Origin of the sequence: Sphingomonas parapaucimobilis NBRC 15100 (genome assembly GCF_000787715.1) — a bacterium.
Lineage (GTDB): Bacteria > Pseudomonadota > Alphaproteobacteria > Sphingomonadales > Sphingomonadaceae > Sphingomonas > Sphingomonas parapaucimobilis.
Window position 1 is genome coordinate 56759 of sequence record NZ_BBPI01000005.1, and the last position, 56511, is coordinate 113269.

Annotated in this window: 51 protein-coding genes and 2 tRNA genes (2 of these 53 only partly in view); 22 read left to right on the top strand and 31 right to left on the bottom strand. The window is 66.9% G+C overall.

Translation table 11 applies throughout. The features are described 5' to 3' along the window. On the bottom strand, window positions 1–396 hold the 5' end (the start) of the coding sequence (locus SP5_RS01155) for a sulfate ABC transporter substrate-binding protein (protein WP_084220515.1). Its footprint begins 612 nt before the window's first position; 396 of the gene's 1008 nt are visible here — the first part of the coding sequence; it begins with the start codon at window positions 394–396; its stop codon lies off the left edge, out of view. 229 nt (window positions 397–625) lie between these two features. On the opposite strand from SP5_RS01155, the gene SP5_RS01160 reads away from it, so the two are divergent. Next, window positions 626–2065: an NAD-dependent succinate-semialdehyde dehydrogenase gene (locus tag SP5_RS01160; RefSeq protein WP_042482860.1), complete on the top strand. Its 1440-nt coding sequence runs from the start codon at window positions 626–628 to the stop codon at window positions 2063–2065. 13 nt (window positions 2066–2078) lie between these two features. On the opposite strand, the gene SP5_RS01165 is transcribed toward SP5_RS01160, so the two are convergent. Then, entirely contained in the window at window positions 2079–2444 is a 366-nt protein-coding gene (locus SP5_RS01165; RefSeq protein ID WP_042482863.1) for a winged helix-turn-helix transcriptional regulator, read from the bottom strand. A gap of 92 nt (window positions 2445–2536) precedes the next feature. Between SP5_RS01165 and SP5_RS01170 the strand changes: the two genes are divergently transcribed. Together SP5_RS01170 and SP5_RS01175 are read left to right on the top strand one after the other, a co-directional pair. Next, window positions 2537–3145 (top strand): NAD(P)-dependent oxidoreductase, encoded by a 609-nt coding sequence (locus tag SP5_RS01170; RefSeq protein ID WP_042482866.1) that lies wholly within the window; start codon window positions 2537–2539, stop codon window positions 3143–3145. A gap of 143 nt (window positions 3146–3288) precedes the next feature. Continuing rightward, window positions 3289–3364 (top strand) — tRNA-Lys (locus tag SP5_RS01175). Between the two features lie 604 nt (window positions 3365–3968). Here the strand turns inward: SP5_RS01175 and SP5_RS01185 are convergent. Beyond that, window positions 3969–5531 (bottom strand): S10 family peptidase, encoded by a 1563-nt coding sequence (locus tag SP5_RS01185; RefSeq protein ID WP_042483012.1) that lies wholly within the window; start codon window positions 5529–5531, stop codon window positions 3969–3971. Between the two features lie 353 nt (window positions 5532–5884). After that, window positions 5885–8470, bottom strand: coding sequence for a M1 family metallopeptidase (locus SP5_RS01190; protein WP_042482872.1), 2586 nt, complete (start codon window positions 8468–8470; stop codon window positions 5885–5887). Window positions 8471–8605: 135 nt separating this feature from the next. Between SP5_RS01190 and SP5_RS01195 the strand changes: the two genes are divergently transcribed. Next, the gene (locus SP5_RS01195; RefSeq protein WP_439645590.1) at window positions 8606–9616 is read left to right on the top strand and encodes an NAD(P)H-dependent flavin oxidoreductase; all 1011 of its coding nucleotides are present in this window, start codon (window positions 8606–8608) and stop codon (window positions 9614–9616) included. On the opposite strand, the gene SP5_RS01200 is transcribed toward SP5_RS01195, so the two are convergent. Beyond that, window positions 9613–10074 carry a DUF1465 family protein gene (locus tag SP5_RS01200; protein WP_052811355.1) on the bottom strand — a complete coding sequence of 154 codons (462 nt, stop codon included), beginning with the start codon at window positions 10072–10074 and terminating at the stop codon, window positions 9613–9615. The two genes, SP5_RS01195 and SP5_RS01200, sit on opposite strands and share 4 nt — an antisense overlap. A gap of 90 nt (window positions 10075–10164) precedes the next feature. Further along, window positions 10165–10362 (bottom strand): YdcH family protein, encoded by a 198-nt coding sequence (locus SP5_RS01205; RefSeq protein ID WP_042482878.1) that lies wholly within the window; start codon window positions 10360–10362, stop codon window positions 10165–10167. 205 nt (window positions 10363–10567) lie between these two features. On the opposite strand from SP5_RS01205, the gene SP5_RS18650 reads away from it, so the two are divergent. Next, a complete protein-coding gene (locus SP5_RS18650; protein ID WP_076711926.1) occupies window positions 10568–10723 on the top strand; it encodes a DUF465 domain-containing protein in 156 nt (51 codons plus the stop codon). A 91-nt stretch (window positions 10724–10814) separates the two neighbouring features. Here the strand turns inward: SP5_RS18650 and SP5_RS01210 are convergent, their stop codons facing one another. The 5 genes from SP5_RS01210 to SP5_RS01230 form a co-directional block, all read right to left on the bottom strand. Then, window positions 10815–11219, bottom strand: a complete 405-nt coding sequence (locus SP5_RS01210; RefSeq protein ID WP_052811356.1) for a PilZ domain-containing protein — start codon at window positions 11217–11219, stop codon at window positions 10815–10817. A 198-nt stretch (window positions 11220–11417) separates the two neighbouring features. After that, on the bottom strand, window positions 11418–11879 hold the full coding sequence (gene dksA, locus SP5_RS01215; protein WP_042482882.1) for an RNA polymerase-binding protein DksA: 462 nt from the start codon (window positions 11877–11879) through the stop codon (window positions 11418–11420). A gap of 756 nt (window positions 11880–12635) precedes the next feature. Then, complete coding sequence (locus SP5_RS01220) at window positions 12636–13058, bottom strand: hypothetical protein (protein ID WP_052811357.1); 423 nt, start codon at window positions 13056–13058, stop codon at window positions 12636–12638. A 66-nt stretch (window positions 13059–13124) separates the two neighbouring features. Continuing rightward, a complete protein-coding gene (locus SP5_RS01225) occupies window positions 13125–13316 on the bottom strand; it encodes a hypothetical protein (protein WP_042482887.1) in 192 nt (63 codons plus the stop codon). Window positions 13317–13374: 58 nt separating this feature from the next. Beyond that, window positions 13375–13806, bottom strand: a complete 432-nt coding sequence (locus SP5_RS01230) for a host attachment family protein (RefSeq protein ID WP_042482890.1) — start codon at window positions 13804–13806, stop codon at window positions 13375–13377. Between the two features lie 87 nt (window positions 13807–13893). On the opposite strand from SP5_RS01230, the gene serS reads away from it, so the two are divergent. The 5 genes from serS (at window position 13894) to tyrS (ending at window position 19029) form a co-directional block, all read left to right on the top strand. Then, entirely contained in the window at window positions 13894–15171 is a 1278-nt protein-coding gene (serS, locus tag SP5_RS01235; protein ID WP_042482893.1) for a serine--tRNA ligase, read from the top strand. Beyond that, window positions 15171–15935, top strand: coding sequence for a 5'/3'-nucleotidase SurE (gene surE, locus SP5_RS01240; RefSeq protein WP_042482897.1), 765 nt, complete (start codon window positions 15171–15173; stop codon window positions 15933–15935). Before serS ends, surE begins: the two co-directional genes overlap by 1 nt. Window positions 15936–16055: 120 nt before the next feature. Next, window positions 16056–17234 (top strand): peptidoglycan DD-metalloendopeptidase family protein, encoded by a 1179-nt coding sequence (locus SP5_RS01245; protein ID WP_245613361.1) that lies wholly within the window; start codon window positions 16056–16058, stop codon window positions 17232–17234. 110 nt (window positions 17235–17344) lie between these two features. Then, window positions 17345–17746 (top strand): hypothetical protein, encoded by a 402-nt coding sequence (locus SP5_RS19615; RefSeq protein ID WP_052811358.1) that lies wholly within the window; start codon window positions 17345–17347, stop codon window positions 17744–17746. A gap of 56 nt (window positions 17747–17802) precedes the next feature. Further along, entirely contained in the window at window positions 17803–19029 is a 1227-nt protein-coding gene (tyrS, locus tag SP5_RS01260; RefSeq protein ID WP_042482900.1) for a tyrosine--tRNA ligase, read from the top strand. A 285-nt stretch (window positions 19030–19314) separates the two neighbouring features. Here tyrS and SP5_RS01265 read toward each other — a convergent pair whose 3' ends face one another. Further along, window positions 19315–19755: a DMT family transporter gene (locus SP5_RS01265; RefSeq protein ID WP_042482903.1), complete on the bottom strand. Its 441-nt coding sequence runs from the start codon at window positions 19753–19755 to the stop codon at window positions 19315–19317. 30 nt (window positions 19756–19785) lie between these two features. Then, window positions 19786–21840 (bottom strand): ATP-dependent DNA helicase RecG, encoded by a 2055-nt coding sequence (gene recG, locus SP5_RS01270; protein ID WP_042482906.1) that lies wholly within the window; start codon window positions 21838–21840, stop codon window positions 19786–19788. A gap of 81 nt (window positions 21841–21921) precedes the next feature. Between recG and SP5_RS01275 the strand changes: the two genes are divergently transcribed. After that, the gene (locus SP5_RS01275) at window positions 21922–22188 is read left to right on the top strand and encodes an FAD assembly factor SdhE (RefSeq protein WP_042482909.1); all 267 of its coding nucleotides are present in this window, start codon (window positions 21922–21924) and stop codon (window positions 22186–22188) included. 207 nt (window positions 22189–22395) lie between these two features. Then, window positions 22396–25863, top strand: coding sequence for a transcription-repair coupling factor (gene mfd / locus SP5_RS01280; RefSeq protein WP_042482912.1), 3468 nt, complete (start codon window positions 22396–22398; stop codon window positions 25861–25863). Between the two features lie 40 nt (window positions 25864–25903). Here mfd and SP5_RS01285 read toward each other — a convergent pair whose 3' ends face one another. Together SP5_RS01285 and SP5_RS01290 are read right to left on the bottom strand one after the other, a co-directional pair. After that, a complete protein-coding gene (locus SP5_RS01285; protein ID WP_245613362.1) occupies window positions 25904–26335 on the bottom strand; it encodes a YybH family protein in 432 nt (143 codons plus the stop codon). Further along, window positions 26323–27954: a putative bifunctional diguanylate cyclase/phosphodiesterase gene (locus SP5_RS01290; RefSeq protein ID WP_052811359.1), complete on the bottom strand. Its 1632-nt coding sequence runs from the start codon at window positions 27952–27954 to the stop codon at window positions 26323–26325. The genes SP5_RS01285 and SP5_RS01290 overlap by 13 nt, the downstream gene beginning before the upstream one ends. Window positions 27955–28160: 206 nt before the next feature. Here SP5_RS01290 and moaA point away from each other — a divergent pair, with 206 nt between their 5' ends. The 3 genes from moaA (at window position 28161) to SP5_RS01305 (ending at window position 30299) form a co-directional block, all read left to right on the top strand. Then, window positions 28161–29171, top strand: coding sequence for a GTP 3',8-cyclase MoaA (gene moaA / locus SP5_RS01295; RefSeq protein ID WP_042483038.1), 1011 nt, complete (start codon window positions 28161–28163; stop codon window positions 29169–29171). Next, window positions 29168–29947, top strand: coding sequence for an NAD kinase (locus tag SP5_RS01300; RefSeq protein ID WP_042482915.1), 780 nt, complete (start codon window positions 29168–29170; stop codon window positions 29945–29947). Before moaA ends, SP5_RS01300 begins: the two co-directional genes overlap by 4 nt. A 277-nt stretch (window positions 29948–30224) precedes the next feature. Further along, a tRNA-Asn gene (locus tag SP5_RS01305) sits at window positions 30225–30299 on the top strand. Between the two features lie 40 nt (window positions 30300–30339). Here SP5_RS01305 and SP5_RS01310 read toward each other — a convergent pair. The 3 genes from SP5_RS01310 to SP5_RS01320 all read right to left on the bottom strand — a co-directional run bounded on the left by SP5_RS01310 (window position 30340) and on the right by SP5_RS01320 (window position 32335). Continuing rightward, window positions 30340–31488 carry a glutathionylspermidine synthase family protein gene (locus SP5_RS01310; RefSeq protein WP_042482918.1) on the bottom strand — a complete coding sequence of 383 codons (1149 nt, stop codon included), beginning with the start codon at window positions 31486–31488 and terminating at the stop codon, window positions 30340–30342. Then, complete coding sequence (locus SP5_RS01315; RefSeq protein WP_042482920.1) at window positions 31485–31862, bottom strand: DUF1190 domain-containing protein; 378 nt, start codon at window positions 31860–31862, stop codon at window positions 31485–31487. The genes SP5_RS01310 and SP5_RS01315 overlap by 4 nt, the downstream gene beginning before the upstream one ends. A 104-nt stretch (window positions 31863–31966) precedes the next feature. Next, entirely contained in the window at window positions 31967–32335 is a 369-nt protein-coding gene (locus SP5_RS01320) for a glycine zipper 2TM domain-containing protein (RefSeq protein WP_042482923.1), read from the bottom strand. A gap of 102 nt (window positions 32336–32437) precedes the next feature. Between SP5_RS01320 and SP5_RS01325 the strand changes: the two genes are divergently transcribed. Together SP5_RS01325 and SP5_RS01330 are read left to right on the top strand one after the other, a co-directional pair. After that, entirely contained in the window at window positions 32438–32857 is a 420-nt protein-coding gene (locus SP5_RS01325; protein ID WP_042482926.1) for a secondary thiamine-phosphate synthase enzyme YjbQ, read from the top strand. A gap of 125 nt (window positions 32858–32982) precedes the next feature. After that, complete coding sequence (locus SP5_RS01330; RefSeq protein WP_052811366.1) at window positions 32983–33564, top strand: CC0125/CC1285 family lipoprotein; 582 nt, start codon at window positions 32983–32985, stop codon at window positions 33562–33564. Between the two features lie 63 nt (window positions 33565–33627). Here the strand turns inward: SP5_RS01330 and SP5_RS01335 are convergent, their stop codons facing one another. From SP5_RS01335 to SP5_RS18385, 4 genes are all read right to left on the bottom strand, one after another. Continuing rightward, window positions 33628–33978, bottom strand: a complete 351-nt coding sequence (locus SP5_RS01335; protein WP_042482929.1) for a hypothetical protein — start codon at window positions 33976–33978, stop codon at window positions 33628–33630. Between the two features lie 260 nt (window positions 33979–34238). Then, window positions 34239–36983, bottom strand: a complete 2745-nt coding sequence (secA, locus tag SP5_RS01340) for a preprotein translocase subunit SecA (protein WP_042482932.1) — start codon at window positions 36981–36983, stop codon at window positions 34239–34241. A 108-nt stretch (window positions 36984–37091) separates the two neighbouring features. Further along, window positions 37092–37352 (bottom strand): hypothetical protein, encoded by a 261-nt coding sequence (locus tag SP5_RS18380; protein ID WP_052811360.1) that lies wholly within the window; start codon window positions 37350–37352, stop codon window positions 37092–37094. A gap of 77 nt (window positions 37353–37429) precedes the next feature. Next, window positions 37430–38266 (bottom strand): energy transducer TonB, encoded by an 837-nt coding sequence (locus SP5_RS18385; RefSeq protein WP_052811361.1) that lies wholly within the window; start codon window positions 38264–38266, stop codon window positions 37430–37432. Between the two features lie 84 nt (window positions 38267–38350). Here SP5_RS18385 and argJ point away from each other — a divergent pair, with 84 nt between their 5' ends. Further along, window positions 38351–39577, top strand: a complete 1227-nt coding sequence (gene argJ, locus SP5_RS01350) for a bifunctional glutamate N-acetyltransferase/amino-acid acetyltransferase ArgJ (protein ID WP_042483047.1) — start codon at window positions 38351–38353, stop codon at window positions 39575–39577. A 5-nt stretch (window positions 39578–39582) separates the two neighbouring features. Next, the gene (locus SP5_RS01355; protein WP_042482933.1) at window positions 39583–40194 is read left to right on the top strand and encodes a glutathione S-transferase family protein; all 612 of its coding nucleotides are present in this window, start codon (window positions 39583–39585) and stop codon (window positions 40192–40194) included. 141 nt (window positions 40195–40335) lie between these two features. Here the strand turns inward: SP5_RS01355 and trxA are convergent, their stop codons facing one another. The 9 genes from trxA to SP5_RS01400 form a co-directional block, all read right to left on the bottom strand. After that, window positions 40336–40656, bottom strand: a complete 321-nt coding sequence (gene trxA / locus SP5_RS01360) for a thioredoxin (RefSeq protein ID WP_007404159.1) — start codon at window positions 40654–40656, stop codon at window positions 40336–40338. 52 nt (window positions 40657–40708) lie between these two features. After that, complete coding sequence (gene addA, locus SP5_RS01365; RefSeq protein WP_042482937.1) at window positions 40709–44164, bottom strand: double-strand break repair helicase AddA; 3456 nt, start codon at window positions 44162–44164, stop codon at window positions 40709–40711. Between the two features lie 243 nt (window positions 44165–44407). Further along, window positions 44408–47362 (bottom strand): PD-(D/E)XK nuclease family protein, encoded by a 2955-nt coding sequence (locus tag SP5_RS01370; protein WP_042482940.1) that lies wholly within the window; start codon window positions 47360–47362, stop codon window positions 44408–44410. After that, the gene (locus SP5_RS01375; RefSeq protein WP_042482942.1) at window positions 47355–48110 is read right to left on the bottom strand and encodes a nucleotidyltransferase family protein; all 756 of its coding nucleotides are present in this window, start codon (window positions 48108–48110) and stop codon (window positions 47355–47357) included. The genes SP5_RS01370 and SP5_RS01375 overlap by 8 nt, the downstream gene beginning before the upstream one ends. Next, window positions 48107–49075 carry an aminoglycoside phosphotransferase family protein gene (locus SP5_RS01380; RefSeq protein ID WP_042483049.1) on the bottom strand — a complete coding sequence of 323 codons (969 nt, stop codon included), beginning with the start codon at window positions 49073–49075 and terminating at the stop codon, window positions 48107–48109. The genes SP5_RS01375 and SP5_RS01380 overlap by 4 nt, the downstream gene beginning before the upstream one ends. Further along, window positions 49072–49518 carry a tRNA (adenosine(37)-N6)-threonylcarbamoyltransferase complex ATPase subunit type 1 TsaE gene (gene tsaE, locus SP5_RS01385; RefSeq protein ID WP_042482944.1) on the bottom strand — a complete coding sequence of 149 codons (447 nt, stop codon included), beginning with the start codon at window positions 49516–49518 and terminating at the stop codon, window positions 49072–49074. Before tsaE ends, SP5_RS01380 begins: the two co-directional genes overlap by 4 nt. Beyond that, entirely contained in the window at window positions 49515–51887 is a 2373-nt protein-coding gene (locus SP5_RS01390) for a sensor histidine kinase (protein WP_042482946.1), read from the bottom strand. The genes tsaE and SP5_RS01390 overlap by 4 nt, the downstream gene beginning before the upstream one ends. Before the next feature lie 137 nt (window positions 51888–52024). Beyond that, window positions 52025–53443, bottom strand: coding sequence for an adenosylhomocysteinase (gene ahcY, locus SP5_RS01395; protein WP_042482948.1), 1419 nt, complete (start codon window positions 53441–53443; stop codon window positions 52025–52027). A gap of 175 nt (window positions 53444–53618) precedes the next feature. After that, window positions 53619–54200: a YqgE/AlgH family protein gene (locus SP5_RS01400; protein ID WP_042483052.1), complete on the bottom strand. Its 582-nt coding sequence runs from the start codon at window positions 54198–54200 to the stop codon at window positions 53619–53621. A 105-nt stretch (window positions 54201–54305) separates the two neighbouring features. Between SP5_RS01400 and SP5_RS01405 the strand changes: the two genes are divergently transcribed. From SP5_RS01405 to SP5_RS01415, 3 genes are all read left to right on the top strand, one after another. Further along, complete coding sequence (locus tag SP5_RS01405; RefSeq protein WP_042483054.1) at window positions 54306–54785, top strand: peroxiredoxin; 480 nt, start codon at window positions 54306–54308, stop codon at window positions 54783–54785. A 116-nt stretch (window positions 54786–54901) separates the two neighbouring features. Continuing rightward, window positions 54902–55120, top strand: a complete 219-nt coding sequence (locus tag SP5_RS01410) for a hypothetical protein (protein WP_042482952.1) — start codon at window positions 54902–54904, stop codon at window positions 55118–55120. Window positions 55121–55199: 79 nt separating this feature from the next. Further along, window positions 55200–56511: the 5' portion of an AMP nucleosidase gene (locus SP5_RS01415; RefSeq protein WP_042482955.1), read on the top strand. Its footprint extends 125 nt past the window's final position; the window shows 1312 of its 1437 coding nt (coding positions 1–1312); its start codon is at window positions 55200–55202; its stop codon lies beyond the right edge, outside the window.

Here is a 56511-nt window from a genome sequence, read left to right on the forward strand (position 1 = left end):
AATGCCCTTGGGATTGCCCTTGCGGACCAGGAACACGATGGTCGAGGTATAGGGCGCGCTGTTGTCGGGCAGGCGGCTCTGCCAGTTGGCGGGCAGCAGCTTGGCCCGCTCGGCGATGGCATCGATGTCATAGGCCAGCGCCAGCGTCACCACATCGGCCGACAGCCCGTCGATCACCGAGCGCGACTGCTTGCCCGAACCGCCATGGCTCATCCGGAACGACACCGTCTTGCCAGTCTTGGCCTGATAGTCCCTGGCGAAGGCGGCATTGATATCCTTGTACAGCTCGCGCGTCGGATCATAGCTGACGTTCAGCAGCCCGACCGAGCCCTTGCCATTGCCGCCCCCCGAACAGCCGGCCAGACCGATCGTACCGATCATCAACGCGGCCATCATGGCCGGAAATGGTGCTCGCATCTGGACCCGTCCCTTTCGTTTCGGCGCGTAACCTATCTCGATCCCCCCGATAGGAAATGCCGTAAAGCTTGGGACGCACAAAGCCCTGCTTTTGCTCCCTCGATCCTGACAGAAGCCCGTTTCGGCCTTTCGCGGCCTTGTATCGGCAGCGGACAAGACCGATCTCCGGCCCGCATTCACCCCCCTCACCCCTTCCGAAAGGACGCCTATGACCGCCCAGCAGCTTGACGTAAAAACCGGCCTTTACATCGGCGGCGAGTGGCTGGGGCCGCAGGGGCGCGACACCCAGGACGTGCTGAACCCGGCGACCGGCCAGTCGCTGGGCGAGCTGCCGCTGGCGACCGCCGCCGACATGGACCGCGCGCTGGAGGCCGCCGCGCGCGGGTTCGAGCAGTGGCGTAAAGTCGCGCCGCAGGAGCGTGCCGCCGTCCTCCATCGCACCGCCGCGCTGGTCCGCGAGCGCGCCGAGGAACTGGCCCGACTCGCCACGCTGGAGGAAGGCAAGCCGATCGTCGAGGCACGCGGCGAAGTCGCCGCCACCGCCGCGCTGCTGGATTTCCATGCGGGCGAAGCGGTCCGTATCTATGGCCGGGTGCTGCCGCGTCCCACCGGCACCCGCTCGCTGGTGCTGCACCAGCCGGTCGGCCCGGTCGCGGCCTTCTGTGCGTGGAATTTCCCGGTCATGAACCCGGCGCGCAAGATTTCGCCCGCTATCGCCGCCGGATGCTCGGTCATCCTGAAGCCCAGCGAGGAAACCCCGGCCAGCGCCATTGCGATCATGCGCTGCTTCCAGGATGCGGGGCTGCCCGGTGACGTCGCCCAGCTGGTCTTCGGCGTACCCGATGCGGTGTCGCGCCACCTGCTCGCCTCGCCGGTCACGCGCAAGCTCAGCTTCACCGGGTCGGTGCCGGTCGGCAAGCACCTGCTGAAGCTCGCCGCCGATACGGTGAAGAAGTCGACCATGGAGCTGGGCGGCCACGGCCCGGTGCTGGTCTTCGACGATTGCGATCTCGACAAGACGCTCGACCTGCTGGTCACGCACAAGTTCCGCAATGCGGGCCAGGTCTGCGTCGCGCCCACCCGTTTCCATGTGCAGGAGGGGATTTACGAGCGCTTCGCCAAGGGCTTTGCCGAGCGCGCCGCCGCGCTGAAGATCGGTGACGGCCTGTCGAGCGACACGCAGATGGGGCCGATGGCGAACCCCCGCCGCCCCGAGGCGATCGGCGCGATGATCGAGGACGCTGTGCGGAACGGCGCACGCAAGCTGACCGGGGGCGAGGCCAAAGGCGGAGACGGCTTCTTCTTCGCGCCCACGGTACTTGCCGATGTGTCGCTCGACGCGAAGGCGATGAATGAAGAGCCGTTCGGCCCGATCGCGCTGATCCGCCCCTTCGCCACCACCGAGGATGCGATCGGCGAAGCCAATCGCCTGCCCTTCGGCCTGGGTGCCTATTGCTTTACCGAGAATGGCCGCCGCCAGAACCAGCTGGCCGACGAGATCGAGGCGGGCATGGTCGCGATCAATACCGTTCGGCTCAGCTGGGGCGATGCGCCCTTTGGCGGGGTCAAGGAAAGCGGGTACGGCTCGGAAGACGGCCCCGAAGGCATCGCCAACCATATGATAACCAAGGCGGTTCACATCGCCTGATGACAGAATGGGGTCAGGCCCGCGCGCGATAGGCCGCGCGGGCCGCCTCTACTTCGCGCTGATGTCCATCCGCCCAGCGGATCAATGCACGCATCGGCTCCAGGAACGACCGGCCCAGTTCGGTCAGGCTATATTCCACGCGTGGCGGCACCTCGGCATAGACCGTCCGCTCGACAAAGCCGTCTTCCTCCAGTCGCCGCAGGGTACGCGACAGCATCTGTTTCGACACATCACCGATCCGCCGCAGCAGCACGTTGAAGCGCAACGTCTCCGGCTCCAGCGCGGCGAGGACGAGCAGGCTCCATTGATCGCCGATCCGGTCCAGCACGTCGCGGATCGGACACCCGCCCTCCCCGGTCAGCGCCATGGTCACATCCATGTGACCTGGTCCCTCAAAAATGACGTCTTGTGGGGGAGCGGCGCCCTGCATAGCTCGACGGTCTACAAAGTGGACCATGGAAAGGAAAGACCATGAAGATCGCCCTGATCGGAGCTTCGGGCAATGCCGGCTCCCGCATCCTGAAGGAATTGTCGGATCGTGGCCATGCCGTGACCGCCATCGCGCGCAACGTCGACCGGATCGCCACCCTGCCGGGCGTCACCCCGGTCTCGGAAGATGTGAACGCGCCGGATGCGCTGGCCGAGGCGCTGCGCGGACATGACGCGGTCGTCCTCTCGCTGCCGTTTGCGCCGAACGATCCGGCCACGCTGATCGAACCCGTCCGCGTGTCGGGCGTGAAGCGCTATCTGGTCGTCGGTGGCGCGGGCAGCCTTGAGGTCACGCCCGGCCAGCGCCTGATCGACCAGCCGGGCTTCCCCGAGGAATACAAGACCGAGGCCAGCGCAGGCGCAATCTTCCTCGACCGGCTGCGCGAGGTGGAGGATCTGGAATGGACCTTCCTCTCTCCCTCCGCGATGTTCGTCCCCGGCGAGCGGACCGGCCGTTTCCGCCTGGGCACCGATACGCTCCTGTCGAACGAGCAGGGCAGCAGCATCTCGTTCGAGGACTATGCTATGGCGCTGGTCGATGAGATCGAGCAGCCCCGCCACATCCGCCAACGTTTTACGGTCGGTTATTGAAGGACTTGCGCCGTCGGGGCCGGACATTCGGTCCCGACGGCCAAAAAAATGTCAAAAACCCCCTTGGCAGGTCGGACATGCCCGGCTAATAGCCGCCCCACCAGACGGGGACTTGGCTCCCCGCCATGCCGCAGACCGGCATCGGACGCATAGCTCAGTTGGTAGAGCAGCTGACTCTTAATCAGCGGGTCCTTGGTTCGAGCCCAAGTGCGTCCACCATGATATCCCAACATTGCAATTTGCGCACACCATAAATGGTTTTTATTGCGTTCCCGCTGCAGCTTCGTACCTTTGCTGAAAAGGCGTAGGTGCCTGATGAAGATCCATCGGATATTGGCGTGAGGGCATGCAAATCATTGTTGGACGGGTCATCACAGGGAGAAGGCTGTGAACGCGAGTGAGTACATACTCAGCTTGAGCTTTGTGGAAGGACATGAGGAGTGCGGTGAAAGCTCGCCAGATGTTTTACCGACAGTTCCTAAGCTGTCCGCCGAGCGTGAGGTCGATTCACGCATTGAGCGCCTAAACCAGACATGGGGTCACGCTAATGCTACAATGCGGAACCTGAGTCATAAGTATCAAAGACTGTGGGATGGTGCCATCACCGAGCTCGCAGATTACAAGGGCACTCTCTACATAATCTGGAGGGACGAGATTAGTCGTGTGATGTTCGAAGGAGTCATTGTTGGCGCATGGGAAGCAAACGGTGAGCACATGCACTCGCATGGTTTGGCTTAAATTTACTGCGTCAACGTCGCATATCATGGACTATGAGACGTTGACGCTATAGATTTTGTGACCTGCTGTGATAACGATCCAAGTTTCACCGCGCCCCCTGTCCCGAAGGCGGCACCGGCGGGGTGGACGACTTCGCATCGCTCACCGCCTCGTCATACCAGCGGGACAAGTCCGCCTTCATGCTCCGCAGCGCGTCGGGATTCAGGTAGGTCATGTGCCCGGCCGGATAATAGGTGAAGCGCAGATTTGCCTGCTGCGCAGGCTCCAGCATCATATGGCCAAGATCGTTCTCGGTGCCGAAGAACGGGGTCGCCATGTCGTAATAGCCGTTCATCGACAGCACCTTCAGATACGGGTTCGCCCGCATCGCGGCACCCAGGTCGATTGCGGTGTTGGGATTGTTTTGCGCCCCGTCGGGCGACCGGTGCTTCCAGTTCCAGGTCCAGCCCGCCGCGTCGCGCGCCGACAGGCGATAGGGCAACTCGGTCTTGTAGCCGAGCGTCGATTGCAGATAATCCTGGAAGGATGCGATATAAGCCCCTGAAATCGCGTCGGAAGAAGCATCCTTCTCCGGCCGTTCGCCCGCCGCGTCGGTGTCGATGCCGAGGTAACGCGAGTCGAACCGCCCCACCGTCCGCGCCGATCCGCGCAGCAACTCCTTCTGGAACCGCGGCAGGTCGATGCGCAGGTTGGCACGCTTGATATAATCGGGCGAGATGCCGATCAGGCGGCTCATCTGCTCGGCGATCTGGTCGCGCTCCTGCGGCGAAATGCTCTGCCCCTTGGCCAGTGCCGACATATAGGGTCCGACCGCAAAGGCACGCGCCTGCGCCACCACGGTCGCCACATCGGCCGGACGATCGGCCAGGCGGTTGTGATACCAGGCGGTCGCGGCATAGCTGGGCAGATAGTTCAGATAGACCTGATCCAGCCCCGGCTGTCGATAGCCGTAATTCATGATCGAGCTGAGCAGCACGACGCCGTTCAGCGCCATACCCTTTTCCTGCAACTGATAGGCCAGCGCGCCCGAGCGCAGCGTGCCATAGCTTTCGCCGAGCAGGAATTTTGGGCTCATCCAGCGGCCATATTTGGTGACGTAACGCTGGATCGCGCCCGCAAAGACATCGACATCCTCGTCCACCCCGTAGAATTGCGCAGGCTTCATATCGCCCAGCGGCCGCGAATAGCCGGTGCCGATCGCGTCGAGGAAGACGAGGTCGGTCTTGTCGAGCAGCGAATCCGGGTTCGGTCCGACATCATAGGGCGCAGGCCGCACGAACTCCGGGCTGGTTGTGCGGATGCGGATCGGCGCGAACGAGCCCATGCGCAGCCAGAAGGATGGCGATCCCGGCCCGCCATTATAGAGGAACGTCACCGGCCGCTTCGTGCCTGGCTTGGTGCCGTCGAGCGTATAGGCGGTGTAGAACATCGAGGCGGTCGGCTTGCCCTCGATATCGCGCACGGTCAGCGTGCCCGCCGAGGCGATATAGGGATAGGCGCGGCCATTGATGGTCACGCTGTCGCGGTGGCGGACCTCGGTCTCCTCCAGCGGCGCGCGCGCCCAGGCGGCTTCCGCCTCGGCCTTGGCGGCCTCATGGTGTGGAGCCTTCTTCTCCCCCTCCTCCTGCGCGGCAAGCGGCGCGGTCATGGCGGTGGCGGCGAGGAGGAAAGCGAGGCTGTTGCGGATCACGAAAGGCTCACGAAATGGGTGACGGGGTCGTGATCGTTTCGTGTTTCGGGATACAAGGCAAGAGCATGCGGGGGCGTGGGGCAATTATCCTTTTGCCCCGTTCACTCTGACCAAGGTCGAAGGCCACGGGCATGGTCCCGATCCAGACCGTTCCCCGGCGAAGGCCGGGGTCCAGTTTCTATTCGGATGGGATGGCGCCATGGGTCGGCGTGGGAGGCACGGCTATCGGTCGCCTTGGCCTTCGTCGTCGCTCAGGCTGAACGGAGGGTTGGTTCGGGCTGGCGGGGGAATACCCCCCGCCAGCCTTTATATCAGCGCGACAGCCAGGCCTGGACGGCGGGCTTCAGGCGATCGGCGACCGCCTTGCGCACCGCGATCTGCGAGATCGACCGCCTGGCCCCGCCGCGCGAACCTTCGGGCAGGTTGGCATTGGCCCAGGCCTCGATCTTGCCGGGCATGGCGGGATCGTTCGACCCCGCGCCTAGTCCGACGATGAAGGTCGCACGGTTGCTTTCCTCCAGGAAGCTGTCGACCAGCGGCTTGTTCGCCACCGCCCAGTCGAACGCCATGTCGGGATGTGCCCCCGCGATCGAGCGGAGCAGCGCGGCGCGCTGCGGCGGGGTGAAGGTATTGTCCTTCAACACGCTCAGCGCCCGCCGCGCCGCCGTCTCGTCCTCGGCATAGCCCAGCAGCGAGACATAGCGGTTTTTGACCACCGGATTGCGTTCGGCCTTGGCCAGTTCGTACAGCCGGTCCCATTCATCCGCCGTCGCGCGGGTGGCATAGGTCGCCAGGATCGGCTGGCGGATGGCGCCCGGAATGGCGTCGGGGTTCCTGGCGAGCGCGGCGACATAGCCCCGTGCCCGCGCCGCGACCATCGCATCGCCGCTGGTGCCCAGCTGCCCGATCAGCGTCTCGCGCAGGTTCGAGACGAGCGCGCCGTCCTCCGGCTTCGGCTCGAACCCGATCCGTGCCAGCACCGGCGACAGGATCGCCGCCGTCCGCGCACGCAGCGGCTTTTCAAGCGGGGTGCCCTCATAAAGGCCGTTCAGGCGGGCGAGTTCGCCCGCCACCGTCTGCCATTCCAGCGGATCGGCCTCGGGCGTGACCTGCGCCATCAGGTCGAACCAGCGGCTCAGATCCTGATAGCCGCCCGCCGCCAGCGCATAGTCGTCGCCCAGCGTTCCCAGACGGTCGTTCAGCGCCAGCTTCGCATAGTCGCGCACGATCGCGGCATGGCCCGCGCCGTCATACATGACGCGCGTATAGGCCCCCTTGCCCTGGTTCAGGACCAGCGTGCCGCAGCCGCCGACCGTGACCGGGGCGGGTGCCGCGCCGGTCACGATGGCGGTCGTCTCGGCCCCGCCGATGGTCGCAACGCGGATCGGCACATGCCAGGTCTGGGCCGCCTTCGACGCCTCGTCCAGTCCGAACCGGCCCTGGGTCAGCATCGCGACCGTCTTGCCGCCCTCGCAGCGCGCACCCTGCAGCGTGACCAGCGGCACGCCACCCTGCAGCGTGAAGTCATGCGCGATCGTCGCGACATTGGTGCCCGACGCCTTGGACAGTTCCTCCCAGAGCTGCTCGGTCACCGTGTTCTGGTATTTATACTTCGCCATATAGGCACGGATGCCCTTGCGGAACGTATCGGCGCCCAGCGTCGATTCGAGCATCCCGATGACCGCCTGCCCCTTCAGATAGGTGATGCTGTCGAATGCCTCGCCGATCTGGTCGACCGTCTCGACCTTTCGGATGATCGGGTGGGTCGCGCTGGTCGCATCGATGCCCATCGCCGACTCGCGCTCGCCCGACACGCTGGCCGCCGCCGCTTCCCAACTGGGGTTCAGGTCGTTGCTGGCCTTGCCCTCCATCCACGAGGCGAAGCCCTCGTTCAGCCAGAGGTCGTCCCACCAGCGCGGGGTGACGAGGTCGCCGAACCACTGGTGCGCCATTTCATGGGCGACGACGGTGTGGATACGCTGGCGGTTGCTCTCGCTCATGACCTGCGGATTGAAGAGCAGTTCGTTCTCGAAATAGAAGATCGCGCCCCAATTCTCCATCGCGCCGAAGAACTGGCTGGAGCCCGGACCCGCGATCATGTCCATCTTGGGCAGCGGATAGGGCGTGCCAAAATAGTCGTTGTAATAAGACAGCAGCTTGGTCGCCGCGCCCAGCGAATAGTCACCCTGGTCGACCACGCCCTTGCGGCTGACCACGCCGATCTGGACGCCGTTCGCAGCCACCGTCTTGCGGTCCAGATTGCCCGAGCCGAAGAACAGCAGATAGCTGGACATCACCGGCGTCTCGCCGAAGCGATAGAGCTGGCTGCCATCGGCCTGCGTCGTCACGGCTTCGGCGGGCATGTTGCTGATCGCGCGCTGCCCCTTGGGCGCGGTGGCGGTCAGGCGGAACTTCGCCTTGAAGGCGGGTTCGTCCCACATCGGCGCGAAGCGGCGGGCGTCGGGCGCCTCGAACTGGGTCGCCAGCATCCGGTCGGCCGAGCCGTCGGCATTGGTATAGTCGATGGCGAACAGGCCATTGGCCGAACGATTGATCGTCCCCGTCCAGGCGAAGCCGACCTTGTGCCGCCCGATGCTTGCCGCCTGCGGCAGGGTAAGGGTCAGCGTCTGCGCCGCCTTGTCCGCCACGAAGGGCACCGGCTTGCCGTCGAAGGTCGCGCGCGTGACGGTCAGCTCGGCCGCGTTCAGCACGATGGTGGCGGTGGCCTGCTTCACCTCGACATCGACGGTCTCCTCGCCGGTGAAGGTCAGCGCCTTCGCATCCGGCCGCACGGTGATGTCGTACAGAACCGGCGCGACGGTCTGGGGCAGCTGGCCCGCCGCCAGCGCCGGGGTGGAGACGGTCAGGGCCAACAGGACCGATAGGGCGGACTTCATCGCAATCAGGGCCTTTCAATGGGAATGCGCAAATCTCTACGCCCTGTCCGCCGCAAAGCAAATGACGGTCATGTAATAATGTTGCAAAGACCTTGCCCGGCTGGACAGCCTTTACCTTTACGTTATCGTAAAGCCATGAGCCTTCCCCCTGACCTGAGTCGCCCCCCCCTGAACCGTTTAACCCTGCCCGTGATCGGGTCGCCGCTGTTCATCATCTCCAACCCGGACTTGGTCATCGCCCAGTGCAAGGCGGGGATTGTCGGCTCGTTCCCGGCGCTGAACGCGCGGCCTGCCAGCCTGCTCGACGAATGGCTGCACCGGATCACCGAGGAACTGGCCGCGCATGACCGGGCGCATCCCGATCGGCCCGCCGCCCCCTTCGCGGTCAACCAGATCGTGCATCGTTCCAACGATCGGCTGGAGGCCGACCTGACGGTCTGCGCCAAGTGGAAGGTGCCGATCGTCATCACCTCGCTGGGCGCGCGGGAGGATGTGAATGCGGGCGTCCATGACTGGGGCGGGATCACGCTGCATGACGTGATCGACGATCGCTTTGCACGCAAGGCGGTGGAGAAGGGCGCGGACGGGTTGATCGCTGTGGCGACGGGGGCGGGCGGCCATGCCGGCCGGCTGTCGCCCTTTGCGCTGGTGCAGGAAATCCGTGGCTGGTTCGACGGCCCGCTGGCGCTCGCAGGATCGATCGCGACCGGGGGCGCCATCCTGGCGGCGCAAGCCATGGGAGCGGACTTCGCCTATATCGGCTCACCCTTCATCGCCACCGTCGAGGCCAATGCGGCGGAGGCCTATAAGCAGGCGGTGGTTGACGGGCGCGCGAGCGACATCGTCTATTCCAGCCTGTTTACCGGCGTGCATGGCAATTACCTGCGCGCCTCGATCATTGCGGCGGGACTGGACCCGGACCATCTGCCCGAAGGCGATGTGTCGACGATGAACTTCGGCGGTGGCCAGGCGGCCAAGGCCTGGCGCGATATCTGGGGCGCGGGGCAAGGCATCGGCGCGGTCGACCGTATCGTTCCGGCTGCCGAACGGGTCGCGGAGCTTCGCCGTCAATATGAGGCGGCACGGCAGAGACTGTCGCTGACCCCTTATCCCTCCCCTGCCGAGGGGAGAATGGTCGGCGACTAGAACGCCCGGCCCAGCCGCGCCTGCAAGGCCTGGACGGGACTGATGGCCGGAACCCCGTCATCGGCCATGGCATCGAGCCGCTCGACCCGGCGGTGCAGGTCGAGGCTCGCCCGGGTCAGCCACTGCGCCGGCTCGGGCAAGGCGGCAAGCTGCGCGTCGTCGGTATCCGGCGAGGTCCCCAGGCGCCGAACCGGCTGGCGCGCCTCGGCCCAGTCCATTTCCCCCGCCTCGACCGCGCGCTGGGTCAGGATCCATGCGATGACGTGCATCAGCCGTGTCGTCACCTTCAGCGATTCGCAGGAAAAGACCACCCGCATGATCGGGTCCAGCCCATCGCGTTCGTCACGGCCCATCCCGTCGAAATAGCCACGCGCCGCCTCCGCCAGGGTCATGGCCTCGACATAAAGGCCGTCGATCAGCTTGGCATGGAACGGGGATCGGGACGCGAGGGAGGGCATGGCGCTTGGCTCGCATGACATCCGCCCCGGGAACAAGACGGCGCGCGGTGCGGGCTGTCCCGATACGAAGCGGTCTGGCGGCCGGAATCGTCAGGCGATGATGTCGGGGATCAGCCGATCTTCCAACTCGGCCAATTCGTCACGCAACCGCAACTTGCGCTTCTTCAACCGCGCGATCTGCAACTGGTCGGGGGTCGAGGATTGCAGCAGCGCGGCGATCGCATCGTCCAGGTCGCGATGCTCGGTTCGCAACATGTCGATCCGCGCGCGTGCCAGCGTGACGTCCATCCTGCTCCCCCTTTGCGACCGGCCCGGAAGACAGCCCGACACCGATCCCGCCCCTCTAGCAAGCCCGAAGGCGCACGGCGAGAGCCCGCATCACGTCATCGCGCCAAATGCCTCATCCGGTCGATTCTGACGAAAATGGATGAGGACAGACGGCGATTTTGGTGTTTTACTTACTCCCCCAAGCAATGACAGGAGGTTGAAGCCCATGCATACGGCGCATCAAACGGCCCTGGAGACCAAGCACGCCACGCTCGACCGGCGAATCAGCGCCGAATCACAGCGTCCCGTGCCAGACGCGCTGATCCTGGCGGATCTCAAGAAGCAGAAGCTCAAACTGAAAGAAGAGATCCAAGGCCTATAGCCTGGACGCGGCCGCGCGGGTCAGCCGACCCGCCGCGGCCCATGTCGGCGGCACATGCCGCCCGACACCCAACCCCGCTATCATTCCCGAATCAGTGGTGGAACGGCTTGGTCTTCAGGCCTGTCGCGGGCTTGGCATATTCCGGCGTCGATGTGCCGCCGCCTACCGGCTTGCGGACCAGCGTCGGATCGATCTGACGGTCGAAGGCGACGCCCACGCGGCCCTGGGTACACCAGGCGATACGCCCCGACACCGCACCGACGCCACGGAGGTTCAACGCGACTGGCGTGCCGATTTCCACCGAAATGGGCAGTTCGGCCATCAGGCCACCCTCGGAAATATTACGGACACGCACGTCGCGGGGGGCGGTTTCGTCGCCCAGCGTCATCTGCGCCATCAGCAACAGGCTGTCGCGCCGTCCGGCCCGGTCGCTGCGTTCCAGTTCGTCTTCCGCCATTGCAGACCCATTTTCGGGTGCGCGGTTCGTCACGTCCATGCTGATCGTTCCCGCTTGCCCGTTAACACTCGCGCGACCATGCGATACGCATCATCACGTTGCCAACCCCCTAATCAGAGCGGTTCCAGACATCTGTTGACGAACGGGACACGTCTTTCTCGTCCGTGCCCATATAGCGCGACCCGAACCCCGTACCGGCGCCCCGCGCAACGCGGACCGGGGCACCGAGCCGGTGGATCAGTCGTCGCGCGAAACCTTCTCGTTCCGCTCGTGACGCTCCTGCGCCTCGACCGTCATGGTCGCGATCGGGCGGGCTTCAAGCCGACCCAGGCTGATCGGTTCGCCGGTGACTTCGCAATAGCCATATTCGCCCTCCTCGATCCGGCGCAGCGCGGCGTCGATCTTGGAGATCAGCTTGCGCTGGCGGTCGCGGGTCCGAAGCTCGATCGACCAGTCGGTTTCGCTCGACGCACGGTCGGTCAGATCGGGCTCGCGCAGCGAGTCGATCTGAAGCTGGGACAGCGTGCCCTGCGCCTCACGCTGGATCGCCTCCTTCCAGGCGATCAGCTTGCGGCGGAAATAAGCCTGCTGCTTCAGGTTCATGAACGGCTCGTCCGCCGAGGGACGATAATTCTCGTCGATATCGTTGGCCACATCCGGGCCGGTGGATTCCGTCACGCGATTAAACACCGTCGCCATACCACTCTCCCAAAGGGCCCGTCGGTGCGACGTTCGGCACCGTGTCCTCGGGGCCGCCCCCTGATGGTCGAGAGGGCCTATAATCGGTGCCACCGTCTGCCGCAAGCGACCGGCGTTTCATCGTCTTGCCATTTTCTATAATAAAGTTGCGATGTTAACCGGACATGGACGAATTGGTGCCATTATGGTCAGTTTCCAGACCCGATCATCGAATCCCCACTGTCGCCGAGCCGCCTATGCCTCTAAAGACAGGTTCGTCCGGGGGAGCGAATCCCAAAGCTAGACGCGGACCGCCAACAATGGGTTTGACCTTAAGCCTTTGTTGGTCACTGTGATGACAGAACGCTGAAAGGGGTGCCGTTGGGCGGCCGGGCGGCGATGCCGGAACCATCGCCCGGTTTGAAGCCTTGGTCCGACCCGTGTCGTTTGCGGGCCTGAACCGTTTGAGGATGTGACGATGTCTGTGCGTATGGCCTTGGCGAAATTGACGGCCTGTGTCGCTGGCGGTGCCGTCATTGGCGGCGGGGCCGTCCACATGGTCGATCGCCCCGAGCGCCCGGCGCTGGTCAAGCAGACCAAGGTCAAGAAGCGCATCGTTCACCACCGCCCGCCGGCCGCACGGCGGCATGTGGTCAAGCGCACGACCAGGACCACCACCACGACGCCTCCTCCGACGATCGTGACCGTCACGACCCAGGAACCCCCGGTTCCCATCCCCCTCCCCGCCAGTGCGCCACCGGCGGCAACGGGCGGCGGCTATATCCCTGCGGTCATCGGCAGCTGGGGTGGCGGCTTCGGCGGTGGCTTTGGTGGTGGCTTTGGTGGTGGCTTTGGATTCGGCGGCGGCGGCGGATCGAGCGGGAATATCGTGATATCCTCGACCAGCAGCGGCGGGTCGACCTCCACTTCGTCAGCGTCGGGCGGCTCCGGGGGTTCGGGCGGCTCGTCCACGTCATCCGCGTCGGGTGGCTCGGGCGGTTCCTCCACCTCGACCGGCGGTGTCAGCAGCACCTCGTCGAGCGGCAACGTGTCCAGCACATCGTCCTCGGGCAATGTGTCGAGCACTTCGTCGACCGGCGGCTCTTCCACATCATCGGGCAATGTGTCGTCCACCTCGTCGACGGGCGGTTCCTCCACCTCGTCGGGCAATGTGTCCTCGACCAGTTCGTCGTCGGGCAATGTCAGTTCGTCGAGCGCGTCCAGCGCCTCTTCAGCGTCGTCCGCCTCCTCGGCCTCGTCGAGCGGCTATGCGTCGAGCAGCAGCGGCTGGTCGTCGAACGGCTCGTCGGCCAGCTCCGCCTCCAGCGCGTCTTCGGCGTCGAGCGCCTCCTCGGCCAGCAGCGCCTCGTCCTCGGGTGGTGTTACGCCGCCCCCGACGCCGGTGCCCGCCCCGCCGATGGTGCTGCTGTTCGGCAGCGCGGCGGCGGCCCTGGTCATCCGGCGGCGACTGGCCAAGCCGAAAACGGCCTGACCCGCCGCCGCCGCCGGGTGGCCGTTACGCCTTTTGCAGCGCGGCCTCGATCTCGGGCACGGGATGCCCGGTCAGGTCTTTGGCCAGCTCGCCGACCAGCCGGTCCTCGACCGCCTTGTGATAATGTTTGCGCAGCTCGCCCAGCGTCTTGGGCGGGGCGACGACGATCAGCGACTCATATTCATTGGCCAGCGCGCGGCGCTTGAGCATATCGGCGGTTTCGGCGGCGAAGCGATCCTCCTCCTGCTGGTGGAAATCGACCTCGCCCATCGTGCCGCCGGTGGTCGAGGAGGCCTGGCCCGCCCGGTCGGTCTTCTGGTCGCGATCGGCGGGATTATTCTGTTCGACCGCCTGTTCGACGACCAGATTGGGATATTCGGCATCCCCGTCGTTCCGAAAGAACAGGCTCTTGCGGCCATCGACGACCAGCACGAAGCTGTTATGCGGCACCTGCATCGCGTTTCTCCTTCTATGGACTGGGATAACGCGGGCGCTTCGCCACGGGTTGCGTGACGGCGGAGCGAAGGCCATAGCCTCGCCCCCATGCACGACATTCGCCTGATCCGGGACGACCCCGCCGCCTTCGACGCCGCCCTCGCCAAGCGGGGCGCGGAACCCCAGGCCGACACGCTGATCGCGATCGACGAGCGCCGCCGCGCGATCATCGCCGAGGCGCAAGAGGCGCAGACCCGCCGCAACGACCTGTCCAAGCAGATCGGCCAGGCCAAGGCGGCCAAGGACGATGCGCGCGCGCAAGGACTGATGGATGAGGTCGCCGCGCTGAAGGCCAGGCTCCCCGAACTGGAAGAGCAGGAACGCGCCGTCGAGGCCGAACTGAACACCGCGCTCGCCGCCATTCCTAACCTGCCCGCCGCCGATGTGCCGCAGGGCGCGGACGAGAATGACAATGCGCTGGTCCACCAGAAGGGCGAACCCGCGACCTTCGCGTTCGAGGCACGCGAGCATGACGCGATCGCGCCCGCGCTCGGCATGGATTTCGAGACCGGCGTGGCGCTGTCGGGCGCCCGCTTCACCCTCCTGCGCGGCCCCATGGCGCGGCTGTCGCGTGCGCTCGGCCAGTTCATGCTCGACCGGATGACCGAGAAAAACGGTTTCGAGCTGGTCCAGCCGCCGCTGCTGGTCCGCGATGAAGCGGCGTTCGGCACCGGCCAGCTGCCAAAGTTCGCCGAGGATCTGTTCCGCACCACCGACGGCCGCTGGCTGATCCCGACGGCGGAGGTCTCGCTGACCAACATCGTGCGCGAGGCGATCCTGAGCGAGGCGGAGCTGCCGCTGCGCTTCACCGCGCTTACCCCCTGTTTCCGCTCGGAAGCGGGTGCGGCGGGGCGCGACACGCGCGGCCTGATCCGCCAGCACCAGTTCGACAAGGTCGAGATGGTATCGATCACCACCCCCGACCAGTCGGATGCCGAGCATGAGCGGATGACCACCTGTGCCGAGGGGGTGCTGGAGGCGCTGGGCCTGCCCTATCGCCGGATGCTGCTCTGCACCGGCGACATGGGCTTCTCGGCGGCGCGCACCTATGACCTGGAGGTATGGCTGCCCGGACAGGCGCGCTATCGCGAGATTTCGTCCTGCTCGACCTGCACCGATTTCCAGGCGCGGCGGATGATGGCCCGCTATCGCCCCACCGAGGGCAAGGGCACGCGCTTCGTCCATACGCTCAACGGCTCGGGGCTGGCGGTCGGTCGTACGCTCGTCGCAGTGATCGAGAATTACCAGCAGGCCGACGGCTCGGTCGTCGTGCCAGAGGTTCTGCGCCCCTATCTGGGCGGGCAAGCGGTGCTGGAGCCGCGCTGATGCGCATCCTGCTCACCAATGACGACGGCTATCACGCGCCGGGGCTTGCCGCCCTGGAGCGGATCGCGGCGACGCTGTCGGACGATGTCTGGATCGTCGCCCCGGCCGAGGACCAGTCGGGAACCAGCCGCTCGCTGACCCTGACCCGGCCGATGCGGCTGCGGCAATTTGGTGAGCGACGCTTTGCCGTGACGGGCACGCCGACCGACTCGGTGTTGATGGCGCTGGGCGAGGTGATGAAGGACGCCAGGCCCGACCTGATCCTGTCGGGCGTCAATCGCGGCGCCAATCTGGGCGAAGACGTGTTCTATTCCGGGACGGTGTCGGCCGTGATGGAGGGGGCGATGGCGGGCATCCGCTCGATCGCGCTCAGCCAGCGCTATCCGACGCAGGGCGTGGGCGACCAGGTCTCGTTCGCCACGGCCGAAGCCTGGGGCGAGCGGGTGCTGCGGCCGCTGCTCGACCTGGATTTCGCGCCCCGCACGCTGATCAACGTCAACTTCCCGCCGGTCGCCCCGGACGCGGTGAAGGGCATTCGCATCGCGCGCCAGGGCCTGCGCGACTATGGCCGGGCGCGGTTCGAGAAGCGGGCCGATCCGCGCGGCTATGACTATTACTGGCTGGCGCTGGGCCGCCTGCCGCATCGGCCGGGCATGAACAGCGATCTCGATGCCATTGCCGCCGATCACATCGCGGTAACGCCTTTGCAACTCGACCTGACGCATGACCCCTCATTCGTTATGCTTAACGAAGCCTATCGCTGAACGGATCGCGAAACGGCTTTCTGGGGGGACAAGGGGTTGGATCGGACATCGGTTGCCATCGGGCGGATCTTGGGGCTGGGGCTGCTCGTATCGGGCTGCATTCCCAATATGGAGCCTCCCATGCGCGCCGCCGAGCCGGTCGCCCCCCCTGCCCCGGTCGCAACCGTGCCGCCACAGGCCGGTCCGGTGATGCGGCCCGCCCCGACAACACCCGCCCCCCGCCCCGGTATATCCCGCCCCGGCGCATCCCGGCCCGGTTCCACGCGCCCGGCCATCCGCCGCTCGGTGCCCGTCACCACGCCGCGGCCTGCCCAGCGCCCGCCTGCTGCGGGATCCATCGTACAGCAACCGGCGCCCGTATCGACCGCCCCCGTATCCTCGCTGCCCGCCCCGCGCCCGTCCTGGGAATTGCGCCCCGTCGCACCCGATGCGCGGGAGATCACGGAGAGCGTCTATGTCGTGAAGCCCGGCGACACGCTGCGCGGCGTGGCGGATCGCACGGGCGCCGGTTCGGAAGTCATCGCCCGCGCCAATGCGCTGACCCCGCCCTTCATGATCCGGGCGGGCCAGCGCCTGACCATTCCCGCTGGCCGCTATCATCTGGTCCGCTCGGGCGAGAGCGGCATCGCCATCGCACGCGCCTACGGCGTCGCCTGGTCGCGCATCGTCGAGGCCAATGCGCTCAGCGAACCCTATGTCCTGCGCGCCGGGCAGCGCATACTGATCCCCGGCACCGCCGCCGGGGCCACCCCGATCAGCAGCGCGGCGGAGCGCGCCGCCGCCTTTACGCTCGACGTCGACGACATCCTGACCGGCGGAGAGCCCGCGCTGGCCAGCAACCAGGAACCTGCAAGACCCAGCGCGACGCCGCGCCGCGTCCTGCCGCCGACCGCCGTGGTGGCGGCCCCCGCCCGGCTGCGCTCAGGCTTTGCCTGGCCCATCGACGGCCGCGTCGTGAAGCGGTTCGGCGCGGGCTCCAGCGGCGAGCGCAATGATGGCATCAAGATCGCGGCACCGCTCGGTACGCCGATCAAGGCGACGGCGGACGGCGTGGTCGCCTATGTTGGGGACGGCATCGCGGCGTTGGGCGGACTCGTGATCGTCAAGCATGGCGATGGCTGGACCAGCGTGTACGGCCATGCCTCCAAGCTGATGGTCCAGCGCGGCCAGAGCGTGAAGCGCGGCCAGACGCTGGCGCTGTCGGGCCAGACCGGCTTCGCCGACCGGCCCGAGCTGCATTTCGAGTTGCGCCGGGGCCGCACGCCCGTCGATCCGCTCAGCCAGTTGCCCAGGCCCTGACCCGTGCGCGCTTTATGAACGCTGGCTAACGGGCGGTTCAGGATTCGGAACGCCACGACCTGTCATAGGTTGAAAACGAACACGGGGCCGTTGCCCCTGGGAGTTGGCGTATGAAGAAGGTGTTCCATGTTCTGGCGGCGATCGGCCTGTCGGTGGCGGGTATCGCGACGACGACGGCGCTTCCCGTATCGAGCGCTGCGGCCCAGTCTTGGCGTGGCGATGGCCCACGTTATGATCGGGATCGGCGGGACGACCGGCGCGACTGGCGTCAAAACGACCGCCGTGACTGGCGGGGCGAGCGGCGCGGCTGGCGTGACGACCGGGGCTGGCGCGGCAATGATTGGCGTGCGCGCCGCGAGGCCCGTGTCGCACGCGAATATGACCGGGCGCGGCGCACCCCCGGCTATGTCGATCCGCGCTCGCAGGGCGACTATACCAATTATACGGGCCGGGGCTCGGGCTATCGCCCCTGCAACTATGTCGAGCGTAACGGGCGTACCGTCTGTCGCTGATCCCCCGACGCCTTTGGGGTGACGAACGCGGATCGGCGGTGTAACGGCCAGTCATCATGGCATACACTTCCGATCTGCTTCGCACCCTGGATGAACGGGGTTACGTCCACCAGATGACCGACGGCGCCGCGCTGGACCGTCTGGCCGCGGGCGGGGTGGTTCCGGGCTATATCGGCTTCGACCCGACCGCGCCCTCGCTGCATGTCGGCAGCCTGGTGCAGATCATGCTCCTGCGCCGGATGCAGCAGACGGGCCACAAGCCGATCGTCCTGATGGGCGGCGGCACCGGCAAGATCGGCGACCCCAGCTTTAAGGACGAGGCGCGCAAGCTGCTCGGCGAGGACGGGATCAAGGCCAATGTCGCCTCGATCAAGCGCATCTTCGAACGCTTCCTGACCTTTGGCGACGGGCCGACCGACGCCGTGATGGTCGACAATGCCGACTGGCTCGACAAGCTGGAATATATCCCCTTCCTGCGCGAAGTGGGCCAGCATTTCTCGGTCAACCGGATGCTGTCGTTCGACTCGGTGAAGCTGCGCCTCGACCGCGAGCAGTCGCTGAGCTTCCTCGAATTCAATTACATGATCCTTCAGGCCTATGACTTTCGCGAGCTGGCCCAGCGCCATGGTTGCCGGTTGCAGATGGGCGGTTCGGACCAGTGGGGCAATATCGTCAACGGGATCGAGCTGGCCCGCCGCATGGATGGGACCGAGGTATTCGGTGTGACCACCCCGCTCATCACGACGGCGGACGGCGGCAAGATGGGCAAGACCATGGCCGGTGCGGTCTGGTTGCATGAGGATCAGCTGCCGCATTTCGATTACTGGCAGTTCTGGCGCAACACCGACGATCGCGACGTGGGCCGCTTCCTGCGCCTGTTCACCGACCTGCCGCTGGACGAGATCGCGCGTCTGGAAAAGCTGGAAGGCGCGGAGATCAACGAGGCCAAGAAGATCCTCGCCAACGAGGCCACCGCCATGTGCCGCGGCCGCGCGGCGGCGGACGAGGCGGCGGACACCGCGCGCCGGACCTTCGAGGAAGGCGCGGCGGGCGCGACGCTGCCGAGCTTTGCGGTCGAGGGCGGGTCGGTTTCGATCGTTGATGCGCTGATCGGGCTGGGCTTTGCGAAGTCCAAGGGTGAGGCACGACGCCTGATCGCAGGCGGCGGCGCGCGCGTCGATGGCGAGAAGGTGGCGGACGAGAATGCCGTCATCGCCGTTGGGGCCGAGCCGGTAAAGCTTTCGTCGGGCAAGAAAAACCACGGGTTGCTGACGGCGGGGTAATTCCTATGGCCTTCCACTTCGGCGCCATGTGCCGAAGTTTATCCTGAGCGGCTGGCTTGCCAGCCGGCCGAAGGGCTGAGGCGGGACGGAGGTCGGGACGTACTCCCTTTCCATAGCGGCTGTTCCCGGCGAAGGCCGGGGTCCAATGGTGGCCGGTAGATAGCGCACACGAAGGTTCGGGGCGGCAGCGCCCTCCCTCACATCGGCAGGTCTCTTCGTCCAGGAAGAAGAAACTGGACCCCGGCCTTCGCCGGGGAACGGAAAGGTCGGTAGGCCACGCCCCCCTCACCCCCGCCGAACCACCACCGCGCCCGCAATGACCAGCGCTACTCCGATCACCTTACCGATCGTCACCGGCTCCACTCGCACCCCGAACAGCCCGAAATGGTCGACGATCAGCGCCGCCACCAGCTGGCTGGCGATCGCCGCCGTCAGCGCGACCGAAATCCCCAGGCGCGGCGCGGCATAGGCCAGCACCGCGACGAACCCCGCGCCGTAGAAGCCACCGAGCCACGCCCAGCCCGGCGCGCCCTTTAAAGCCGCCGGGCTGGTCCGGTCGATCGCCGCCCATGCCACCGCCAGCACCACCGTCCCGATCAGGAAAGAGGTCAGCGCCGCCAGCACGACCGACCCCGACGCCTTGGCCAGCGCGGCATTGGTCGGCGGCTGGATCGCCAGGCCGATACCGGCGATCAGGACGAGGATGAGCGGAAAGAATGCAGCCATCCGCGCCCAACGCCGACCAGACCGCTTCGTTCAGCCGGAACGCAGCAGCGCGACGCCCGCATCCCGCTCGAACAGATAGAGCGCCGTCCGCGCCGCAGCCCCACGCGGCGCCTCCAGTCCGCCGTCGCGGTCGATCAGCAACCGGGCATCGTCTTGCGCGCATTGCATCAAGTCGGCCATATTCTCGGGCGTCGCCAGCCGGAACGCCATCTCGCCCGATTGGCGCGTGCCGAGCAACTCGCCCGCCCCGCGCAGCCGCAGATCCTCCTCGGCGATGCGGAACCCGTCATTGGTCTCGCGCATCAACGCCAGCCGCGCCCGCGACGTCTCCGACAGATGCGATCCGCGCAGGAGCAGGCAGCGCGACAGCCCCCCGCCCCGCCCGACGCGCCCACGCAACTGGTGGAGCTGCGCCAGGCCGAAGCGGTCGGCATGTTCGATCACGATCAGCGTGGCATTGGGCACGTCCACGCCCACCTCGATCACCGTCGTCGCGACCAGCACGCCCAGACGCCCGCCCGCAAACGCCTCCATCACGGCGTCCTTTTCGGCAGGCTTCATCTTGCCATGGACAAGGCCTACCCGCTCGCCGAACCGGGCGCGCAGGGTCTCGGCGCGCATCTCGGCGGCGGCGAGGTCGGACTTCTCGCTTTCCTCGACCAGCGGGCACACCCAATAAGCCTGCCCCCCGTCCGACAAATGGCGGCCGAGCGCATTGACCACCTCGTCCAGCCGGTCCTCGGACACCACCCGCGTCTCGATCGGCTGGCGGCCCGGCGGCATCTCGTCCAGGCGGCTGACATCCATCTCGCCATAATTGGCGAGCGTCAGGGTGCGCGGGATCGGCGTCGCGGTCATCGCCAGCAGATGCGGCGGCGCCTTGCCCTTGGCCGACAGCATCATCCGCTGCGCCACGCCGAAACGGTGCTGCTCGTCCACCACCACCAAGGCGAGGTCGCGATAGGTCACGGTTTCCTGGAAGATCGCATGGGTGCCGACCAATATGTCGATCTCCCCCGCCGCCAGCGCCATGAGGGTCGCCTCGCGCGCCTTGCCCTTGTCGCGGCCGGTCAGCACCGCGATTTCCAGCGGCAGCCCGGCCAGCGTCTTGCGAAGCGTCTCATAATGCTGGCGCGCCAGGATTTCGGTCGGGGCCAGCATCGCCGCCTGCGCGCCCGCCTCGACCGCGATCAGCATCGCCATCGCCGCGACCAGCGTCTTGCCCGCACCCACATCGCCCTGGAGCAGCCGAAGCATCGGCGCGTCCTGCGTGAGGTCCCCCTCGATCTCGCGCACCGTCCGGCTCTGCGCGCCGGTCAAGGTATAGGGCAGCTTGAGCATGTCCCTTAAGCGCCCGTCGCCGTTGAGCGCCCGCCCCCGCCGCTTGCGGGTATCGGCCCGCACCAGCGTCATCGCCAGCTGATTGGCGAACACCTCGTCATAACCCAGCCGCTCGCGCGCCTTCGCATCCGCCGGATCGGCATGGATGCGGGCCAGCGCCTCCCGCCAGTCGGGCCAGCCGCGCTGCGCCTTCAACCCCGGTTCGATCCATTCGGGCAGTTCCGGAGCCCGCTCCACCGCCTGCACCGCCAGTGCGCCCAGCCGCCGCGAAGTGATCCCCTCCGACAGCGGATAGATCGCCTCGCGCTCGCGAAAATCCTCGGTGCTGTCACCCAGATCGGGATGCACGATCTGCAAATCCTGGCCGTAGAGGTCGAGGCGGCCAGACACGACCTTTGTCTCACCGATCGGCAGCAGCTTCTTCACCCAACCCGAATTGCCGCCGAAATAGACGAGCGCCACGCTGTTGCCCGCCGCATCCTCCGCCCGCACCCGCGTCGGCCCGCGCGGGGAGGACGAGACACGGTGCTCCTTCACAGTCAGCGAGATCGAGATGACCCGCCCCGCGTCCGACATCATCAGCTCGTCACGCGGGAAACGGTCGATATGCCCGGTCGGCAGGTGAAAGGCGACATCGACCACCCGCGCGATGCGCAGGCGTTCGAGCGGCTTGGCGAGGCCAGGCCCGACGCCTTTCAGCGACGTGACCTCGGCGAACAGCGGATTGAGGATATCGGGACGCATGACTAGATGGGTGCGTATAGCCTCAAGCCCCCGCGCGCCGCCAGAGCGTCTCGGGCCTTAATCTCGTTGGATCGGAACCCCATGGACCACGAAACCCGTATCAAGCGCCTCCGCTTCCGCGCATGGCATCGCGGCACCAAGGAAGCCGATCTGATGATCGGCGGGTTTTTCGACGCGCATCACGAGACGCTGAGCCGTGAGGAACTCGATTGGTTCGAGGCTCTGCTGGAGGAGCAGGATGTCGACATCATGGCCTGGGCCATCGGCACCCAACCCTGCCCGCCGCAATGGGACGGCCCGGTGATGCAGCGGATGCGCGCGCTGAATTTCGTGCCGATCGCCCGGTAATTTATAGGCCTGCGTACGTTCAGATGCCGAAAGTAGGATAACTTTGATCTGATCCGAGCCCCTCCCCTTCAGGAGAGGGGTTGGGGTGGGGCCTCGCCACTAGCGTCACGCTTGCGGAAGCGCCCCACCCCCCGGCCCCTCCCCTGAAGGGGAGGGGTGAATGACGCCGATGACATCAAGCCCCAACTTCTCCAGCTTCGGAACCTCATGCCCGATATCAAGACGATCCTGTCCGCCAAAAGCCCGCTGACCCTGTCGGGCGTTCCGGCGGGGTTCCTGCCCGTGCTGCTCGCCGACCTCGCCCGCGCCGCGACGACGCGCGCGGTGTTCATCTGCGCCGACGAGGCACAGATGCGCGAGTTGGCCTCGACCGCGACCTATTTCGCGCCGGAACTGGAAATCCTGCAGATCCCCGCCTGGGACTGCCTGCCCTATGACCGCGCCTCGCCTACCTTACGCGTCATGGCGGAGCGGATCGCGGGGCTGCACCGGCTTCAGGCCAAGCCCAAGGCGCCGCAGCTGGTCCTGACCACCGCCAATGCCGCGACCCAGCGCGTGCTGACGCCATTTCGCATTCGGCAACTGGTCGCACGACTCGCGCCCGGCGAGCGGATCGGGCTGGAGAAGCTGTCGGCGCTGCTCCAGGCGAACGGCTATGTCCGCACCGAGACGGTCCACGACCAGGGCGAGTTCGCGGTGCGCGGCGGGCTGGTCGACCTGTTCCCCAGCGGCGAGGACCAGGCGTTGCGCCTCGACTTCTTCGGCGACGAGATCGAGAGCGTCCGCACCTTCGATCCCGCCGACCAGCGCACGACGGGCCGGATCGAGGGCTTCACCCTGCTCCCCGCCTCCGAGGCGCTGCTCGACGAGGAGTCGATCAAGCGTTTTCGCACCCGCTACCGTGAAACCTTCGGCGCGACGGCGACCGGCGATCCGCTCTATCAGGCGGTGTCGGAGGGGCGGCGCATGGCGGGCATGGAGCATTGGCTGCCCTTGTTCGAGGACAAGCTGTCGAGCCTGTTCGAGCATCTCGGCGACGGCGCGGTGATCGTGCGCGACAGCGGCGTGGCGGCGGCAGCGGCCAGTCGGTTCGACGCCATCGCCGACTATTACGAGAACCGCAAACGCGCCGAGGCGGCGCAGCCCGGTAGCTTCCGCCCCCTGCCCGCCAAGTCGCTCTATCTGGCCCCCAAGGAGTGGGACGAGGGGCTGGAGGCCGCGACCGCGCATCTCGTCTCGCCCTTCCACGAACCGGCAAGCGCCACCGTCCTCGACTTCGAAGTCGACGGCGCACGCGACTTCGCCCCCGAACGCGCCGCCCATGCCAATATCTATGAGGCGGTGGTCGACCATGTCGAGGGCTTACGCAAGGAAGGCCGCAAGCCCGTCCTCGCCAGCTACTCAGTCGGTGCGCGCGAACGGCTCGGCAGCCTGCTCAAGGATCACGGGCTGAAGGGCGCCAAGGCGGCCGAGACCTGGCAGGAAGCGCTGGGCATCGCCGACACGTCGAAGAGCTTCGGCGTCGCCTTGGTCGTCCTGCCGCTCGACCATGGTTTCACCGCGCCGGGCATCGCGGTGCTGACCGAGCAGGACATGCTGGGCGACCGGCTGATCCGGCGGCAGAAAAGGCGCAAATCGGCCGACGCCTTCCTCGCCGAGCTGGCGACGCTCTCGCCCGGCGATCTGGTCGTCCACTCGGATCACGGTATCGGCCGATACGAGGGGCTGACCTCGATCCCGGTCGGCAAGAGCCCACATGACTGCGTCGCGCTGTCCTATGCGGGCGGCGACAAGCTGTATGTGCCGGTCGAGAATCTCGAAGTCCTGACCCGCTACGGCTCGGGCGAGGACGGCGCGACGCTCGACCGTCTGGGCGGCGAAGCGTGGCAGCGGCGCAAGGCCCGGATGAAGGAGCGCATCCGCGAGATCGCGGGTGAGCTGATCGCGGTGGCCGCCGAACGCGCGCTGCGCCCCGGTGAAGTGGCCGAGCCGGACAGTGCAGGCTATCCGGCGTTCGTCGACCGCTTCCCGTACGAGGAAACCGACGATCAGGACCGGGCTATCGACGATGTGCTGGGCGACCTGACCGCGGGCAAGCCGATGGACCGGCTGATCGTCGGTGACGTAGGCTTCGGCAAGACCGAGGTGGCCCTTCGCGCCGCCTTCGTCGCGGCGATGGCGGGGATGCAGGTGGCGGTGGTCTGCCCCACCACGCTCCTCGCGCGCCAGCATTACAACAACTTCGTTCAGCGGTTCGAAGGCTTTCCGATCAAGATCGGCCGCCTCTCCCGCCTGGTCACCGCCACCGAGGCCAAGCGGACCAAGGACGGCGCGGCGAGCGGTGACATCGATATCGTCGTCGGCACCCATGCGTTGCTGGCCAAGAATGTCGAGTTCAAGCGCTTGGGCCTCGTCATCGTCGACGAGGAACAGCGGTTCGGCGTGACCCACAAGGAGCGGCTGAAGGCGCTGAAGGCCGACGTGCATATGCTGACGCTGACCGCCACGCCGATCCCGCGCACGCTGCAAATGGCGATGTCGGGCCTGCGCGAGCTGTCGGTGATCCAGACGCCGCCGGTCGACCGTCTCGCGGTGCGCACCTATGTCATGCCTTGGGACCCCGTCGTGCTGCGTGAGGCTTTGCTGCGCGAACATTATCGCGGCGGGCAGAGCTTCCTCGTCACGCCGCGCGTCGCCGATCTGCCCGACATTGAGGAATATCTGCGCAAGGAGGTGCCCGAGGTCCGCTATGTCGTCGCGCACGGCCAGATGTCGGCGACGGAAGTTGAGGAGCGCATGTCCGCCTTCTACGACCGCAAGTTCGAGGTGCTGGTGTCGACCACCATCATCGAGAGCGGTATCGACATTCCATCGGCCAACACGATGATCGTCAACCGCGCCGACCGCTTCGGCCTGGCCCAGCTCTATCAGCTGCGCGGGCGGGTCGGCCGGTCGAAGACGCGCGCCTATGCCTATATGGTCACGCCGCCCGAGCGGATGATGACCGAGGCGGCGGAGAAGCGATTGAAGGTGCTGTCCGACCTCGACACGCTGGGCGCGGGCTTCCAGCTGGCCAGCCATGACCTCGACATTCGCGGCGCGGGCAATCTGCTCGGCGACGAACAGTCGGGGCATATCAAGGAGGTCGGCTACGAACTCTACCAGTCGATGCTGGAAGAGGCGATCCTGGAGGCCAAGGCGGGCGGCGCGTTCGAGAAGAAGCGCGACTTCTCGCCGCAGATCACCGTCGATGCCCCCATCCTGATCCCGGACGATTATGTCCCCGATCTTGACCTGCGCATGGGGCTGTATCGTCGCCTCAACGATCTGGAAAAGCATAGCGAAGTGGAGGAGTTCGCCGCCGAGATGATCGACCGCTTCGGCCCCCTGCCCGAGGCGACCGACAATCTGATCCAGGTCATCAAGATCAAGCTGAACGCGAAAAAGGCGTGTATCGCCAAGATGGATGTCGGCCCGCGCGGCGTGCTGGTCGCGTTCCACGACAATCGGCCGCCCAATGTCGACGGGCTGTTCGCCTATGTCGAGCGGCTGGGCGAACTGGCCAGGCTGCGCCCCGACGGCAAGCTGATCCTCAACCGCGCCTGGCCCGACGCCAAGGCGCGGCTGCACGGCGCGCTGCAACTATCGAAGGGGTTGGCAAAGGCGGCGGGGTAACGTCCCACTCCTCCCCATCTCCGATGGATAGGAACGGGTGTCAGCTGCTATGATCGGAGACGATCTTCCAGCCATCGGCGCGGCGCTCGAAGATCAGGGTGGTCATCCCGCTCTCGGCCTTTGCGCCGCCCGACAGGCTCCAGCGGGCGAACAGGATGCGGCGGTCGCCGATCCGCTTCAAATGGAGAAAGTCGAAGCGAAGCTGACCGCGACTGTTCGCACCACCGGCAAAACTCTTTCGATAACTATCGGCGATCGCAGGCTTTCCCTGGATCAAACCCTTGCTGCCGACAAATACCGCATCGGGCGCGTAGATGGCCATGAAGCGGTCCAGATCGCCCATGCTCCACCCCTGGGCGCTATCCAGCATCGCGGTTCGGATCGCGGCCTCCGCCGGATCGGCGACGGGTGCGGCGGCATGGACCGCCATGGGCGACAGCATAAAGGCCGCCGCGATCGTCAGGCCGCGCATTCCATTTCTCCCTCGACCATCGCCTGCAACGCCTTTTCGTCCAGTGGCGCGGCGCAGAGGAAACCCTGATAGGTTTCGCAACCCAGCCGCCCTAGCAACTGCGCCTGCCCTTCCGTCTCCACCCCCTCGGCGATGATCCCCATGCCGAGCTGCGTCGCGATGCGGATGATGCCGCGCACGACCACCCGGTCACGACGCGATCCGTCGACCTCTGTCACCAGGGCACGGTCGATCTTCAGATAGTCGATCGGCAGGCTGGTGAGATAGGCCAGGCTGGAATAGCCGGTGCCGAAATCATCGATGGCCACCCGCACGCCCTCCGTACGCAGCGTGTCGAGCACCTGCGCGGCGCGGTCCAGCTCGCGGATCAGTCCGGTCTCGGTGATCTCGACGGTCAGCCGCTCGATCGGAAAGCCGCTGGCCGCCACGCGGTCGAGGAAGATGCGGGCGAAACCCGCCCGCCCGACATCGGCGGCGGTCACGTTGATCGACAGGCGCAGATGCGACAGCCGCACAGGCCAGCGCGCCGCGCGTTGCAGGGCGACCTGCTGGATATGATCGGACAGCGCCAGGCCCAGATCGGCACGCTCGGCCGCGGCGAAAAGGGGGTCGGCGCCCAGCGGGCCCAGGGTCGGATGACGCCAGCGGGCCAGTGCCTCGACCCCCGTGATCCGCCCGGTGCGGATTGCGACCTGCGGCTGGAACACGATATCGATCTCGCCACGCTCGATGGCGTGGTGGAGGTCGGCGGCCAACACGTCCAGTGGCGCCACATCGCCGGGATGGGCGAAGCGCAGCATCGCGCCATCGCTCGCTTGCGCCTGGGCCAGCGCCTCACCCGCACGGGCGAGCAGGCTGGCGGGATCCTCATGGGCATGCGCCTCGGACAGACCAAGCCGGACGCCCAGGCGGATCGGCACCGCTCCCGCCTGGAAGGGATGGGCGAGTAGCGTCTCCAGCGTTTCGGCGATGGTCCGCGCCTGTCGGCCATGGGCGACGCCCGCCATGACGAACTCCGCCCCGCCCGACCGCGCGACGATCGCCCGGTCTCCGAACGCCTCGGCCGCGACCGCCTGCATCCGTGCCTCGACCCCGCGCAGCAGCATGTTGCCCGCCGGTCGGCCGTGCGCAGCATTGATCAGGTCCAGCCGCGACAGCGACACGACGATCGCGACACAGGGTTCGCCCTGATCCAGAATATCGGCGATCCAGCGGTGGATTTCGCCCACTTCGCCGTCCGCATGGGTCCGCCGCCGCCGCACGTCGAGCGTCCGGCGGGCATGGCGCTCGGCCAGCTTCAACGCGGCATGGACCATGGCTTCGCTCGCATCGAATTCCAGGATATGCGTGGCCCCCGCCGCGAGGAACGCGTCCAGCGTGTCGGGGGCCGAATCGGGCACCGATACCAGCATGGCCGCCCCCGTCGCGGCGATCACCGCGCCCAGCGCCTGCGCCGCGCGAAGCCCGGCATCACCCTCCCCCCGCGCATCGATCAGGGCGACGCGCGCCTCGCTGGCCAGAAAGGCGCTGACCAGCATGTCGCCCGACGGATGCTCGCCATCGCGCGGCGCCATCGACCAGATCGCCCAGCCACCACGGATGATCGCTTCGTCCAGCATTGCAGAATGACGGAACGAAAGCGCAAAGATCGCCGTTCCCCTGCGGTGGGCGTTAAAACCGAATTCATCCTGCGTCATGGGCGCACCCTATCCACCGCCACTGGGATCACCAACGGCAATCGATCTTGTTCGCGTCCCGCCTTGGGGCTACCATCATGACGATGGGGCGTGCCAATAATTCGTCCGATCATGCGGATGCCGTCGGTATGACGGATCGGCGCCCGGCCAACGGGTCGCTGGTCGATCGTCATGGCCGCACGATCCGCTATCTGCGCATTTCGGTTACCGACCGCTGCGACCTGCGTTGCCGCTATTGCATGGCCGAGCAGATGACCTTTCTGCCCCGCGCCAAGCTGCTGAGCCTGGACGAAATCGCGATCATCGCCGAGCGGTTCATCGCGCGCGGCGTGACCCGCATCCGCCTGTCGGGGGGCGAACCGCTGGTTCGGCGCGACGTCGTCGACCTGGTCAAGCGGCTGGGCGGCCATGTCAGCCAGGGCCTGGAAGAGCTGACCATGACCACCAACGGCACCCGGCTGGCCGACCATGCGCAGGGCCTGGTCGATGCGGGCGTGCGGCGGATCAATGTCAGCCTGGACAGCCGCGACCCCGAACGCTTTCGCTATATCACCCGGCACGGCGATGTCGGTCAGGTGATCCATGGCATCCTCTCCGCGCGCGACGCCGGGCTTGCGATCAAGATCAACATGGTCGCACTCAAGGGGATGAACGAAGACGAGATCGCTTCGATGCTATCGTGGTGCGTTTCGGAGCGATTGGACCTGTCCCTTATCGAGACGATGCCGCTGGGCGCGATCGATGAGGACCGGGTCGACCGCTTCCTGCCGCTGACCGCCGTGTTCGACCGGCTAGCGGCGGAATTCCCGCTGGTCCGCGCCGGGCATCGGACCGGCGGCCCCGCGCGATACTGGCAGGTGGAGGGCAGTGAGACCCGGCTCGGCCTGATCTCCCCCCTCACCGCGAATTTTTGCGACGGCTGCAACCGGGTGAGGCTGACGACCGAAGGCAAGCTGTATATGTGTCTGGGTCATGAGGATCAGGTGGATTTGAAGGCCGCGCTGCGAGACGGAGGCATCGAGGCGCTGGACACGGCGATCGATGCAGGGCTGGCGGCCAAGCCCGCCCGGCATGATTTCCGCATCGAGGCGGGATCGGCCCCGGCGGTGTCGCGCCATATGAGCGTGACCGGCGGATGACCCTTCCCGTCCGGCGGGCGCTCGTCGCATCGCCCACCGCGCAGGCTCAGGCGGCGGCCGCCGACCTGCTGCAAAGCGCCGACTGGGTCGATTTCGACGAGGCCGATTACGTCATCGCGCTGGGCGGCGACGGCTTCATGCTCCAGACGCTGCACCGGATGTTGGAGCGGCGGCGCGGCGCGGTGCCCGTGTTCGGCATGAACCTGGGCACGGTCGGCTTCCTGATGAACGAATGGCGCGGCTATGGGCTGGAGGATCGCCTCGCCCGCGCCAAGCCGTTCCGCGTCACCCCGTTGAAGATGACCGCGACAGGCATCGATGGCCGCGTCCATACCCTGCCCGCGATCAACGAGGTCTCGCTGCTGCGCGAAACCCGCCAGACCGCCAAGCTAGAGGTCATGGTGAACGAACGCATCGTCCTGCCTGAACTGGCGTGCGACGGCATCCTGGCCGCCACGCCCGCCGGATCGACCGCCTATAATTTCTCGGCACAAGGTCCGATCCTGCCGCTCGGCTCGGCGCTGATCGCACTGACCCCGATCAGCCCCTTCCGCCCCCGGCGCTGGCGCGGCGCGATCCTGCCCGACAAGGCGCGTATCTCGATCAAGGTCCTCGACCCCGGCAAGCGCCCCGTCTCGGCCGTGGCAGACCAGCGCGAGGTGCGCGACGTGGCGCAGGTGGATATCTGCATGGACCGTTCGCGCGAGCTGACGCTGATGTTCGATCCCGAACATGCGCTCGACGATCGCATCACGATGGAACAGTTCGTCTCCTAAAGTCGACAGGGGAGCTGCAAATCCTCCCCGGCACGGGGAGGTGTCAGGCCGAAGGCCTGACGGAGGGGGGCTTCCGCAAAGTGCATCCTATGTGGCGCACCCCCTCCACCATGCTGCGCATGGTCCCCCTCCCCTTGCAGGGGAGGAATGGAATGCTGATTGCCACCGTCCCGCATTTATCCACAGCTTTGACGCACAGACTTACGCAAAAGCGTCAAAAAAGGGGTTGCGGCTTTTTCCGAGCCCTTTATAGGACCCCTCCACAGCGCCGGAACATTCCCTGATAGCTCAGCGGTAGAGCTCTCGACTGTTAATCGAGCGGCCGTAGGTTCGAATCCTACTCAGGGAGCCACCGGCGCTGTCTTCTTCCAGACAGCGCCAGCCATGACGGATCAGCCGTCGATCACATGCGGTATGAACCGCGCGGTGTTCGAGGTGATCAGACCGTCCTCGCGGATACCCATCCCCGCCGGCGCACCGTCGACAACCCAGCTGCCCAGTACCGGAAAACATCCCGGCGCCGTCTCCGGCAGACGATAGAGCGACTGGTAGATATAGCCCTCCTCGCCATAGTCTCCCTCCGTCGCCGCGACGATGCTCCCCGCCTTGCGGATCGAGACGTTCGCGCCCTCGCGCGACAATAGCGGCTTGGCCACCGCATCGCCGTTCGGGACCGAGAAGCTGGCAGGCAGCAGATTGGGATGGCCGGGAAACAGGTCCCACAGCACCGGCAGGATCGCCTTGTTCGACCAAATCATCTTCCAGATCGGCTCGATCCAGCTCAGGTCGCCGCGCTCCAGATTGTCGAGCAGCGGCCCGGCAAACTCCTCATGGACCAGCCATTCCCACGGATAGAGCTTGAACAGCGCCTCGATCCGCATGTCCGCTTCATCGACGAAGCAATGCGTGTCGTGGTTCCAGCCGATCCGGTCCATCAATATGGGGATGGTGGCGATGCCCGCCGCCTCGGCCGTGTCTCGCAAATAGGCGGCGGTGACGGCGTCCTCGCCGGCCGGGTCCTCGACATGCGCGACATGCAACGTCGCGGGCAAAGCGGGCGCGATCTCGGTCCAGCGGGCGACCAGTGCCTCGTGCAGGCTGTTATACTGGTCGAGTGCGGGGAAACACTCGTCCTTCCACGCCCATTGCACGACGGCGGCCTCCAGCAGCGAAGTCGGCGTGTCGCAGTTGAACTCGAAGAGCTTCGGCGCGCCCGAACCATCATAGCCCAGGTCAAACCGCCCGAAATTCAGCGCGGGTGGCTCGGCCTCCCAGGCTTCGCGGATCGGGTCGTGAAAGACGGGCGGGATGGCAAAGCGGTTCAGAAGCTTGGGGTCGCCGACCACCGCCTCCCCCGCCGCCAGGAACAGCCGGTACAACTCGCCCGTCGCCCGCTCGATATTGTCGATCTGCGCGCGGGTAAAGCGATAGCAGGCGCTCTCGTCCCAGTAGGGCCGCTCGCGCCCCTCATGCCAGATCAGGCCCAGCGCCTCGACCTTGGCCTGCCAGTCGGGCCGGGGGGTCAGCGTCTGGCGGATCATGCGTGGATACTGCCGAAGCGACGCGCCGAACTGCCGAAGCCACCACGGCTGACGGCGGCGGACCGGGTCATCGCGCTGCCGGGCGGAGCATAGGCATAACGGGCGCCGGTCGCGGCGCGGAAGCTACCACCGGTCGCGCGTTCGCCGAACCAGGGAATCGCCCGGCCACGCCCGAGAAAATACCAGAAGGCTCCACCGCCACTGCCGACGCGATGCTGGCGACAGCGATCGTCGGGCAGGCGCACACCCTGCGCATCGGTGCAGATCGCCGTGTCGCGATCGGTCGTCCAATTGTCATCGGCTTTGGCGCGATTACAGCCGCTTGCCAGCAGTGCCGCGGCCATCGCGGTCGTCAGTCTCAGATCAAATGCCATATCGGCCCTCCCGCGCACATCATGGTGCAGCGGCGGCGTGCTTGGCCAGAAAAATGAAAGGGCGCCGGTGAACCCTGTCACCGACGCCCGTCGTTCCGCCAAGCTTAGCGGCAGCGGACCTTGCCGCGATCGATCGAGCGGCCGAGCAGCGCACCACCGCCCGCGCCCAGCAGCGTGCCCAGCGTCCCGCCGCCGATCACATTGCCCAGCACGCCACCGCCCACCGCACCGACCACCAGGCCGGTGGTGCCGTCATTGCGCTTGCAATAGGTGCGCCCGTCGCGACCACGGAAGACCTGATCGTCGCGGTTCAGTCGACGCTCGCGGTAATTGCCACGGCGGTAATCGCGCGAGGCGTCCCAATCGTCACGATCGCCATGCCAGCGATAATCACGATTTTGGGCGACGGCAGGGGTCGCGGCGATGGGGGCGGCAACGGTAACGATGGCCAAAGCGGCGAGCAGGGCTTTCATGGCAGGTCTCCTTATCCTCAAACGGGCACAACGCGCCTGCCGCAAAGCTGTTCAATTCGGCCCCGACTGGCACCGATGGAACGGGTCGGGCATTGAGAGGCCATGCGCCAAGCCACCACCATCATCACCGTCGACACCCATGGCCAGAGCCTGACCGAGATCACCCGACCCGTCACCGCCTGGGTGCGCGAACAGGGTATGGACGAAGGGCTGCTGACCCTGTTCTGTCGACACACCTCGGCCTCGCTCATCATCCAGGAAAATGCCGCGCCCGAGGTGAAGACCGACATTCTCGATTATTTCGCACGCATCGCGCCGGAGGATGCCCGCGCCTATGCCCATGACGACGAAGGGCCGGACGATATGCCCGCCCATTTGCGCAGCATCCTGACCGGCATCCAACTGTCCATCCCGCTGATCGGCGGGCGGCTGATGTTGGGCACATGGCAGGGCATTTACCTGTTCGAGCATCGCCGCGCCCCGCACCGGCGACAGATTGCTATCCATATGGCGGGCATGTGACGCACATTTCATCGCGGGAGCCAAACCGTTCATCGACCGTTCTGCCGGGATGGGTTAGACCGGTGCCAGCTACAGGGCTGTTGTCGTCGGGCCTGGTCGGGCGGCAAGGAAAGGAAGAAGTGTCCATGCAATTCGGTCGGAAGATCGCGCTCGCGCTGCTCGGCGCCAGCACCTTGATGGTCGCGGGATGCGCGACCGAAACCACCTATCGCCCGGCGACGGGTTCGGGCTTCTACCGCACCGGCTATTCGGACCAGCAGCTGGAGCCGGGTCGCTTCATCGTCAGCTTCGCGGGCAACACCGTGACGTCGCGCGACACGGTCGAGCGCTATCTGCTCTACCGCGCGGCCGAACTGACGCTGGCCAATGGCTATGACTATTTTGTGATGGCCGATCGCGACACGCAGCTGCGCTCGCGCACCTATTCGACGCCGGGCGCCTTCGGGCCGGGCTTCGGCGGCTGGGGTGGCGGCTGGTGGGGGCCATCGTGGCGCTATTACGGCCGCGGATTCGGCTGGCGCAGCTGGGACCCGTTCTGGGGTGATCCCTTCTTCGGCAACAACATGGATATCAACACCATCGACCGCTACGAAGCGACCGCCGAGGTCGTGATGCGCAAGGGTCCGATCCCGCGCGACAATCTCCGCGCCTTCGATGCGCGTGCGATCGTCAGCACGATCGGGCCGACGGTGGTGATGCCGAAGTAATTCGGCAAGGATACCGGGTCATGGGGCGGTCACCTTACGAGGTGGCCGCCCTTTTCTTTTGGGTCAGGGCTTTTCACCGCGCACGCGGCGGGCGTTGACCATGCCGCGCAATGCTTCGGTGCGGACCTGCAGCTCGCGCTCTTCGGACAGCGAAAGGCCATCCTGCGCAAAGCGCTGGCCCAACTCACCAATCGCGGCATACTCCCGCTTGAAGGATCTGGCCTCGGCGCGCGATATGTCGCCGCTGCGCCGTCCCTCGCGGATCGACCGACGAATGTCGCGTCGGTCGGCCGCGACGCTCGGCTGGTTGGGCATGGCGAGGATATCGGCGGGCGGCACGGCGCTGACGAACTGCGCGGGCGCCGCAGCGGGTAGCGCAGCTGTCATGGCGGCCAGAATCGCATAGCGTTTCATGATGGATACTCCCTGTCGGCGGAGGATCGCGCCGCGTCACTGAACGGAACCTGTCTATTCCTCCCCTGCAAGGGGAGGTGGCAGTCCGTAGGACTGACGGAGGGTGTCACCCGTTGCGAGCTCGGTCCACCTTCACCGACCGAGCTGCCCCTCCACCACCGCTTTGCGGTGGTCCCCCTCCCCAAGCGTAGCTTGGGGAGGAATAGAAAAGGCGGCGAACCGAAGCTCGCCGCCCTATCATTCCGTCGATCGAAGAACGATCAGGCCGTCACCGCCCCGTGGCAATGCTTGTACTTCAGGCCCGAGCCGCAAGGGCACGGCGCGTTCCGGTTGACGCGGCCTTCCCACTGGGCAGGATCGGTGCCCAGGTCCATGCCTTCGGGCTGCGGGATCTGCATCGGCGGCATCTGCGGCTGGAGCAGACCACGCGCCGCGGCATCCCAGTCATTCGTATTGTCCTCGCCGGTGAACGGATCGAAGTGCGAGGTGATGAAGTCCGGCAGTTCGGGCAGCTCCGGCGGTGCCTGCAACTGGAACTGGGCGTAGGCGATGGTGCGCGTGACGTCCTCGCGGATATTGTCGAGCATCCGCTGGAACAGCGAAAACGCCTCGTGCTTATACTCGTTGATCGGCGTCTTCTGCGCATAGGCGCGCAGGTGGACGACCTGGCGCAGCGCGTCGAGCGTCGCCAGATGCTCCTTCCAGTGATGGTCCAGATTCTGGAGCAGGATCGACTTCTCGACGCTGGTCCAGGTGTCGGGCTCCAGTTCCCTGGCCTTGGCCTCGACCATCGCGTCGGCCTCGGCGGTCACGCGCTCCAGCACGATCTCGGGGTCGATCGCTTCCTCGGTCATCCAGTCGTCGATGGGCAGTTCGAGGTTCAGCAGGTCCTTCAGCTGCTGCTTCATGCCCGCGACATCCCACTGCTCGGGATAGCTGTTGGGCGGGCAGGCGGTGCCGACGATCGCGTTCACCGTCTCGGCGCGCATGTCGGCCACGACCTCGCCCACCGTCTCGGCATCCATGATGTCGGCGCGCTGTTCGTAGATGACCTTGCGCTGGTCGTTCATCACGTCATCATATTCGACGACCTGCTTGCGGATGTCGTAGTTGCGCGCCTCGACCTTCTTCTGCGCGGTCTCGATCGCCTTGGACAGCCACTTGCTGCCGATCGCCTCGCCATCTTCGATATTGCTGCGCATCATCTTGGCGAACAGCGTGTCCGGGCCGAAGATGCGGAGCAGATCGTCGTCGAGGCTGAGATAGAAGCGCGACAGGCCCGGATCGCCCTGACGCCCCGAACGGCCGCGCAGCTGGTTGTCGATGCGGCGGCTCTCGTGACGCTCTGTGCCGAGCACGAACAGGCCGCCCGCCTCCAGCACCTTCTGCTTTTCCTCGATGATCTCGGCACGGATGCGGGTCGCCGCCTCCTCATATTCGGGCGTGCCCTCGACCATATCGGGATGCTCGTCGAGCATCCGGAATTCCAGATTGCCGCCCAGCTGGATATCGGTGCCGCGACCCGCCATGTTGGTCGCGATGGTGACGGCGCCCAGACGGCCCGCCTGCGCGACGATATGTGCCTCCATCTCGTGATAGCGGGCGTTCAGCACCTTATGCGGCACGGCTTCCTGGGTCAGGAACTCGCTGAGCAGTTCGGACTTCTCGATCGAGACGGTGCCGACCAGCACCGGCTGGCCCTTGGCGGCGTGGTCGCGGATCTTCTTGGCGATCGCCAGGAACTTGTCCTGGGTGTTCTTGTAGAATTCGTCCTCCTCGTCCACGCGCGCGATGGGCACGTTGGTCGGGATGGTGACGACATTGATCTTGTAGATGTCGTAGAACTCGCCCGCTTCCGTGGCGGCGGTGCCGGTCATGCCCGAAATCTTCGGGTACATGCGGAAATAATTCTGGAAGGTGATCGAGGCCATGGTCTGGTTCTCGGGCTCGATATTGACGCCCTCCTTCGCCTCGACCGCCTGGTGCAGGCCCTCCGACCAGCGACGCCCGTCCATCATGCGGCCGGTGAACTCATCGATGATGACGACCTTGCCGTCCTTCACGATGTAATCGGTGTCGCGCTTGAACATCATGTTCGCGCGCAGCGCCTGGTTCAGGTGGTGGACGACCTGCGTATTCTCGAAATCGTAGAGATTCTCGCCCTGGAGCAGCCCCGCCGCCTCCAACAGGCGCTCGGCACGCTCGGTGCCGTCCTCGGTCAGGATGATCGACTTCTGCTTTTCATCCTTCTCGTAATCGTCCTCGGTCAGCTGCTTCACGATCGCATCGACGCCGATATACAGTTCCGACTTGTCGTCGGTCGGGCCGGAGATGATCAGCGGCGTCCGCGCCTCGTCGATCAGGATCGAGTCGACCTCGTCGACGATCGCGTAGTTGAAGGGGCGCTGCACCATCGACGAGCGCTCATACTTCATGTTGTCGCGCAGATAGTCGAAACCGAACTCGTTGTTCGTGCCATAGGTGATGTCGGCATCATAGGCCGCCCGGCGCTGCGCATCGTCCAGATTGGGGATGATGGTGCCGGTGGTCAGGCCCAGGAAGTTGTAGACCCGGCCCATGGTCGCGGCGTCGCGGCTGGCGAGATAATCGTTGACCGTGACGACATGCACGCCCTTGCCGGGCAACGCGTTCAGATAGGTGGCAAGCGTGGCGACCAGCGTCTTGCCCTCGCCGGTGCGCATCTCGGCGATCTCGCCCCGGTGGAGCACGATGCCGCCGATCATCTGCACGTCATAGTGACGCTGGCCCAGCACGCGGCGTGCGGCCTCGCGCACGGTCGCGAACGCCTCGGGCAGCAGGCTGTCGAGGGTTGCGCCGTTGTCCAGCTGTTCGCGGAACTTGACCGTCTGCGCGGCGAGTTGCGCGTCGGTCATCGCCTCCATCTCGGGCTCGAACGCGGCGATCTTGGCGACGGTCGGCTTGAGCGACTTGACGTAACGGTCGTTGGACGAACCGAACAGGGACTTGGCGAGGCCGCCGAACATAAGCGATTTCCTGACTGAAATATCGTGGGAATGGCGCAGCGCCGGTCGAAGCGGGGCGCGCGCGACTGCAATGGCAAGGGACAGGGTCGGCTACGGCCGACGCCGGGGCTATTCGCGCCGACGGCCCATGAAGATCGCGGCGATCGGCCGGGGCGTCACGGCCCGGAACATGCCAAGCGGCCGGGCGCTGTCCACCAGCGCGGCGAGCGCCTGCACCGGCCGGGTCGCGGCGCGCGCGACGGCGGCCTGCTTGGCCGCGGCCACGATGCAGCGCTCGGCAACGACCCCCCGCGCCTCCTGCCCACGCGCGCTTGCGCCCACGCCGGTCAGCGCGGACAAAAGGGCAGAAAGGAGCAGAAGCAGGTTCATGCGAGGCTTGTCTTAGGCAGATACGCGCGGCGCGTCCATCCGTTGCATGGCCTCGACCGATAGCGGCTGAGGGGGTGTCAGGGGCGAGGTGGCAGGATCTGATAAATCCACTGCACCTGATCATAGCCCGACTTGGGCATATTCTGATTCTTCGCAAACGCTCGACCCGCTTCGCAACGCGTCGGTCCATGCGGGACGCCGCCCCCGCCCTGGCTGATCGACACGCGGCAATCAACCGCCTTGCCTGCCACATCGATCGCAAAATCGACCCGATAGCGCTGAAGGATGACCGCTCCTTCGGGAACGTCATCGTTGATCACTGTTCCGTCATCGAAAATGCGATCGGTAAACCCCATGTAATGGAAGCGTGGCGGGGTCCTGCTGCCACTATGCTCCATGACCGCCTTTTGCAGCCCGGCGACAGAAGGCGGGCAGGGTACGTTGGGGATCACATTATGGCCCGGCATGGTATAAACCCGGCAATCACTTACCTGACCGTCAGCCTCGACGGTCAGTTCCGAGATCGTCGACCCAGAACGCGCGACCTCATGAAATTCGGTATCTCCGTTGGGCAAGCTCCAGCGAACACGCAGAACATAATGGCCGATCATCGCCTTACCGCGCTTGTCCTTCGCCGCACGGAACAAATCGGCGCGCGACATGACTATCCGGCACGTTTGCTCGTCCAACGCCGTCGACGCCGATTCGATTATCTTGCAGTCGGCCACCAGCCCACTTGCATCGATCGTCAGATCAGCGACGACCAGCCCCTCTTCCCGTGCCCGCAGAGCCGCCGGGGGATAGTTTTCCGGGGCGAAGGCAGCGCCCATATTGCCGATAAGTTGGGGCTTGGGGCCGTCGTCCGCGGTAGCCATCATCCCTTGTCCCAGCAACGTCAGCGCCAGCAAGATCATCCCCCCGATACCCCCCAATCAAAATCGCCCGCCCCTCTATCAACCCGTTGCAGCGCAGCCGCGCAAGAGGCAAAGCACGGGGCCATGAGCACCGCCACCTCGCCCCTCGCCCAGCCCTTTCCCGCCCTGCCTGCGATCGACGGCGTGACGCTTCGCGTTGCGCGCGCGCAGTACAAGAAATGGGATCGAACCGACCTGACCTTCGTGACGCTGCCCGAGGGCACGAGCGTGGCGGGCGTGCTGACCACCAGCAAATGCCCCAGCCCGGAAGTGGAATGGTGCCGCCAGGCGCTGGTGCTGGGTCAGGCCCGTGCGCTGGTCGTCAATGCGGGCAATTCCAACGCCTTTACCGGCCATCGCGGCCGCGCCGCCGTCGAGGCGATCGCCGCGCGCACCGCCGCCGCGATGGAATGCCAGCCCTCCGACGTCTTCGTCGCCTCGACCGGGGTGATCGGTGTGCCGCTGCCCATCGACAAGGCCGAAGCCGGGCTGGACGCCGCCTTCACCGCCGAGCCCTGTGGCTGGCAAGAGGCCGCCGCGACGATCATGACCACCGACACCTTTGCCAAGGGCGCGACAACGACCGTTATCGTCGATGGCCGCACGGTGACGCTGGCCGGGATCATCAAGGGCTCGGGCATGATCGCGCCCGACATGGCGACGATGCTCGGCTTCATCTTCACCGACGCCGCCGTCGCCCCTGAATTCCTGCAACGCGCGCTCAGCGCCGCCAATGGTCGCAGCTTTTCGTGCATCACGGTCGATGGCGACACCTCGACCAGCGACACGGTGCTGGCCTTCGCGACCGGCAAGGCGGGCAATGCGCCACTGGTCGATGACGAGAGTGACGGCGCGGATGCGTTCCGCGCGGCGCTGGCCGATCTGTGCCACCAGCTCGCGTTGCTGGTGGTGCGCGATGGTGAAGGTGCGACCAAGCTGATCGAAATTCGCGTCGAGGGCGCGGAGAGCGACCGTTCTGCCCATCGCATCGCCATGTCGATCGCCAACTCGCCGCTGGTGAAGACCGCGATCGCGGGTGAGGACGCCAATTGGGGCCGCGTCGTCATGGCCGTCGGCAAGGCAGGCGAACCCGCCGAGCGCGACAGGTTGTCGATCCGTTTCGGCGAGACGCTGGTGGCCAAGGACGGTCTGGCGGTCGAGGGGTATGACGAAGCCCCGGTCGCCGCGCATCTCAAGGGGCAGGAGATCGCGGTCGGCGTCGATCTGGGCCTGGGCGAAGGCGTCGCGACGGTTTGGACCTGCGACCTGACGCACGGCTATATCTCGATCAACGCCGATTATCGGAGCTGACGCCGATGCTGACCATCTGGGGCCGGATCAACTCGCACAACGTCAAGAAGGTCGTCTGGCTGGCCGAGGAAATGGGGCTGGCCTATGACCGCCGCGACGTCGGCGGCCCGTTCGGGATGGACGAGGCGTACCGCACGCTCAATCCCAATGCGCTGATCCCGACGATCGAGGATGACGGCTTCGTCCTGTGGGAGTCGAACAGCATCCTGCGCTATCTGGCCGCGACGCATGGCGGCGAGACCTTCTATCCCGCAGCCCCGCAGGCACGGGCCTCCGTCGAACGGTGGATGGACTGGAACTTCACTTGGGCCGACGCGATCCGGCCAATCTTCTTTCAGCTGGTGCGCACCGAGTCGGACAAGCGCGATGCCGCGCTGATCGAGCGGAGCGTGGCGCGCGCGGCGGATCTGTCGGCGATCCTGGACGATGTGCTGGGGCGGCAGGAGTGGCTGTCGGGAGATGCGTTCGGGATCGGCGATATCCCGGTCGCGGCCTATGCCAATACGTGGTTCCAGCTGCCGGTCGAGCGGCCGTCGCGGCCGAATATGGAGCGCTGGTATGCGGCGTTGCAGGACCGGGCGCCGTTTCGTGATGTGGTGATGATCCCGCTGAGTTGAGGTGCTTCGGGTGGGCGGTCTCTGTGAGACCTCTTGCCCTCCCCCATCCCCTCCCGTTTACGGGAGGGGCGTGCCCAGCTCGACGCACCGGGCACAAAAAAGCCCCTCCCGCAAGCGGGAGGGGCGTGCTCAAATCAGACCTTACAGCGCGCCTTCGAGCCAGGCCTTGATCCGGCCCTTGGGCTCCGCGCCGACCTTGGTCGCGGCGGCGGCACCGCCCTTGAACAGGATCATCGTCGGGATACCGCGCACACCGTAACGGCCGGGCGCGTCGGGATTGTCGTCGATGTTCAGCTTGGCGATCGTCACCTGCTCGCCCAGTTCCTCGGACAGCTCTTCCAGCGACGGGCCGATCATCTTGCACGGTCCGCACCACTCGGCCCAGAAATCGACCAGCACCGGCTTGTCGGAGTTCAGGACGTCCGCTTCGAAGCTGGCGTCGGTGATCTGCTTGGTTGCCATAGTCTCAATACTCCTTGGATTGTCATCCATCTAGGACGCGCGCGTCGGTCGCTCAACCACCGAGCGGCAAGCTTTGCTCCCGGTCGCGATAGCCGGGCTTGTGCGCGGCCAGCAACGCGTCGGGCACGGTGATCAGGCGCGGTCCCGCCGTATAAAGCAGCGCGACCGACACCCGCCGTCCCGGAAAGATCACCTCCAGCGCGGCGGCATAGCCCGCCATCTGGGCAAGGTGGAACACCGGCACATCGTCGATCCCGCCCGGCGCGCGCCGCCCGGTCTTATAGTCGATCAGCCGGACCTCCCCTGCGTCGATCAGCAGCCGGTCGACCCGCCCCGACACGACCAGGCCGCTGGCGAGCGTCGCCGCGATCGGCGCTTCGGCCAGCGAACCCGGCCCGAACAGCGGCGCATAGGCCGGATCGTCGAGGATCGCGAACACCGCCCCCGTCACATCGGCGCGCAAGGCCGCATCCGCGACCCCCGCCGCCTGGGTCAGCCAGCGCTCTGCCGCGCCCCGCCGCGCGTCGGGCGCAACCGGCGGCAGGCGTTCGAGCAGGCCGTGGATCAACCGCCCCCGTTCGACCGCCGCGCGCATGGCGGGCGTGGGGGGCGGATCGGCCACCATGTCCTCGCCCAGCTGCGACGGTGCGAGCGGACGCGGCGGACGCGACTCCTGCGGCGCGGGCGCATGGACCCATTCGGGCAAGGCCACATCTTCGCACGGCGCGACGACGACCGCACCGGGGCGCGGCGCGACCGGCTGTTGCGGCATGGTGCCGAGGAACTGGCGCGACTGGCCATCGCCGGGCTCGACCTCGGCCACGCCCAGCGCGGTCATGGCGCGGGCGCAGGTGGCATACCAGCTGTGCATCGGCGGTACGCCCGCCGCCCGCTTGCCCAGCGCGCCGGTGACGACCAGCTGTTCCTCCGCGCGCGTCGCCGCGACGTAGAAGAGCCGCCAGTGCTCGGCCAGCTCGCGCGCGGCGATCTCGGCCGCCACGGCATCCAGCGGGCCGCCCCGTTCGTCGGCGCGCGGCGGAAACACCGGGATGGGTTGGGCGCCCGGCTCCGGTGTCCAGCGCAGGATCGAGCGCGGCGCAGCCGTCGGATCGGCGGTCGCGTCGGCGAGGATGACGAGCGGCGCCTGCAACCCCTTGGACCCATGCGCCGTCATCACCCGCACCGCATCCAGTGGCGCGGACGGATCGCGCACGATCTCGACATCGCCGCGATCGAACCAGTCGAGGAACCGCTGGAGCGAGGGCGTCGTCGTGCTCTCGAAGGTCAGCGCGGCGTTGAGTAGTTCCTCGATCGGATCGCGCGCCTCGGTTCCCAGCCGCCGGATCAGCTTGCGCCGCCCATCGAGCGGGCCGGAGAGCAATTCCTCCAGAAACTGGTAGGGCGTCGACACGTCGGCGCGCGCCAGCATCTGGCGGAGCGGCGCAAGGTCTTCGGCAGGCAGGGTCCGCGTCAGATGCCCCCAAAGCGATCCCCGCTCGCGGTGCCCGGCGGCCATCAACCGCTCCTGCGACCAGCCGATCAGCGGCGACACCAGCAGCGACGCCAGCGACAGGTCATCCTCGGGCTGGAGCGCGAACCGCACCGTCGCCAGCAGATCCTGCACCGCCAGCGGCGCGTTCAGCCGCAACCGGTCGACGCCCGCCACCGGCACCCCCTCGGCATAGAGCCGCGCAACGATCAATGAGGCGAGGTCGCCGCGCCGCTTGACCAGGATCATGATGTCCTGCGGCTCCAGCCGGCGGCCCTTGCTCTCCAGCATGACGCCATCGTCCAGCCAGCGACGGACCGCCCGCGCGATGTCGGTCGCGACCTTGCGCACCGCATCGTCGATCCAGCCTTCCTCGTCCTCGTCGCTGCCGCCCGCCACGACGGGCGGCCAGAGCGTGACGCGGCCCTGCCCCTTCACCTCACTGGCGTGGCGTTCGACTTCACCCGCCATCCCCATGCCGGGTTCGCCCAGCGCCTCGATCGCCGCGTCGACAAACTCCAGGATCGGCGTGGTCGAACGGAAGCTGTGGGTCAGCGACAGCTGGTTGAACGGCAGGCCGCGCTCTTCGGGCGGCCATTCGTCGTCGCCCGCCACCTCGTCCGCGCGACGCGAAAAATGCAGTTCGGCCGCCTGGAAGTTGATCGGGTCGGTGCCCTGGAAGCCGAAGATCGCCTGTTTGTGATCGCCGACCGTGAACAACGTGCGCGTCGAGGGCGCATAAAGCCCGCGCCCGACGAAGAACTCGTCGGCCAGCGCGCGGACGATCCGCCACTGGTGCGCATTGGTGTCCTGCGCTTCGTCGATCAGGACATGCTCGGTCACCTGATCCAGCTTGTAGCGGACCCATTCGCCGATGCCCGGCCGCTCCAGCAGTTCGACCGTAGTGCGGATCAGATCGTCGAAATCGACCGCGCCGATCGCCCGCTTCGACAGGGTATAGGCACGGGCATAGTCACGACCCACGCTCAGCGCATCGGCCAGCAGATCGGCATGACGCGCGCGAGCCGCGAGGCCGAGCAGATGGCGGCACGCCTCGCCCAGTTCGCGCGCCATGTCCTCATAATCGGGGTCGGCATCGGTCAGCTTCTTAGACGCCTTGCGCGGTTCGCCCTTGGCGGTGAAGACCGTGCCCATCAGCTCTTCGAGCAAGGCCACCCGTCCTGCCCGGTCGCTGCCGATCCAGCGTTCGAGCGTCGCCGCCGCCTTGTCGCCGGTCGCGGTGCCCCAGGCGCGGTTCGCGCCTGCCAGCCGCACGACGGCATCCTCGTCAATCTCCTCGACTCCCTCGGCGATCGCCTCGTCGATATCGCCCGAGGGAAGGTCAAGCGCGCGCCGCAACCAGGGCTGGATGCCGGTGGGCAGCGCCTCCAGCGCGCCCGGCGCGCGGGCGCAGGCGGCGAGGAAGCCTTCCGCCCCGCCCTCGCCCAGCCGCAGTGATAACGCGCCGACCGTCTCGACAGGGCCGGTGCGCCCTTCGCGCTCGGCGGCCTCGAGCATCCGGGCCAGCGCCTCGCGCGCCAGCACCGCCTCCTCGCGCGCCTCCAGCGGGCGGAAGCCCGGGGCCAGCCCAGCCTCGACCGGGAAGGCGGCGAGCAGCCCCTGGCAGAAACCGTGGATCGTCTGGATGCGAAGCCCCCCGCCCGGCGCGTCGAGCACGCGCGCGAACAGCGTCCGCGCCCGGTCGCGCAGGTCCGGCGTGGGTGTTTCCCCAAGCGCCTTCAGGTCGCGAAACAGCTCGGTCTCGGGCATCCGCACCCAGGCGGCGAGACGGCCGTTGATCCGCTGCGCCATCTCGGCCGCGCCCGCCTTGGTGAAGGTGAGGCACAGGATCGCCTCGGGCGCGACGCCGCGCAGGAGGAGGCGGAACACGCGCGCGGCCAGAACCTGCGTTTTGCCCGTGCCCGCCGAGGCGGACAGCCAGACATGCGCGGCGGGGTCGCTCGCGGCGGCCTGATCGCCCTTCAGCGGGGGGAGATTGGCCATGGGGCGGGCGCTCATGCGGCCTGCTCCGGGCGACCGGAGTCCCGTGCGCTTCGACTTCGACACGCAGCGTCGAAGTTTATCCTGAGCGGCTGGCTTGCCAGCCAGCCGAAGGGCTCAGCGTGAACGGAGGTTGGGAGGGGGTGCAATCCCCACACGCCGTTCAGCCTGAGCGAAGTCGAAGGCCACGCCCCGCCATCGCCCAGAAGGATGGTCATCCCCTGCACTTCGACTTCGCTCAGTGCGAACGGAGGTGGGGATTTACCGATCACGGCCATACCATTCATCCCGCCGCATCAGCTGGTCATATTCCGCATAGGGTGCATATTCCGGCACCAGCTTGGCCGTGAACGGCGCATCGCCGGTCAGCCACTGGCCCGCCGCCTCGGCAAAGTTCGCCGCCGCGATGGACACGAACTCGTCGGTCCGGATCCGCTCGCGCTTGCCGTCGGGATCGACCGGCGTGGCGATATAGCCCAGCCCCTCGCGCCCACGTCCCAGCGACCAATATTCGAACCCGCCCGCCTTGCCGGACACATCTTCGAACCCGCCCCGCTCGGCGATCAGGCCGAGCAGGCCGAGCTGCAGGCTGAACCCCTCCCGCACCGCCGTGGTCGAGGGCGGCTTGCCGGTCTTGTAGTCGATCACCACCAGCGATCCGTCCGCCGCCTTGTCGATCCGGTCGAACCGGCCGGTCAGCGTCACGCCCGCCAGCTTGGCCGCGCCCTTGCCCTCGGCGCTCAGGACGTGGCGGCCCTCGGCGGCCTTTGCCGCGACCTCGGCCGCGATCCAGTCGATCGCCTCGATCAGGCGCGGCTGCCACAGCGCGCGCATCATCGGATGGGTCCGCTGGTCGCGCAGCATCGCCAGCGCACGGGGGCGCAGCGCCTCGACGTCGCACCGGTCCTCCTTCCACCACATCTCCAGGATATCGTGAACGGCGGTGCCGCGCCACGCCGCGCTGGGGTCGGCATCGACCGGATCGAGCGGCGACAGGCGCAGCACCCGGCGCGCGTAAAAGGCGTAAGGATCGGCCTTCAGCCGGTCGACCTCGGTCACGGAAATGGTTGTAGGGCGTAACGCGGCGGGGGGTATGGGCTTAGGTCGCTCAGCAGGAAAATGACCAACCGGCTGATCCAGCTCGACCGCCCAGCGCGCAAGGCTGGGATGCGCCTCGAACCGCTCGCCCGCCATCGCCTGGAGCCGCAGCCAGAAACGCGACGCCAGGGTCGGCCCGCTCGCATCCCGCCTTGCACGGGTCAGGATCGCGCGCGGCGCCCCCATCGCCTTTGCCAGATCATGCGCGGCAATGCCGATCCGCTGCTCCAGCCCGACCAGACCCAGCAGCGAACGGATACGCGGCGCAAGCCACGGATCGGGCGCGGGACGGCCCGGCCAGACGCCCTCGTTCAGGCCGCCCGCGATCATCAGGTCGGCGGTCTGGAGGCGCGCCTCGATCGGGCCATAGATGGCGAGGCGCGGATGCTGCCCCTCACGCGGGATGGCGCGGATGGCGATCTCATCGAACAGACTGCGCAGGAGGGCGGGCAGCTCGGCAGGGTCGACCCGGGCGGGGCCGTGATCGGCTTCCTCTTCGTAGCCCGCGAGGAACTCCGCCGCCGCGCGACCGGCCGGGCCGGTCCATAGCGCATCGCCGCACAAGGTCTGGCCGCACTCGCGCAGACAGGCGAGCAGGCTGCGCAATCCCTGCGGCCCGTCGCCAAAGGTCCGCCCGACCGCCTCCAGCATGGGCGCGGCCTTGGCCCAGAAGGCAGCGGCGGCCGGCTTGTCGGCGAGATGCGCCGCGATACCGTCCAGCCCTGGCGCAGGGCGCGGCCCCCGCAGCGCGCGGTCGAGCGCGCGAACGCCGTCGAGCCATTCCACCCGCTCCATCTCGCCCCGGATCAGCGGATGCTTGAGCAGCGCCAGCAGCGGCAGCGGCGCGAAAGCTTGCGCGGCGGCCTCTGCCAGTTGCAGCAGGAAGGTGCCCGGCAACAGGATCGACAGGGGCCGCCCGGCGGTGTCGTCGATGAGGATGTTCCAACGCCGGCAATGCGCCGCCACCCGCCGCGCCAACGCCCGGTCGGGGGTGACGAGCGCGGCGGTGCGGCCGGGTTCCTCGATCGCCTCGCGCAGCGCCAGCGCGATGGCCTGCGCCTCCTCGGCCGGGGTGGCGAGTTCGATGGTCGAGACTCCCGACAGCCGCCGATCCTCCGCGGGCAGATCGGTCCATTTGCCGGTGAAGTCGGCCGGAGCCATGGCATTGGCGATGGCGCGGCCCCGCGCAGGTCCGGCATCATAGTCCCCGCCGCCGCGCCACACCGTCACTTCGCCGCGCCCGACACCCATCCGGTCGAGCAGCAGCTTCAGCGCATATTGCGGATGGGTTTCGATCGCGCGACGGGTGCGGCGCGTCTCGGGATCGGGCTTGTGCGGCCCCAGCGCATCCCATTCCTCGTCGGGCATGGTCAGGTCCAGCCCGGCGAACACCACCGAGCCGCCCGGCATTTCCGACACGCATCGCAGCAGCCGCGCGACCGCAGGCGCGGTATCGGTGACGCCCGCCGCGCAGACGAACCCGGCGGGTTGTGCCAAGGCCCAGCGCTTGGCGGTCCGGTCGAGCAGCAGGGTCCGCCGCCTCGCCGCATCGATCCGGCCCATCCGCTCCAGAACGGCAGGCCAGCGATCGAGCACCACCGAGAAGGTCGCCAGCGCCGACTGCCAATGCTCGGTCAGCTCGGGGCCGAGGTCGAGCGCGGCCAATTCGGCCGGGTCGACCTCTTCGACCAGCATCTGGTCGAGCGTGCGGGCCAGATCGCCCGCCAGCCGCACGGCTTCGGCCGCGGTCACCGGCTGGCCCGCGCGCTGGCGCTCCTGCTCGACCAGCCGCGCCAGGATCATCCGGCGCGCCGACGGCGCGATGGCGGGCGGCGGCGGGGCTTCGGCATCGGCGGGGTCCAGCGCGGAGCCTGCCGCCTCACCCAGTTCGGGATCGCCCAGCGCCACCATGCGCGGCAGGATCAGGCCGCCGCCGCTCGCGCGCACAAAGGCTTCGGTCACGGCGCGGACGCCACGATTGGTCGGCAGCAGGATCATGCCCTGCGCCAGCGTCAGCGGATCCCCCCCGCTGCGGCGCATCAGTCCGGCAACCAGCGCATCGGCAAAACCACGATGCGCCGGAATGGTGTGCAGCCTCGGGCGGCGCGGTTCAGCCATCCGCGAGGATCAGCTCCGTCTGCGGGATGGCGCGCGGGGTGCCGACATCGAACCACAGCCCCTGATGCACCTGCCCGAAGGCGCGCCCCGCCTCGATCGCGCGGTTCCAGAACAGGTTGGTCGAAAACGGCCCTTCGGGCGCATCGGCGATCAGGCGCGGATGCAGGATCTGAAGCCCGGTATAGGAAAAGGGCACGACCCGGCCGGGCTGACGCCGCGCGGTGATCCGGCCATCGGCACCCAGCGAGAAATCGCCCTGCCCGTCATGATTGTGCGCACGCGCCAGCGGCACCATCAGGAGGAGCGCGTCCATCGTCGCTTCGTCCCAGCGCGAGGCAAGCAGGCGGATCGCATCGACCGGCCCGTCGATCCACAGATTGTCGCTGTTGACGACCAGGATCGGATCGTCGCCGAGCAAGGGCCGGGCCTTGACCAGCCCGCCGCCGGTCTCCAGCAACTGCTCGCGCTCGTCCGAGATGATGAGTTCGATCCCAGGAAAGCGGTCCTTCAGATGCGCTTCCAGCTGGTCGGCGAGATAATGGACATTGACCACCGCGCGCTCGACGCCCGCCGCGACCAATCGGTCGAAGACATGGTCGATCAGCGGCTTGCCCGCCACCGACACCAGCGGCTTGGGACGCGTGGCGGTCAGCGGGCGCATCCGCTTGCCCAGCCCCGCCGCCATCACCATCGCGGTGCGCGGCACTTGGCCCGAGGGGGTTGGGCGAAGCGAGAGTTGCCGGGTCATCGGGAAAGCACCTTGGGATCGCCGCGCAGCTCGGGCGGCACATTGTCGTCGAACCAGGCCGCGACCGGCGCCAGCACCGGCTGCGACAGGTCACGCTCCAGATAGGCCCAGACGCGCGGGCAGAGCGCCGCATAACGCGGCTTGCCGTCGCGCTTCCAGAGGCGGGTGAAGATCCCCAGAATCTTGGCGTTCCGCTGCGCGCCCAGCACATGATAGGCGTTCAGGAACGCCTCCCCCTCGCCCGTCGCGGCCAGATAGCGCTTGAGCATCGCCTCTTCGATCGACGGCTCGACATCGCGCCGCGCATCCTGGAGCAGCGACACGAGGTCATAGGCCGGATGCCCCGCCAGCGCATCCTGGAAGTCGAGCAGGCCGAGCGTGCGCTCAGGCCCGACCAGCATCAGATTCTCGACATGATAGTCGCGCAGCACGGTAACGGGCTGGTCCGCCAGCGCATGGGCGAACACCTGATCCCAGGCGGCGCGATAGCCCTCGCCATCGACATCCAGACCGACAGCGGGCGTGTACCATTCGGGCAGCAGTGCCGCCTCGCGGTGAAGGACGGCGGCGTCATAGGGGGCCAACCCCTCCGGCGCGTGGGTCCGCAGCGCGGCCAGCAGGTCGACCGCATCGCTGTAGAGCCGGACCGTCGTATCGGGATCGGCCTCGATCGCCTCGCGCATCCGGTCGTCGCCGAAATCCTCGATCAGGACCAGACCGCGCACCTCGTCCGCGCCCAGGATCGCGGGCGCGGCAAAACCCTTGGCCAGCAGCCAGCGCGCGATCGCCATGAAGGGGCGCGGGTCCTCGTGCGGCGGCGGCGCGTCCATCAGGACGGCGCGGCGCGTCCCCAGCGTTACCCGGAAATAACGGCGGAACGAAGCGTCTCCGGCGAGCGGGGCGATCACCGCCCCCTCCCAGCCCAGCGTCGTCAGAAAGGCGGCGGCATCCGCCGGAGGGGTCATATCGGCCATCGGTTTTCCCAGCCCGAGGGTATCTTCGCTGTCAAGATACGTCCGCCGTCCGGGGCCATTTCCAGCGTCAGGGCCAGCGCCTGCGACCACGCCCCCTCACCCGCCCGGTCGGGCCATTCGACGATCAGCGCGGAGTCCCACAGCGCCTCATCAAGTCCCAATTCCTCCATCTGCTCCGGCCCATCGAGGCGGTAGAGATCGACATGCAGGACCGGGATCACGGTTTCGGGCGGGGCATAGGGCTGGACGATGGCGAAGCTGGGGGACGGTGCTTCGCCGGGCAGGCCGAGCGCGGCGAGCAACCCGCGCGCCAGGCTGGTCTTGCCCGCCCCCAGCGTGCCGGTCAGCGTCACCACGTCGCCGGGCCGGATATGCGCCGCCAGCCGCCGCCCGAATTCCTCGGTCGCGGCGGCATCGGCCAGCCGGATCGTCATGGTTTTTCCTTCTCCACTACGCGCCGGGGCAGTTCGATCGTGACCAGCGTGCCCTCACCGGGTTCGGAGAGCAGAGTGATCGTGCCGCCATGCGCCTCGACGAATTTCTTGGCGAGCGGCAGGCCCAGGCCCAGCGCGCGCTCGCCGGTCGCCTTGATCCCAGGCTCGGCAAAACGATCAAAGGCCCGTGCGACGGCTTCGCGGTCCATGCCCTGCCCGTCGTCCGACACCACGATCCGCGCCCGCGCCGAATCGCCATCGGCATGGAGCAGGATCCGCCCGCCCTCCGGCGTCTGTTCGACGGCATGGCGCAGCAGATGCTCGATCGTCTCCTGCAAGCGGCGGCGGTCGCCGGTGATCCGGCCGAGCGAGCGATGCACCTCGACCGCGAAGTCCAGCTTGCGCCGTCCCGCGATCGGCCGGATCGTATCGGCGGCGGCGCGGGCGACGCGGGCCAGCTCGACATCCTCGCGCGCGATCCCGCCATCGGCCTGGTCACGCGTCAGGTCGAGCACATCGTCGACCAGCAGCCCCAGCCGCTCGGTGGATTCGAGGATCGCCTCGACATAGCTGGTCGCCGTCTCCGGCAGCGGCCCGGCGAAACCGCCATGCAGCATCTCGGCAAAACCGCTGATCGAGGTCAGCGGCGTGCGCAACTCGTAGCTCATATTGGCGACGAAGGCGGTCTTGACCTTGTCCGACGCCTCCAGCGCGTCGGCGCGGTCGCGCAGGGCCTGTTCAGCCCGCCTGCTGTCGGTGATGTCGAGCAGGGTGAACAGCGCGTTGCCGTCGGGCAGCGGCACGCCCGCGAACTCGAAATGCCGTCCATCGGCAAAGGCGACACGCCCGCCGCGCTGCTGCCGCTCGATGGTCGCGGAGCGGACCAGATCGACGATCAACGCCGAGCGGCCCGGCGTCGCCAGCCGCTCCGCCACCCGGTCGGCAAAGGCATCGACGCGCGGGTGGCTGGTCAGGAAATCCTCCTCCAAGCCCCAGAGCGCACGGAAGCGGTTGTTCCACAGCTGCAACCGGCCATCGGCGGCGAACACGCCCAAGGCCTCGAACAGATTGTCGAAGGTCGCGGTGCGTACGCGCAGCAGCGTATCGCGCGCGGAGGCCAGCTGCACCTCCTCGGTCCGGTCCTCGAAGATCATCAGCAGGCCGCCATCGGGCAACGGCTGCGCCACGACACGCAGGTGCGTGCCACCGGGCAGATGCCATTGCTCCTCGATCCCGCCGCTCGCCTGGCGGAACCAGCCGACCCGCTCCGCCTTCCAGCCGGGGAAGTCGCGGACCTCGGGGCTGCGATTGGCCTCGCGCATCCGCTCCAGGATGCGGTCGAACTCGGGATGGTCGGCCAGCCACTCGGCGCGCATCGCGAACATGCGGCGGAAGGGCTGGTTGCAGAAGACGAGCCCTCGATCCGGCCCGAAATGCGCGACCGCCGCCGACAGCCGGTCGAGCATCGCACGCTGTGCCTCGGCAAAACGCTTGGCACCCGCGCGGGACTGTTCCAGATCCTCGATATCGACCGCGAACCCGGCAATCCCGCCGGTCGGCAGCGGTACGTCGAAGATGCGCAAGGCCCGGCGCGCGCCGTCGATGGTTGCGGGCAGCACCTGCTCATGCGGCCGCCCCCGGTCGCGCGCCGCCGCCGCGCCCGCCAGCGGACCGCCGCGCCCTGACCCCTCGACCAGTTCCAGTCCGCGTCCGACGACATCGGCGGCGTCCCGTCCCTCGACCGCCTCGACATAGGCGGTGTTGACCATGGCGAGGCGCAGATCAGCCCCGCGATACCACATGGGCAAGGGTGCCGCCTCGATCAGCCCGGTCAGCGCCTGGAACGCATCGCCCAGCCGCCGCGCCTCGCCGTCGAGCCGGACGATCTCGTCCTGCGTCTCGGTCATGTCGAAGACCCAGATGACGACTTCTCCGGCCGCCCCCTGATGTGCGGGCGCGCGGGCACCGTCGAACAGCAAGGTGCGAACCGATCCCTGCGGCCGGACGATCCGGCGGAACCGGCGCCCGGTCTTCTGCGCGGCGTTCAGGTCGGCGGCGAGCAGCGCCTTGTCCTCAGGCGTAAGCCCGGCATCCTCATAGGCCAGCTCCTCGAGGAAGCGCGCAACATCGGCCAGGCCCAGCCAGTCGGCCAGCCGCCGGGGCATTTCGATCCGCCCGTCGCTGCGGATCACCATCGCCTGGGCAGGACCGGCGCGCAGCATCGCGTCGAGCCGGTCACGCTCCAGCCGCACTGACGACGCCTCCGCCCGGGCGCGAACACCCAGATAGAGCAGGATCATGCCGATCACGATCAGGGCACAGGCCCCCGCGCCCAACAGGACCGCCTCGGTATCACCGATCGCAATCATCCAAGAAAGGCCGGGCCGAAACGCTGCATCCACCCATCTCTAGCCCGATCGGCAGGCGATACGCCATAACGAAGGCCAAAGAAAAAGGGCCGCCCTTTCGGACGGCCCTTCTCGTTCAGGCAAGGCCCGAAGCGGGATCAGTAACGATAGTGATCCGGCTTGAACGGACCTTCGACCGGCACGCCGATATAGGCGGCCTGCTTCTCCGACAGCTTCGACAGCTGGACGCCCAGCTTTTCGAGGTGGAGCGCGGCGACCTTCTCGTCGAGGTGCTTCGGGAGCACATAGACTTCGTTCTTGTAGTTCTCGGACCGGGTCCACAGCTCGATCTGGGCGAGCGTCTGGTTGGTGAACGAGGCCGACATGACGAAAGACGGGTGGCCGGTCGCGCAGCCCAGGTTCACCAGGCGGCCCTTGGCCAGCACGATGATCTGCTTGCCGTCCGGGAACTCGACCAGGTCGGTGCCGGGCTTCACTTCGGTCCACTTGTAGTTCGACAGCGCCGCGATCTGGATTTCGCTATCGAAGTGGCCGATGTTGCAGACGATCGACATGGGCTTCATCGCCTTCATGTGATCGGCGGTGATGACGTCGGCGTTGCCGGTCGCGGTGACGAAGATGTCGGCGCGCTTCACGGCCTCGTCCATCGTCACGACCTCGAAGCCCTCCATCGCCGCCTGCAGCGCGCAGATCGGGTCGATTTCGGTCACGAGCACACGCGCACCGCCATTGCGGAGCGACTGGGCCGAGCCCTTGCCCACGTCACCGAAACCGGCGACCGCGGCAACCTTGCCCGCCAGCATGACGTCGGTGGCGCGACGGATCGCGTCGACCAGCGATTCCTTGCAGCCGTAAAGGTTGTCGAACTTCGACTTGGTGACCGAGTCGTTGACGTTGATGGCGGGGAAAGGCAGCTCGCCCTTCTTCGCGATCTCGTACAGGCGGTGGACGCCGGTGGTCGTCTCTTCCGACACGCCCTTCAGGTTCTTGACGGTCTCGGTCAGATAGCCCGGATACTTGGCGATGAACGCCTTCACCGAACGCTGGAACTCGACTTCCTCTTCATTCTCGGGCTCGGCGAAGGTCGCGCCGGCTTCCAGCTTCGCGCCCCACAGCGCGAACATGGTCGCGTCGCCGCCGTCGTCGAGGATGATGTTGGCGGTCTGACCGGTGGTGCCCGCACCCCAGTTGAAGATGTCGCCGACATAGTCCCAATATTCGGCCAGCGTCTCGCCCTTCACGGCGAAGACGGGGATGCCGGCCGCGGCGATGGCGGCGGCGGCGTGGTCCTGGGTCGAATAGATGTTGCAGGTCGCCCAGCGCACATCGGCGCCGAGCGCGGTCAGCGTTTCGATCAGCACGGCGGTCTGGATCGTCATGTGCAGCGAGCCGGTGATGCGCGCGCCCTTCAGCGGCTGAGCAGCGCCGAATTCCTCGCGCAGGGCCATCAGGCCGGGCATCTCGGTCTCGGCGATCTTGATCTCGGCGCGGCCGAAATCAGCGAGGCTGATATCCTTGATGACGTAATCGTTCTTGGTGGCAGCAGTCGTGGACACGACGAAACTCCGTGCAAAATGGGGCCGACCAAGACGTGGGATACGCCGATCGGCACGGCCGACGCCTTAGCGGCGATCGTCATGGGGATCAAATATAAAGATATCTTTATATCGTTGAGCGTGAGTCACTCGATCCCGCATATTCCTCCCCTGGCAGGGGAGGAATGCAAGTTGGTCAGGCCGTACCGCCGCCCGTCACCAGCTGGCGCGGATCGACACCGGCCGCGCCGTAAGCCGCCTGCCAGCGATCCTCGGCGGCCACGTCGAACAGGATTTCCGGCTCGCCCCCGACATTGAACCAGGTTCCCGGCTCGCGCAGTTCCTGCTCCAGCTGGCCTGCGTCCCATCCGGCATAGCCCAGCGCGACGATCCACCGCGCCGGTCCGTTACCCTCCGCGATGGCGCGCAGCACGTCGACCGTGCTCGACAGGACCCAGCGGCCGCCGACATCGACACTATCCTGTCCCTGCCAGTCGTGGCTGTGCAGCACGAAGCCGCGCCGCGGCTCGACCGGCCCGCCATAATGGACCGGCACGTCGGGGACATCGCCATGCGCGATCTCGAACTGGTCGAGCAGCGTGTGAAAACCGATGCCGTCGATCGTCGCACCCAGCCCGATGCCGAGCGCGCCGCCCTCGTCATGCGCGCACATCGCGATGATGGCATGTTCGAAACGGGGATCCCCCATGCCGGGCAGGGCCAGCAGGAATTGGCCGGAAAGATAGGTCAGTTGATGCACGCCATCGATTATAGGCATGGCCGCGCCGCCTCGCCATGCTTGAAATCCATAGGGTCCCTGCCCCATGAACGCCGCGTGGCCCGGCATGATGCCGTGGCAAAGCTTCCGCGAAGGATCCGCACGATGACGATCAAGGTCGGAGACCGCCTGCCCAGCATCACGCTGGTCAAGGTGACGCCCGAAGGCCCCGAACAGGTCAACACCGCCGATTATTTTGCGGGCAAGCGCGTCGCGCTGTTCGCGGTGCCCGGCGCCTTCACCCCTACCTGCTCGGCGCAGCACCTGCCCGGCTTCATCGCCCAGGCGGATGCCGTGAAGGCCAAGGGCGTGAACGAGATCGCCTGCACCTCGGTCAACGACGTGTTCGTCATGAAGGCCTGGCGCCAGACGAACAACGCGGGCGAGATCACCATGCTGGCCGATGGCAATGCCGATCTGGCCAAGGCGGTCGGCCTGACACTGGACGGCTCGAAATTCGGCATGGGCACGCGCAGCCAGCGCTATACGATGCTCGTCAATGACGGCGTGGTCGAGCAGCTGTTCGTCGAGGCCCCGGGCGAGTTCAAGGTCAGCTCGGCCGAGCATCTCCTCTCGGTCCTCTGATCCGTGCCGCTGATCCGGTCGGTCGCACGGCCGGTCGGATCGGTGGTGGAACAGTGCTGGAGGCTCCGGCGTTTTTTGCCCATCGAAGGATCGGCATAAACAAGAGGAGCCTTGCCATGACCACCTATGTCCCACCCGAAAAGCAGGCACAGGCAAAGAGCTTCACCGAAAAGGCGCAGGGCGCCGCCAAGGCAGCCGGCGACAAGGTGAAGGAGCACCCCTATGCCGCCGCCGGTATCGCGGCGGGCGTGGCGGCGGCGGTGGCCGGCGCGGCGTTCGGCGCATCGAAGCTGCGCGCGCCCGGTGACGATGAGAACTCGGCGCTGGGGGCCTGAGCCCCTGACCAGGGCGCGGGCGATCGAACGTCGTCCGCGCCCGCTTGCCAGCATCAAAAACAGGGCTTAGCTCTGGACGATGACTCAAGCTGCCATGATCGTCGAGGAACTCGACCGCCTTTACACCGCCTCCGTCACGCGCCTGAAGGAGGCGCTGACCCTTTACCTGCGCGACGGCACCGCCCCCACGATCGAGGACCGGGCGCATGGCTGTTTCGCCTATCCCGAAATCCGCCTAACCTATCGCGGCGAGGGTGGACGTCCCGCCCCGATGCGTTCGTTCGGCCGTCTGGTATCGCCCGGCGATTACCGGATTAGCGTCACCAAGCCCGCCCTGTTCAAGGACTATCTGGTCGAACAGCTGACCCTGCTGATCGAGGATTACGACGTCTCGGTCGAGGCGGTGCCGGGGCGGCAGGAAATCCCCTTCCCCTATGTCCTCGATCCCGGCCACGCGCTGAGCCTGGACACGGTATCAGCGGCCGAACTGGCGCGATTCTTCCCCGCAACCGAACTGGCGCATATCGGCGACGAGATCGCCGACGGCCTGTGGATGACCGCCGATGGGAACCGGCCGCTGGCGCTGTTCGACGGGCTGCGGACCGACTTCTCGCTCGCCCGGCTGCGGCATTATACCGGCACGCCGCCCGAGCATTGCCAGCGCTTCGTGCTGTTCACCAACTATCACCGCTATGTCGATGAATTCGTTCGCTGGGGCGCATCGCAGTTGGGCGAAGGTTCGCGCTTCACCGCGCTGTCCGGCGCGGGCGGCGTCGTGATCGAGCGGCCCGAGGATGTCGACAAGATCGTCACCGACAGCGCATGGCGGCGGCACCAGATGCCCGCCTATCACCTGGTCGCCAAGGACGGCACCGGCATCACGCTCGTCAATATCGGCGTCGGCCCGTCCAACGCGAAGACGATCTGCGACCATCTGGCGGTGATGCGGCCCGAGGCATGGCTGATGATCGGCCATTGCGGCGGGCTTCGCCCCAGCCAGCGGATCGGCGACTATGTGCTGGCGCATGCCTATCTACGCGACGATCATGTGCTCGACGACGTGCTGCCTCCGGAAATTCCGGTGCCCGCCATTGCCGAGGTCCAGGTCGCGCTCGCCAAGGCGGCCGAGATCGTCTCGGGCCAGTCGGGCGACGAACTGAAGCGCCGCCTGCGCACCGGCACCATCGTCACCACCGACGACCGCAACTGGGAACTGCGCTACTCCAAGTCGGCGCTGCGTTTCTCGCTCAGCCGCGCGGTCGGCATCGACATGGAGTCGGCGACGATCGCGGCGCAGGGTTATCGCTTCCGCGTGCCGTACGGGACGCTGCTCTGCGTGTCGGACAAGCCACTGCACGGCGAACTCAAGCTGCCGGGCCAAGCCAACCGCT

Bases quoted from the DNA above. Each gene is read 5' to 3' on its own strand.
- trxA (WP_007404159.1), bottom strand. From the start codon at position 40,656: ATGGCAACCAAGCAGATCACCGACGCCAGCTTCGAAGCGGACGTCCTG.
- SP5_RS01185 (WP_042483012.1), bottom strand. From the start codon at position 5,531: ATGACCGCGCCGCTTGCCGCGCAGGAGGAGGGGGAGAAGAAGGCTCCA.
- SP5_RS01405 (WP_042483054.1), top strand. From the start codon at position 54,306: ATGACGATCAAGGTCGGAGACCGCCTGCCCAGCATCACGCTGGTCAAG.
- dksA (WP_042482882.1), bottom strand. From the start codon at position 11,879: ATGGCGACGGTGTTTAATCGCGTGACGGAATCCACCGGCCCGGATGTG.
- SP5_RS01325 (WP_042482926.1), top strand. From the start codon at position 32,438: ATGCGCCAAGCCACCACCATCATCACCGTCGACACCCATGGCCAGAGC.
- SP5_RS01275 (WP_042482909.1), top strand. From the start codon at position 21,922: ATGGACCACGAAACCCGTATCAAGCGCCTCCGCTTCCGCGCATGGCAT.
- SP5_RS01390 (WP_042482946.1), bottom strand. From the start codon at position 51,887: ATGATTGCGATCGGTGATACCGAGGCGGTCCTGTTGGGCGCGGGGGCC.
- SP5_RS01245 (WP_245613361.1), top strand. From the start codon at position 16,056: ATGCGCGCCGCCGAGCCGGTCGCCCCCCCTGCCCCGGTCGCAACCGTG.
- SP5_RS01225 (WP_042482887.1), bottom strand. From the start codon at position 13,316: ATGACCAGGGCCGCCGCCGCGCTGCCGAACAGCAGCACCATCGGCGGG.
- SP5_RS01265 (WP_042482903.1), bottom strand. From the start codon at position 19,755: ATGGCTGCATTCTTTCCGCTCATCCTCGTCCTGATCGCCGGTATCGGC.
- SP5_RS01355 (WP_042482933.1), top strand. From the start codon at position 39,583: ATGCTGACCATCTGGGGCCGGATCAACTCGCACAACGTCAAGAAGGTC.
- SP5_RS01330 (WP_052811366.1), top strand. From the start codon at position 32,983: ATGCAATTCGGTCGGAAGATCGCGCTCGCGCTGCTCGGCGCCAGCACC.
- SP5_RS01315 (WP_042482920.1), bottom strand. From the start codon at position 31,862: ATGGCATTTGATCTGAGACTGACGACCGCGATGGCCGCGGCACTGCTG.
- moaA (WP_042483038.1), top strand. From the start codon at position 28,161: ATGACGGATCGGCGCCCGGCCAACGGGTCGCTGGTCGATCGTCATGGC.
- SP5_RS01290 (WP_052811359.1), bottom strand. From the start codon at position 27,954: ATGCTGGACGAAGCGATCATCCGTGGTGGCTGGGCGATCTGGTCGATG.
- SP5_RS19615 (WP_052811358.1), top strand. From the start codon at position 17,345: ATGAAGAAGGTGTTCCATGTTCTGGCGGCGATCGGCCTGTCGGTGGCG.
- SP5_RS01370 (WP_042482940.1), bottom strand. From the start codon at position 47,362: ATGGCTGAACCGCGCCGCCCGAGGCTGCACACCATTCCGGCGCATCGT.
- SP5_RS01200 (WP_052811355.1), bottom strand. From the start codon at position 10,074: ATGCCCTCCCTCGCGTCCCGATCCCCGTTCCATGCCAAGCTGATCGAC.
- SP5_RS01320 (WP_042482923.1), bottom strand. From the start codon at position 32,335: ATGAAAGCCCTGCTCGCCGCTTTGGCCATCGTTACCGTTGCCGCCCCC.
- serS (WP_042482893.1), top strand. From the start codon at position 13,894: ATGCACGACATTCGCCTGATCCGGGACGACCCCGCCGCCTTCGACGCC.
- secA (WP_042482932.1), bottom strand. From the start codon at position 36,983: ATGTTCGGCGGCCTCGCCAAGTCCCTGTTCGGTTCGTCCAACGACCGT.
- SP5_RS01205 (WP_042482878.1), bottom strand. From the start codon at position 10,362: ATGGACGTCACGCTGGCACGCGCGCGGATCGACATGTTGCGAACCGAG.
- SP5_RS01165 (WP_042482863.1), bottom strand. From the start codon at position 2,444: ATGGATGTGACCATGGCGCTGACCGGGGAGGGCGGGTGTCCGATCCGC.
- SP5_RS18650 (WP_076711926.1), top strand. From the start codon at position 10,568: ATGCATACGGCGCATCAAACGGCCCTGGAGACCAAGCACGCCACGCTC.
- SP5_RS01400 (WP_042483052.1), bottom strand. From the start codon at position 54,200: ATGCCTATAATCGATGGCGTGCATCAACTGACCTATCTTTCCGGCCAA.
- SP5_RS01190 (WP_042482872.1), bottom strand. From the start codon at position 8,470: ATGAAGTCCGCCCTATCGGTCCTGTTGGCCCTGACCGTCTCCACCCCG.
- SP5_RS01310 (WP_042482918.1), bottom strand. From the start codon at position 31,488: ATGATCCGCCAGACGCTGACCCCCCGGCCCGACTGGCAGGCCAAGGTC.
- argJ (WP_042483047.1), top strand. From the start codon at position 38,351: ATGAGCACCGCCACCTCGCCCCTCGCCCAGCCCTTTCCCGCCCTGCCT.
- mfd (WP_042482912.1), top strand. From the start codon at position 22,396: ATGCCCGATATCAAGACGATCCTGTCCGCCAAAAGCCCGCTGACCCTG.
- SP5_RS01300 (WP_042482915.1), top strand. From the start codon at position 29,168: ATGACCCTTCCCGTCCGGCGGGCGCTCGTCGCATCGCCCACCGCGCAG.
- SP5_RS01410 (WP_042482952.1), top strand. From the start codon at position 54,902: ATGACCACCTATGTCCCACCCGAAAAGCAGGCACAGGCAAAGAGCTTC.
- SP5_RS01160 (WP_042482860.1), top strand. From the start codon at position 626: ATGACCGCCCAGCAGCTTGACGTAAAAACCGGCCTTTACATCGGCGGC.
- SP5_RS01335 (WP_042482929.1), bottom strand. From the start codon at position 33,978: ATGAAACGCTATGCGATTCTGGCCGCCATGACAGCTGCGCTACCCGCT.
- SP5_RS01285 (WP_245613362.1), bottom strand. From the start codon at position 26,335: ATGCGCGGCCTGACGATCGCGGCGGCCTTTATGCTGTCGCCCATGGCG.
- addA (WP_042482937.1), bottom strand. From the start codon at position 44,164: ATGAGCGCCCGCCCCATGGCCAATCTCCCCCCGCTGAAGGGCGATCAG.
- SP5_RS18380 (WP_052811360.1), bottom strand. From the start codon at position 37,352: ATGAACCTGCTTCTGCTCCTTTCTGCCCTTTTGTCCGCGCTGACCGGC.
- SP5_RS18385 (WP_052811361.1), bottom strand. From the start codon at position 38,266: ATGATCTTGCTGGCGCTGACGTTGCTGGGACAAGGGATGATGGCTACC.
- SP5_RS01195 (WP_439645590.1), top strand. From the start codon at position 8,606: ATGAGCCTTCCCCCTGACCTGAGTCGCCCCCCCCTGAACCGTTTAACC.
- tyrS (WP_042482900.1), top strand. From the start codon at position 17,803: ATGGCATACACTTCCGATCTGCTTCGCACCCTGGATGAACGGGGTTAC.
- SP5_RS01170 (WP_042482866.1), top strand. From the start codon at position 2,537: ATGAAGATCGCCCTGATCGGAGCTTCGGGCAATGCCGGCTCCCGCATC.
- tsaE (WP_042482944.1), bottom strand. From the start codon at position 49,518: ATGACGATCCGGCTGGCCGATGCCGCCGCGACCGAGGAATTCGGGCGG.
- SP5_RS01210 (WP_052811356.1), bottom strand. From the start codon at position 11,219: ATGGACGTGACGAACCGCGCACCCGAAAATGGGTCTGCAATGGCGGAA.
- surE (WP_042482897.1), top strand. From the start codon at position 15,171: ATGCGCATCCTGCTCACCAATGACGACGGCTATCACGCGCCGGGGCTT.
- SP5_RS01380 (WP_042483049.1), bottom strand. From the start codon at position 49,075: ATGACCCCTCCGGCGGATGCCGCCGCCTTTCTGACGACGCTGGGCTGG.
- recG (WP_042482906.1), bottom strand. From the start codon at position 21,840: ATGCGTCCCGATATCCTCAATCCGCTGTTCGCCGAGGTCACGTCGCTG.
- SP5_RS01375 (WP_042482942.1), bottom strand. From the start codon at position 48,110: ATGACCCGGCAACTCTCGCTTCGCCCAACCCCCTCGGGCCAAGTGCCG.
- SP5_RS01230 (WP_042482890.1), bottom strand. From the start codon at position 13,806: ATGCAGGTGCCGCATAACAGCTTCGTGCTGGTCGTCGATGGCCGCAAG.